Source organism: Streptomyces sp. NPDC091416, assembly GCF_044756845.1.
Classification (GTDB): domain Bacteria; phylum Actinomycetota; class Actinomycetes; order Streptomycetales; family Streptomycetaceae; genus Streptomyces.
In genome coordinates, this window is sequence record NZ_JBIVTU010000010.1 from 338,896 (window position 1) to 382,323 (window position 43,428).

Genomic DNA, 43,428 nt, shown 5'->3' on the forward strand with positions numbered 1-43,428 from the left:
CTGCCCGACCTGGACCTGATCCGAAGCGGGGCGATCGAGGCCGACCGGCTGCACCCCATGGTCGTCCGGGCACTGATTCCGGACCACATCCCCGTGGGTACGGCGCCGCACCCCGACGGGGCCGGACAGCCGCGCCTCGTGGAGTGCCGCGGAGCGCCGCACCGGATCGGTCTCGTCGACGGGGTGCTGGCTCCGCTCGACCACGACCCCGCCGAACTTCGCCGTGAGGAACTCCTGGCCGCCCTGACCGGGACGCCGATGCCCTGCCTCCAGGCCATCGACGAGGCCCATCGCCGCCCCGACTGCCTCACCGGCGTCCGGGAACGCCTGGACCACGGCGACATCGCAGGTGCCCTGGCCGTCGTCGAAGGACTGCTGGGTCCCGGCGCCGTTCTGCGCGGCGGGCCGCTGCGCGACGAGCTGGAGACCGCGGCCCGGCGGCGCATCGACTACGGACTGTTCCGGGCGGACCTCACCGGATCCGGTCCGCGCCACCCCCTCCCGGAGCACCGGCGCTCCCGGGGCCGTCACCCGTACCGGCGTCCGCGCGTCGCCACCGTCCGCTGACCCGGGGCCTTCGGCCCGCGCGCATCACCGTGTTCCCATCCGTACCGAGACCCCTCAGGTGATCACCCATGCCCACACGCACCCTGCCCACATCCACCCGCATGCCTCGCACCCCCGCTGCCGCGTCCCAGCTGGACGTCGCGGGCGAGTTGATGGCCCTGCTGCGCGACACCACCACCGAACCGCGCCCCGACGTCCAGCTGGAGGCCCTCACCCTGGCCGTCGCCGCCGACCTGCCCGTCCTCCTGTGGGGCGAGCCGGGGATCGGCAAGAGCGCCGCCCTCACCCAGCTCGCCGAGTCGCTGGATCTCCCGCTGACCACGGTGATCGCCAGCGTGCACGAGCCTTCCGACTTCTCGGGGCTGCCGATCGTCGGTGACGATCCCGCCGAGCAGGGCGTCCCGATGGCACCGCCGGAGTGGGCGGTGCGCCTGGTGCGGGCGGGCCGCGGGCTGCTGTTCCTCGACGAACTGTCCACCGCACCACCAGCCGTGCAGGCCGCCCTGCTCCGTCTCGTCCTGGAACGGCGCATCGGCACGCTCAGGCTGCCGCCCGGTGTACGGATCGTGGCCGCCGCCAACCCGCGCTCGTCGGCGGCCGACGGCTGGGAGCTCAGCCCGCCCCTCGCCAACCGGTTCGTACACCTCCAGTGGGTCCACGACCACGAGGTCGTGGTGCGCGGACTGGGCGGGACGTGGCCGCGCGCCACCCTGCCGCAGCTCGCTCCCGAACGATTCGCGCAGGCCGTGGACTTCGCCCGCCGTGCGGTGTGCGGACTGCTCTCCGCGCGGCCCGCGCTCGTGCACCGGCTGCCCAGCGGGGAGACACGCCGGGGCGGGGCCTGGCCCTCCCCGCGGAGCTGGGAGATGACGCTCCGTCTGATCGCGTTCGCTACGGCGGCCGACGCCTCGCGCGACGTGCTGTCACTGCTGGTCAGGGGTGCGGTGGGGGACGGGCCGGGGCTGGAGCTGCTGGCGAGCCTGGACCGGATGGACCTGCCGGACCCGGAGGACCTGCTCGCCGATCCGGCGGGCGCCGAGCTGCCCGAGCGCGGGGATCTGCGCCAGGCCGTGCTCGACGGCGTGGTGGCAGCGGTCCGCCGGACTCCGGAGAAGTCCCGCTGGGACGCTGCCTGGGCCCTGCTCGTCCGGGCGCTGGAGACAGGAGCCCCGGACCTGGTCGTGGTCCCCGCCACGACACTCGCCACCCTGCGGCAGCAGGACTGGGACGTGCCGGAGTCGATCGAGGCCCTCGCCGGAACCGTGTCGCTCTCCCGGCGCGCCGAGCAGGCAGCGGCCCGCGCGGCGGCCGCCACCAAGGCCCGCCGGTGACCCCGGGCGAACCGGGGGCCCTGGACCTCGACAAGCTCTACGCCGCCCGGTTGCAGGCGGCCCGGGCCCGCCCCTACCTGGCGACCGCGCTGTTCGCCCTGCACCTCGTGGAGTCGCGGCGGGTCCCGACCATGGCGGTCGACCGGCACTGGCGGTGCTACGCCTCACCCGGCTTCGTGGACCGGACACCGGTGGAGGAACTCGCCGGTGTGTGGGTCCACGAGGTGTCGCACCTGCTGCGCGACCACCACGGGCGCAGTGACCGGTTCGTACGGGAGCACGGTCCGGCCGGTCCGGCGGAGCGGCTGCGGATGAACATCGCCGCCGACTGCGAGATCAACGACGACGTGTTCGGCGACGGACTCGTGAGGCCCGCGGGGGCGGTGGAGCCGCGGCATCTGGAACTGGGCGAGGGGGAACTCATGGAGGACTACCTGCGTCAGTTCCGGCTCGGTCCGCGTACGCAGCACCTGGCCTGGCTGGACTGCGGCAGCGGCGCCGACGGGCTGGAACGGGAGTGGGACCTGGGGCCGGCCGGCGCCCACGGTCTCAGCGCCCAGGAGCGGGACGCGGTGCGCTTCCGGGTGGCCCGGGGCATCGTCGGACGGCCCGGGAACGTCTCGAAGGGGTGGCAGAGATGGGCCCGGGAAGCGTTCCACCCGCCGCAGCCGTGGCGGCAGTTGCTGGGGGCGGCGCTGCGGTCGGCGGTGTCGGGGGCGGGGGCCGGCGACGACTACACGTACGGCCGTCCGGCCCGGCGGTCCGCGGGCGTGCCCGGGGTCGTGCTGCCGAGCCTTCGGCGCAGGCCGCCGCGCGTCGCGGTGGTCATCGACACCTCGGGCTCGGTCAGCGACGCCGAACTGGGCAGCGCGCTGCTGGAGGTCGCCGCGATCTCCCGTGCCGTGGGCGGCCGGCGGGATCTGGTCACCGTCCTGGCGTGCGACGCGGCGACCCGGGTCGTCCACCCGCTGTGCCGCGCCGAGGGCATCGCGCTGGTCGGCGGTGGCGGCACGGACCTGCGCTCGGGGTTCGCCAGGGCGCTCCGGTCGCAGCCCCGGCCCGATGTCGTCGTGGCGCTCACCGACGGGCAGACGCCCTGGCCCGGTACGCCGCCGCCGTGCCGGACGGTGGTGGGTCTGTTCGACCGGCAGCACGCGCGGCGGTGGGACGAGGATTCCGAGTACGTTCCGGACGCACCGCCCGCGTGGGCGCGCACGGTGGTCATCGGGGCCGCCACTGGGTCGTGAACCGCAGGGAATCCGGGACCAGGGCCTTTCGTCCGGATCGGGCCGGATGGAGGGTCCGGGCCCCGCGTGGTCCGGACGAGAGGTCCTACGCCGGCGCCGCGCCCGCGCCGGGCGCCCCCGCCCGCAGCCCGTCCATCACCAGGTCGAACAGGCGGGCGGCCCTCGGCTGCCAGTCGCTCTGCGGGTCGAGCTGCCAGAGTCCGGCGATGGCGAGCTGGAAGTCGTCGGTGGTCACACCCGGGCGGATGGTGCCCGCCTCCTCGTTCGCGTGCAGCAGGAGCGTGACGCCGCGGGTCACCGGGCCGTGGCCGAGCTGGGCCAGACTGCCGTACCTGCTGGCGGTCGCGCGCAGGGCGACGGCCAGGCCGGCCTTGGCCATGGCGTACTGCGCCAGCCGGTCCATCCACTCCCGCAGCGCCCGGTCGGGGGCGCGGGTCGCGAGCAGCTGGGCCGCGCTGTCCGCGACCTGCTGCATCTCGTAGCGGTAGACCTCCAGGACGAGCGCCTCGCGGTTCGGGAAGTTGCGGTAGAACGTCCCCTGACCGACGCCGGCCTTCTTCGCGATCGAGCTCACCGGCGCGTCCGCCGACCGTGTCAGTTCCGCCAGGGCGACGGCCAGGATGCGTTCACGGTTCCGTTGCGCGTCCGGGCGCTGGGGCGTGCTCTTCTCCTCGTCCACGCCTCCTCCTTCCGGACACGCGGCCATGACGGCCTTGCTGAGCGGACAGCTGTCCGCTAGGTTCGACGGATAAGCGGACAGCTGTCCGCTTTCCTTCATCGTAGCGGTAGAACCGGCCCACGCGGCCGACCGGTACCCCGGTCGCCCGTCCCCCCACCCGAACCGCCCCCACCCTCCCGGAACGTTGCCGGGATCGTCTCGTTCGACGCGCATAAGCAATGCGAAAGAAGGCTGATCATGGCCCCATCGACGTCCAGTGCCATCACCCTGAACATCAATGGCGAAAAGTACACGCTGCCCGTCGACCACCGCACCACCCTCCTCGACGCCCTTCGTGAGCGTCTCGACCTGACCGGTACCAAGAAGGGCTGCGACCAAGGGCAGTGCGGTGCCTGCACGGTACTGCTCGACGGGCGGCGGACCGTCTCCTGTCTGCAGCTCGCGGTCGCCGCCGAGGGGCGCGCGATCACCACCATCGAAGGCGTCGCCGACGGCGACCGGCTGCATCCGGTGCAGCAGGCCTTCCTCGACCTCGACGGCTACCAGTGCGGCTACTGCACCCCGGGCCAGATCTGCTCGGCGCTGGCGGTGATCGAGGAACACGCCGCGGGCTGGCCGAGCGCCGTGACCGACGACGTCCGGCCGGAAGCGGGAGTTCCCGCTCTGACCGCGGAGGAGATCCGTGAGCGGATGAGCGGCAACCTCTGCCGCTGCGGCGCCTACATGTCCATCGTGCAGGCCGTGGCGCGCGCGGCGGACGTGTCCGCGCAGGACACCAAGGAGGCGGTGGCATGAGGGAGTTCGGATACGAACGCGCCCTCGACGTCTCCGGGGCCGTGGCCCTGCTCGCGGAGGATCCCGGCGCCCGCCTCCTCGGCGGCGGCACCAACCTCGTCGACCTGATGAAGTCCGGCGTGGAGCGGCCGACGCTTCTCGTCGACCTCCAGGAACTTCCGCTCGGCGACATCGGGTGCACACCCGACGGCGGCCTGCGCATCGGCGCGACCGTCACCAACAGTGACCTGGCCGCCCATGCCGAGGTCCGCCGGCGCTGTCCGGCCCTGGCACAGGCGGTTCTGGCCGGTGCCTCCGGACAACTGCGCAACATGGCCACCGTCGGTGGGAACCTGCTCCAGCGGACCCGCTGCGGCTACTTCGGCGACATCGCCAAGCCGTGCAACAAGCGGACCCCCGGCAGCGGTTGCCCCGCACGGGCGGGCGAGCACCACAACCACGCGATCCTCGGTGCCTCCGAGCACTGCGTGGCGACACATCCCTCGGACATGGCGGTGGCCCTGGCGGCCTTCGACGCGGTCGTCTCGTACGAAACGGCCGACGGCCCGGGCGAGTTGCCGGTTGCCGACTTCTATCTGCCGGTGGGGGAGACCCCGCACCTCGAAACGGCGCTGCCGCCCGGCGCGCTGATCACGGGTGTCACCGTGCCGCCGGCTGCCGTCGCCGCGCGCTCCCGCTACCGCAAGGTGCGCGAACGGGCCTCCTTCGCGTTCGCGATCGGCTCCGTCGCCGCGGCGCTCGACGTCCAGGACGGTGTCGTACGCGAAGCGCGCCTGGCCCTCGGCGCGGTGGCATCCCGCCCCTGGCGGGCCCGGGCGGCCGAGCGGGCCCTGAACGGCGGCCCCGCGGACGCGGAGGCGTTCGCCGCGGCGGCGGACGCCGAACTGGCGGCGGCCGAGCCCCTGGCGGACAACGGATACAAGGTGACCCTGATGCGCAACCTCGTCACGGCCGTACTCACCGAACTCGCCGAGGAGGCCGCCCGATGACCACCACGACCGAGAACACCACCGTCACGGGTGCGGTCGGCTCCGCCCGTACGCGTGTGGAGGGCAGGGACAAGGTCACCGGCGCGGCCCGCTACGCCGGAGAGATCCCCTTCGCCGAACTGGCTCACGGCTGGCTGGTGCTGTCCACCGTGGCCCGCGGCCGGATCCGGTCCGTCGAGGACGCTCCCGTCCGGGCCATGCCCGGCGTCCTGGCCGTGCTCCACCACGAGAACGCGCCGCGAGTCGACACCGCGTACATGGGCATGCTGGGACCGCCGAACCCGGTTGTCGGGATCTTCCAGCACGACCGGGTGCCGTTCATGGGCTGGCCCGTGGCACTGGTCGTCGCCGAGACGCCCGAGGAGGCCCGGGAAGCCGCCGAGGCGCTGGTGGTGCACTACGACGAGGAAACGCACGACGTCGGGTTCCGTGCCGGGCACTCCGGTGCCTACACCCCCGACGAGAACGTGATGGCGCAGGCCGACACGGAGAAGGGGGACCTGGCGGCCCGGCTCCGGGAGGCCGCCCACGTCGTGGACGAGGAGTACTCCACCCCGGAGGAACACCACAACTCCATGGAGCCGCACGCCGCGACGGCCCGGTGGGAGGGCGGCCGGCTGGATGTCCTCGACTCCAACCAGGGCACCTTCTGGGTGGCGAGCGAACTCGCCTCGCTCTTCTCCCTCGACCCGGCATCCGTCCGGGTGCGCTCCGAGCATGTCGGAGGCGGCTTCGGATCGAAGGGCCTGGCCCCCCACCAGGTGGCCGCCGTCATGGCCACGACCCTCCTGCACCGGCCTGTCCGGGTCGTGCTGACGCGCCGCCAGATGTTCTCGCTCGTCGGATTCCGCAGTCCCACCGTGCAGCGGGTCACGCTCGGAGCGGACGCCGACGGCCGCCTGCGGGCCTTCGACCACCAGTCGCTGAGCCTCACGTCGACCGTGCACGAGTTCGTCGAGTCGAGCGCCGGTGTGGGACGCACCATGTACGACGCCGACGCGCATCGCACCGGGCACCGGCTGGTGCGGCTCGACGTGCCGACCCCCACCTGGATGCGGGCGCCGGGTGAGACGCCCGGCTCCTTCGCCCTCGAATCGGCGGTGGACGAACTGGCCGAGAAGTGCGGCCTGGACCCGATCGAACTGCGCACGCGCAACCAGCCCGCGGCGGGCCCCGTGTCGGGGCTGCCGTTCAGCCGGCGCAACCAGCTCGCCTGCTTCGAGGAAGGCGCCCGCCGCTTCGGCTGGGCGGGCCGGGACCCCCGCCCCGGACTGCGCCGCGAGGGACGCTGGCTCCTGGGGACCGGTATGGCGGCGGCATCCTTCCCCGCGGGCGTGGGCGCGTCCACCGCGGCCGTGACCGCGCAGCCGGACGGCAGCTTCACCGTGGGGATCAACGCGGCCGACATCGGTACCGGGGCGAGGACCGCGATGCTCTCGGTCGCCGCCGACGCGCTCGGGGTGGCACCGGACCGCATCCGGGTGCGCCTCGGGGACAGCGACCTGGGCCCGGCGTGGATCGCCGGGGGCTCCATGGGCACCCGCTCGTGGGCCTGGGCGGTGCGGCTGGCGGCGGACGAAATGCGCGAACTCCTCGCCCTGGGCGGATCCGTTCCGCCGGAAGGCATCACCACCCGCTCGGACACCAGCGAGGCGATCGGCGCCCTCGCGCAGAAGGAGCGCCACTCCTACGGGGCACAGTTCGCCGAGGCCGCCGTGGACGTCACCACCGGCGAGGTCCGCGTACGGAGGCTGCTCGGCATCTTCGCCGCAGGGACCATCGTCAACCCGCTGACCGCCCGCAGCCAGCTCGTCGGCGGCATGACCTGGGGGCTCTCCATGGCCCTGCACGAGGAGGCCGTCCGCGACGCGGCGTCCGGCGGCTACGTCAACGCCGACCTGGCCGGCTACCACGTGGCCGCCCACGCCGACGTGCAGCACATCGAGGCGGACTGGGTGGACGACCACGATCCCGAGGACCCGGTCGGCATCAAGGGCATCGGGGAGATCGGCATCGTGGGAGTCGCCGCCGCCATCGCCAACGCGGTGTGGCATGCGACCGGGGTGCGCCACCGCCGGCTGCCGATCCGTCCCGACCGCGTTCTCGCGGCGGCGGAGGAACTCCGGGGTGCTTGACATCGCTCGTGCCCTCCACCTGTGGTCCGAGGAGGGCCGTGACTTCGCCGTCGCCACCGTCGTCGCGGTCGACGGGAGCGCGCCGCGGGCCCCGGGCGCGGCCCTGGCCGTCGACGGCGAGGGCACCGTCATCGGCTCGGTCTCCGGCGGCTGTGTGGAAGGCGCCGTGTACGAGCTGTGCGTCCAGGCGCTCCAGGACGGCCGGACCGTGCGGGAGCGGTTCGGGTACAGCGACGAGGACGCCTTCGCCGTGGGCCTCACCTGCGGCGGCGTCATCGACGTCCTCGTCGTGCCGGTGCGTTCCCAGGAGCCGGTGTTCCGGGCGGCGTTCACGGCGGCGGGCCGCGCCGAACCGGTGGCGCTGGCCCGGGTGGTCCGCGGACCGGACGCGCTGCTCGGCCGGGCCTTGCTGGTACGGGGCGACGGATCGTACGAGGGCAGCCTCGACGGACGTCCGGCCCTGGACCGCACGGCCGCGGCCGAGGCCGGGGCGCTCCTGGACGCCGGGCGCACCGGCACCGTGGAGGTCGCGGAGGACGGGACGAGCTGTCCGGGCGGCCTGACGCTGTTCGTGGAGTCGAGCGTGCCGCCGCCCCGCATGATCGTGTTCGGCGCCGTGGACTTCGCCACGGCGCTCGTGCGGGCCGGCAAGTTCCTCGGCCACCACGTGACGGTGTGCGACGCGCGTCCGGTCTTCGCCACCCGGGCCCGCTTCCCCGAGGCGGACGACGTGGTGGTCGACTGGCCGCACCGGTACCTCGAGCGCGCCGCCACCGACGAGCGCACCGTCCTGTGCGTGCTCACCCATGACGCCAGGTTCGACATTCCACTGCTGGAGACGGCCCTGCGCCTGCCCGTCGCGTACGTCGGTGCGATGGGCTCGCGCCGCACGCACGAGGACCGCAGCGGGCGGCTGCGCGAAGCCGGTGTGACCGAGGACGAGTTGGACCGCCTGCACTCCCCGATCGGCCTCGACCTCGGCGCCCGTACGCCGGAGGAGACCGCCCTGTCCATCGCGGCGGAGATCGTGGCGGAGCGCCGGGGAGGAACGGGCGCTCCGCTGACCGGTTCGCGGACGCCCATTCACCACGACGTCCTCACCGGCGGGGATCCGTAGGGCACGGCCGGCCGTCGAGCCGGGCCACGACCGGGCTGCGGCTCCTGGGCGCGCGGCACGGCGCCCGCACCGCTGCGCCGTGCCGGCGGGCCGGACCGGATGTCAGAGCTGTGCGGTTGACTGCGGGGTACGGGCGAACCCCGCATTCATCAGCACGCTCTGGCAGCAGCTCCGTCCTGTCCTGGGCCCGTTCCCCACCCCCGTCCGCCGGTCATCCCGGACGTGCCGGAGGAGACGGACTTCGACACCTGGGAGCGGTACGACTGCGGTAGGGGCGAGTTCCTCGTGCGCCTGCTTGCCGACGCGCGGCTCGGCTGCCCCACCAGCCGGATATCCGCCCACTGCTTCCCGGACTACGCGTGACGGATCACGCGAAGGCGATCACGGCCGGATGTCACGGGGTTCCACCGCCTTAGACATGGGCATGCCATGGCTTGGCCGAGTCCGGCAGGCGTGATCCAGGAGGAAACCGTGAAGAACCCAGGACGGCTCCGCAAGGCGTTACTCATCCTGTCCGCCGCCGCGACCCTGGTCGTCGCCTCTTCCGGCAGCGCCTTCGCGGCCGTGCCGGGTGCTCTGCCCGCGAACGCGGACGGGCTGGAGCAGACGTTCCAGCCCGCCTTCGACTACGACGGAGACGGCTGCTACCCGACACCCGCCATCGGTGCCGACGGGGCCGTGGCACCCGGACTCAAGACCACGGGCGCCGTCAACGGCAGCTGCCACGACTCCTGGGACCTGGACAACACGAACGGCTACGCACGTTCCCTGTGCAACAACGGCTGGTGCGCCATCATGTACGGCCTCTACTTCGAGAAGGACCAGGCCGTGGCCGGCAGCGGTCTCGGCGGCCACCGGCACGACTGGGAGCACGTCGTCGTGTGGGTGCAGGACAACGAGGCGAAGTACGTGTCCACCTCGGCCCACGGCGACTTCCTCGTGTACGGCCGTGACGGGATGCTGTGGGACGGGACGCACCCCAAGGTCGTCTACCACAAGGACGGCATCGGAACGCACTGCTTCCGCCGCGCGACCACTGGCGACGAGCCGCCGGAGAACCACTACCACCAGTGGCAGTTCCCCGATCTGGTCGGCTGGAACGGCTACCCCGCCGGGATCCGCGAGAAGCTGGTCCAAGCCGACTTCGGCAGCGCCGTGTTCGGCCTCAAGGACGGCAACTTCGCCGCCCACCTGGACAGGGCGAAGCCCGCCGGGATCTCCTTCGACCCCTACGCCTGACCGGCCACGAAGCAAGCGGGCCGCGCGACGCGTCGCGGCGCCCGCCCCGAGAGGACACGGCATGACCCGCAGCACCACCCGGATCGCCCACCTGCGCGCGGCCGGGGTGAGTTTCGTCGTCGAGCTCCGCACTCCGCTGCCCCGCGTCCTGCACTGGGGCCAGGACCTCGGGGAGCTGACCGCCGACGGCCTCGCGGCCCTGGCCCTGTCGGCGGACGCGGCCTCGCTCCACTGCGCGCTCGACGAGCCACGGCAGTTCACGGTCTGGCCCACCCAGGCCGACGGCTGGTCGGGAACCCCCGCCCAGGAAGGCCACCGGGCCGGGACGGCCACCGCACCCCGCGTCGTGATGACCGGCGCCGAGGAGAGCCGGGGCGCACTCGTCATCGCTCTGCGGGACACCGGTGCCGGGCTCGACCTCACCCTCACCTACCGCCTCGACCCGTCCGGAGTCCTGGCCGTCCGCACCGAAATCTCCTGCCCCGCCGGAGCCCCCGTCCCCGCCCCGTACGACCTCGCCTCCACCACCGTCCTGCTCCCGGTGCCGAACCGGGCCCAGGAGATCCTGGACTTCACCGGCAAGTGGTGCCGCGAGCGCTCCCCGCAACGAGGACGGCTCGCCTTCGCGGGCCACGTCCGTGAGGTCCGCCGGGGACGCCCCGGCCTGGACGCGCCCCATCTCCTGACGGTCGGCGTACCCGGATTCGGTTTCCGTACGGGCGAGGTCTGGGCCCTGCACGTCGGCTGGAGCGGCAACCAGCGCTGGCTGGCCGAACGGCTGCCGGAAGGCGCCGGCGTGCACGGCGGCGTCCTCGGCGGCGGCGAACTGCTCACGCCCGGCGAGATCCGGCTCGGGCCGGGTGACAGCTACACCTCGCCCGAGTGCTACTTCGCCTGGTCCGCCGAAGGCCTCGACGGGCTCGCCGGCCGCTTCCACACGATGCTCCGTTCCCGGCCCGGGCACCCGTCGTCGCCCCGTCCGCTGACCCTGAACACCTGGGAGGCCGTCTACTTCGACCACCGCCCGGAACGGCTCCTCGCGCTGGCCGACGACGCCGCCGCGGTCGGGGTGGAGCGCCTGGTGCTGGACGACGGCTGGTTCCTCGGCCGGCGCGACGACACCGCCGGGCTCGGCGACTGGACCGTAGACCCGCAGATGTGGCCGGACGGGCTGGCCCCGCTGGCGGACCGGGTACACGCCCACGGCATGCAGTTCGGACTGTGGGTGGAACCGGAGATGGTGAACCTCCCGTCCCGCCTCGCGCGCGAGCACCCCGACTGGATCCTCGGCCCGTCCGCCGGCCTCGGACCGAGCTCCCGCCACCAGTACGTGCTGAACGTGGCCCACGAGGAGGCGTTCGCCTATCTGCTGGAGTCGCTGGACGCGCTGGTCGCCGAGTACCGCATCGACTACCTGAAGTGGGACCACAACCGTGAACTGCACGAGGCGGTCCACCGTGACGCGGACGGCGGCGACCGGCCGGGGGTGCACGCCCAGACCCGGGCCCTGTACCGGCTGATGGACACGCTCCGCGCCCGTCGGCCCGGCCTGGAGATCGAATCCTGCTCCAGCGGCGGCGGACGTGTCGACCTCGGCGTCCTCGCCCGCACGGACCGGGTCTGGGCCTCGGACTGCAACGACCCGGTGGAACGCCAGGCCATCCAGCGCTGGACGGGTCAGCTGCTGCCGCCCGAACTGATCGGCGCCCATGTCGGGGGCCCGCGCAGCCACACGACGGGCCGGGCAGCCGACGACTCGTTCCGCCTGATCACAGCGCTGTTCGGGCACGCGGGGATCGAGGACGACCTGACGGCGCGCTCCGCGGCGGAGCGGGAGGCGCTGACCCGGTGGGCGGCGCTCTACAAGGAGGTACGGTCCCTGCTGCACGGCGGACGGGTCGTCAGGGCGGACCTCGCCGACGACGCGACGTACCTGCACGGTGTCGTCGCACCGGACGCCGGCAGCGCCCTGTACTGCTGGGCGCGGACGGAGACCTCCGTGCCGGCCCAGTCCGGCCGTGTGCCTCTTCCCGGGCTCGCCCCCGGGCGGTCCTACCGGGTCCGTATCCGTACGGAGGCCGGGCTGCCGTCCATGCACCAGGTCATCGCCCCCGCCTGGTACCGGGCCGCCGTGGAGGACTGGGTGCCGATGCCCGGTACGGTCCTGACCGGGGCGGGGCTTCCGATGCCGACGCTCAACCCGGGGCAGGCCCTGCTGATCGAGGCCGCAGCAACGGAACCGGCGCCCTGACACGATCCGGGCACGGTCCGCCCGGCACCATGGCGGGGCCGCGTCCGGCCGGGTGCGTGGGGCCCGGCGTCCGGTACGACAGGGGAGGGACAGCGTGGACGAGGCCGTGGTCACGGCGCTGATCGCTGCGGGGGCCGCGATCGGCGGCGGAGTGCTGACGGGGGTGCTCACGCTGGCCGCGGCCAAGCGCCAGGCCGCGGCCGCCTGGGCGGCGGGCGAGCGGCAGGCGGCTGCCGCATGGGAAGCCGGACGGCAACAGGCGGCTGCCGCCTGGGACGCCGGGCAGCTCCAGGCCGCGGCTCAGCTCGATGTCGCCCGCCGTACCCTCGCCGAGCAGACGCTCGCGGACCAGCGGGCGGTGCGCCGGGCGGCATACGTCACGTATCTGAGCCGCACCGACAGCGCCCAACAGGCGCGCGCCGCCTGGCAGGGCGCCATCGGCACCGCGGACGAGTCCTCGCGCCGGCGTGAGTACGACCTGGCCATGGGCGCGGTCGGGGAGGCGCTCAATGTCGTACGGCTGGAAGGGCCGGCCGCTGTGGCCACGGCGGGGGAGACCCTGCGGAACGCACTCGGGAGCGCAGCACCCGGAACCCAACACTCCGTATCGCAGACCGAGTTCCTGGACGCGGCCCGGTCCGCGCTCACCCCTGTGTAGGGCGTACCGGGCGGATATGATCCACAGTGCCCGGGATGATGGGGGGTCAGGTGCACCTGAAGGTGTCGTACGAGGACCAGCACGGCGGCATCACCGTCGTACGGGTGGAAAGCGCGAACCAGGGCGACCGGCTCGACAGCGCCTCCGCACCGGAACTGCGCGGGGTGCTCAGCCGGCTGGCGGACGAAGGGCGGCTGATTCTGGTTGTCGACCTGAGTGCGATCGATTCCGTCGACCGCTCGGGTTTCGCCATGCTGGGCGGGATCCTCAGGCGCGTGCACTTCGAAGGCGGGGCCCTCGTGCTGGTCGGCCCGGGCAAGCAGGAGCGTGGGATGCTGGCCAGGATGGGCCTGCGCAAGGTCCTCCTCGTCCACGACACCGTTCCGGGTGCGGTCGAGGAGCTCGCCGCCTCCTACGCGACGGCCGACGTCGAGGAGCGGGCCCGTCGGCGCCGTGCGACGGCGAATACCGTCCTCGCGTCCGGAGGCCATACGTACGAGCACCTCTCCGAGGACATCACGCTGGTGAAGGTCGCGGGCGGAGGGACGGGCGGATATCTGGACGGCTCCAACGTGGCACCCCTGCGCAAGCTGATGGCCGACCTGGTGACCCAGGGGAGGTGCTACTTGATCATGGACCTGACCGATATCGACTTCATCGACTCGACCGGGGTGGGTGTGTTCGTCGGCGGTCTGAAACGCGTCCGCGCCTTCGACGGTCTGGTGGTGCTGGTCGTCTCGTCCGAACCGATTCGCAAAGCGTTCCGGATCACCGGGCTGACCAAGGTGTTTCCCATGCTGGAGACGGTGGACCGCGCTGTCGAGACCATCGGCCGGGAGGCGTCGGGAGCGTATGTCCGACGATGACGCGCCTCGGCGCACCGTCACACGGTGGGATCCCGCACGTCTCGGAGTCCGCCTCGCCCCCGGCAAGGACGGAAGCGCCGACCTGCCGTTGACGGAGTACCTCCTTCGCCCGCACGACGAGACCCTGCGGCAGCGGCTGGCCCGCACCGCGGCCACGAACGACGCCGTGTTCGTCCTGCTGGTGGGCCGTTCCGCGAGCGGGAAGACCCGGGCCGCCTACGAGGCCGTGGCGGCCGTCCTGCCCGACTGGCCCGTGGTGCACCCCGCGGACACGGACGACCTGATCGCCGCGGACATCGGCCCACGGACCGTGCTGTGGCTCGACGAGACCCAGCGCTACCTGAACGGGGCTCCGGGCGAGCGGGCCGGCCGGGCCTTGAGACGGCTGCTCGACCGGGTGGCGCCGCTCGCGGTGGTCGGCACCATGTGGCCGGAGCATCTGCGCCGGCTGACCGAGAACCGCCGGGACGGTGAGGACGAAGCGCCTTTCGTCAGAGCTCTGCTGACCGGGCGGCACACGAGGATCACCGTGCCGGACACACTCTCCGCCGACACCCCGGCCGTGGCCGCCGCGGCAGCCCGCGACCCGCGCCTCGCCGCCGCCGTCCGGGCGGCAGGCCCCGGCCATCGCGTCCTGCAACACCTCACCGGGGGCCCGGAGCTGGTGCGCTGCTGGGAGATGGGACCCGACCAGTGGTTCACCGCTCCCGAACACGCCGTGCTGACGGCTGCCGTCGAGGCCCGCAGACTCGGACATGCCGGCGCCGTCCCCGCGGGGCTGCTGCGGGAGGCCGCGGCCGGGTTCATGGACGCCACCGCCCGGGCGACCGCGGGCAGGGAATGGTTCCCCGCGGCCATCGGCGCGCTGACGACGGCAGGACGCGGTCCGGTCCCGCTGATCGCCGAGCGGCACGAGCCCGGTGTCGGCGACCCCGACAGCTACCGCCCGGACGACTACCTCGAACAGCACATCCGCCGGGTCAGGGCACACCGTGCGCCACCGGCCGAACTCTGGTCCGGCGCCGTCTGGGCCAGGACCGCCGACGACCTCTACGCCTTCGCGCGGTCCGCCGAACAGCGCCGCCGCTACGGCTGCGCCGCCGTGCTGTACGAGAGCGCCGTCCACCGGGGCCACGGCCGGGCCCGAGCCGCCTGGGCGGTGCTGCGCGAGACCACCGACGGCCGGGCCGCCGCGGAGGAGACGGCCGCGACGGACCCCGTCGCCTGGGCGGCCCTGGCCGTGGCGAGGGAGGCCGTCGGCGACCGGCCCGCCGCCTACGACGCCTACCGGCACGCCGCCCGGGCCGGCGACGCGTGGGCCTGGCCGGCCATGGCCCGGATCCGCGAGGAGGAGGGGGATCCGGCCGCCGCGGACGCCGTCGCGGCGCTGGCGGCGGAGGCGGGGCAGCCGCTTGCCTGGCGGACGCTGGGCCGGATGCGCGCGGCGCACGACGGCCCGGCCGCGGCCAAGGCGTTCGCTCGGGCGACGGGCGTCGGTGACGGGTGGGGGCACATCGGGCTCGCACAGGTGGCCGAGCGCGCGGGTGAGCTCCGCGAGGCGGTGGAGCACGCCACGCGGGCGGCGGCCGCGGGCGTCACGGCCGCGTGGGCGCGACTGGTGCGGCTGCACTGGTCGCTCGGTGACGCCGCTTCTGCCGTGGCCGCCGCCACCGGGGGCGCGGACGGCCAGAACGCCGAAGGCTGGTCACTCCTCGCCCAACTGCGCCATGCGGACGGGGACGCGTCGGGGGCAGCCGCTGCCCATCGGGAGGCCGCGGCCCTCGGCGTCGGCGCGGCCTGGCGAGAACTGGCCCTGCTCGCGGAGTCGGACGGCAACGGCGTGGCCGCCGAGGAGGCAGCGGCCCAGGCGGTGCGCACCGGTGATCCGGAGGCCTGGACCGCCCTGGCCGAGGCTCGCGAGGAACGCGGCGACGACACGGGCGCGGCCCGGGCCGCCGCGGCGGCGGCCCGGGCCGGTGACGTGGAGGCGTGGATCACGCTGGCGCGCGGCCGGGAACGCACCGGCGACACGGAGGGCGCGGAGCGTGCCGCCGACCTCGCCGCGGACCGGGGGTCCCCCGCGGCGTGGGCCGCGCTGTCCCGGATGCGGGAGCGGGCCGGAGAGCGGGACGCGTCCAGGCAGGCGGTCCTTCGGGCCGCGGCCCTCGGCGCCTTTGACGCCTGGACCGCACTGGGCCGCACCCGGGAGGATCTCGGTGACACCGCCGCCGCCGAACGCGCCTACGTCCGTGGCTGCGAGGCCGGCGACACGGAGGCGTACGCGGCACTCGGCGCCCTGTACCTGGAACAGGCGCGCCCGGCCGAGGCATCCGCCGCCTACCGGTCGGCCGTGGACGCGGGCCTTCCCGACGCCTGGGCGGGGCTGCTGTCGGCGCTGGCGGTCCAGTCGCCCCGCGCGGTGTCGGCGCAGACCGTGGCGCGGCTGCGTTCGACGGGGCTGCCGGCTGTGTGAGACGCGCCGGTCCTGGGCGTGGTGGGAGCGGGTGCCGGCCGTGCCCGGTCCGGGCCCCGCGATGCCGAGTGCGGTGTCGCGGGGAGGGCCGCCCGCCCCTGGGAGGATGCGGGGCGGGCGGGATGGTCACTCCGTGCTGCGGTGATCCTCCGGGGCCGGGCTCAGCCGGAGTTCGCCACCCTGCCAGCGTCTGCGCAGCCAGCGGTCGTGGCTGGCCAGGACGACGGCCCCGGGGCCGGTCCCCAGGGCCTCCTCCAGTTCGTCGCACAGGCGCGGGGACAGGTGGTTCGTGGGCTCGTCGAGCAGCAGCAGCTGGGGTGGGTGTGCGGTCAGCACGGCCAGGGCCAGCCGGCGACGCTGGCCGGCCGACACCTGCCCCACCGGCTTGCCGAGGTCCGCCTCGTGCATCAGGCCGAGGGAGACCAGCGGCACCGCCTCGGCCCGTTCGAAGCCGAGCGCCTTCTCGTACGTCTCCCGGACGGTACGGTCCGGACGGGCGAACTCCGTGTCCTGGGTGAGCATCCCCACCGTGAGCCCCGGCCGCCGGCCGACCTCGCCCCGGGCGGCGACCGTGCCCGCGAGCACCGCGAGGAGCGTCGACTTTCCCGCACCGTTGCCGCCCGTGACCAGAAGGCGTTCGGTCGCCGAGACATCGAGGCGGTCCACGGACAGACGGCCCGGAACACGGACCCCGCGCAGCGACACGAGCGTGCCCTCCGCGGCCGGGCCGGCCGGCGGGGTGTACCGGAACCGCAGCGGCGGAGGCGGTGCGCCGATCCGGTTGCGCTCCAGCTCGTCCAGCCGGCGGGAGGCGTTGCGGACCCGGCGCGCGATCTGGCTCTGCACGCGGCCGGCCCGCAGGCCGTACCCCATCTTCTCGCTGTCGCGCGGACCGCGGTCGGGCGCGACCATGCGCGCCGTCACCTCCGCCGAGCGCCGCAGCGCCTCCAGCTCCAGCTGCTCCTCGGCGTGACGCCGCTCCCACCGGGCCCGTTCGGCACGCTTCTCGGTCAGATAGGTGCTGTAGTCGCCGCCGTACCGTACGGGACCGTCGACGGCCGGATCGAGGTCGATCAGGTCCGTGCAGACGGCGTCGAGGAAGGCCCGGTCGTGACTGGCGATCACCACCGGCCCCGGCATGCCGCGCAGTTGCGCCTCGACGAACGCGGCGGCCTCGTCGTCGAGGTGGTTGGTCGGCTCGTCCAGCAGCAGGGCGGAGGGCCGCCGCACCAGCAGCGCGGCGAGTGCCAGCCGGCCGCGCTGCCCGCCCGAGAGCGAGCCCAGCGTCCGCCCGTGCTCCAGCGCGCCGAGACCGAGCCCGGTGAGCAGGATCGCGGCGCGCCGGTCGGCGTCCCACGTCTCACGTTCCTCGGCCTGCTCCAAGCGTCCGCCGTACGCGGCGAGGAGCGCGGTGTGGTCCGCGGAACTCTGCGGGGTCCGGGCGAGCAGCGCGGAGAGCCGGTCGAGCTCCGCCAGGTCCGCCCGGGCTTCGCGCAGCGCGTCGTCCAGGACGTCGGCGATCGTCGAACCGGCGTCGAACGCCATCTCCTGGTGCAGGAAGCCCACATCGGCAGGCCGGGTGACACTGCCGGACTCGGGTGCGTCCGCCCCGGCGAGGAGCCGCAGCAGAGTCGACTTGCCGACCCCGTTCTCCCCGATCAGGCCGACGCGGTGGCCGGGCGACGCGGTGAGTGACACCCCGTCGAGTACGCGCCGCGCACCGAAGGTGCGGACGAGGTCGTGGGCGAGCAGGGCGGGCGTGGGCGTGGGGTTGCCCATCATTGCCTCCAACGTGATCGGTTCTCGGCCCGCCGGGCTCTCGGCCTCGGACGCGGGCCAGGGCGGCCGGTCAGAAGGTCACGTCTGCGGCGCTCCGGTCTCCACCAGCTCCCCGTCGGCCAGCCTCAGCCACCGGTCCACCCCGATCCGTTCGAGGAACCGCTCGTCGTGGCTGACGACGACGAACGCCCCCCGGTACGAGCCCAGGGCGCTCTCCAGCTGATCGGCACTGACCAGGTCGAGGTTGTTGGTCGGCTCGTCCAGCAGCAGCAGCTGCGGGGCCGGCTCCGCACACAGGACGCAGGCCAGGGTGGCCCGCAGCCGCTCGCCGCCGGACAGCACGCCGACCGGCAGATGGGCGCGGTCGCCGCGGAACAGGAAGCGCGCGAGCAGGTTCATCCGCTCCGCCTCCGCCCGGTGCGGGGCGAACGCGGCGAAGTTCTCCGCCACCGTGCGGTCGAGGTCGAGCAGGTCGAGGCGCTGCGAGAGATAGGCGATCCGTCCGTCGGCCCGCCTGATCTCGCCGCCGTCCAGCGGAAGATCCCCGTTGATCAGGCGCAACAGGGTGCTCTTGCCGGCTCCGTTGGGCCCGGTGAGCGCGATGCGTTCGGGACCCCGGATCGTCAGGTCGACGCCCTGGCCGGGGAACTGCTCCCGGTCCCCGTACCGGACCTGGAGCCGCTCACCGAGCAGAACCGTGCGCCCGGCCGGAACGTCGGTGTCCGGGAGGTCGAGCGTGATGCGCTGCTCGTCGCGCACCGCGCGGCCCGCCTCGTCCAGCCGCGCCTTGGCGTCGCCGACCCGGGCGGCGTGCGTCTGACCTGCCCGGCCCGCGGACTCCTGGGCGCCCCGCTTCATGTTTCCGGCGAAGATGCGCGGCAGACCGGCGCTCTTGAGGTTGCGGGCCGCGTTGCTCGCGCGGCGCTCGGCCCGCTCGCGGGCCTGCTGCAACTCCCGCTTCTCCCGCTTCAGTTCCTGCTCGGCGTTGCGGACGTTCTTCTCGGCCACTTCCTGCTCGGCCCGCACAGCCTCCTCGTAGGCCGTGAAGTTGCCTCCGTACAGGCGCAGTTCACCCGAGGCGAGTTCGGCGATGCGGTCCATGCGGTCGAGGAGCGCGCGGTCGTGGCTGACGAGGAGCAGGGTGCCGTTCCAGGCCTCCAGCGTCTCGTGGAGCCGGCGGCGTGCGTCGCTGTCCAGGTTGTTGGTCGGCTCGTCGAGCAGGAGCACGTCGGGCCCCTTCAGCAGCTGGGCGGCCAGTCCGAGCGAGACGACCTGACCGCCGCTGAGCGTGCCGATGCTGCGGTCGAGCGAGATGTCCTCCAGCCCGAGCCGGTCCAGCTGGGCACGGGTGCGCTCCTCGATGTCCCAGTCGTCGCCGATGACCGCGAAGTGCTCCTCGCCCACGTCGCCGGACTCGACGGCGTCCAGCGCGCGGATCACCGCGTCGACGCCCAGGACCTCGGCCACCGACAGGTCACCGGTCAGGGGCAGGCTCTGCGGGAGGTAGCCGAGCGTGCCGCCCACGGTCACGGATCCGGCGGTGGGGCGCAGCTGTCCGGCGATCAGTTTGAGCAGGGTGCTCTTGCCGGACCCGTTGGGCGCGACCAGGCCGGTGCGGCCGATGCCCACGGTGAAGGACAGGCCGTCGAAGACGGGGGTGTCGTCGGGCCAGGAGAAGGAGAGGTTCGAACAGATGATGGATGCGTCGGACATATCGGGAGACCTCGCGTGTGAATCCGGGGTCGGCACGGACTGCCGCCCCCGGAGGAATGGCCAGAAAAGGGAACAACGACATGACCACTGCGGTGGCGCCCCTGGGCGCCCGCGGTGGCCGATCGGCTCCGGGTATCACCCGGAGATGTCGTCGTCGCCTGCCATGTCTGGTCTCCTCGGTACACACTGAACGGCCTGACGATCTTAGCAAACGAGCCGCGGGGGCCGCGTACGTCACATCGCCGGCACCCGGACGTACCGCTCGGTGATGTGCAGGTCGGCCTCGATGCGCCCGGCAGTCGCACGCAGCCGGGGCAGTACGTCCGTGACGCATTCCTCCAGGGTGCGGCTGCTGCTGTGCATGGCCACGTTGACCGCTGCCACGACTGTGCCGCGGCGGTCGTGGACGGGTACGGCGACCGACCGCAGCCCCACTTCCAGCTCCTCGTCGACCAGCGCGTAGCCGTCCGCCAGGACGCCGTCGAGGACCGCCCTGAGATCGTCGGGCCGGGTGACGGTGTACGGGGTCAGGGCGTGCGGCGGCGTCCGGGCGAGGCGGCTCTCGCGCTCCGGCGCCGGCTGTGCGGCGAGCAGCACACGGCCCATCGACGTCGCGTGCGCGGGGAAGCGCGTGCCGACCGTGATGTTGACGTTCATGATGCGACGGGTCGCCACGCGCCCGGTGTACTGGATGTCGTCGCCGACGAGCACCGCGAGCGAGGCGGAGTCACGGACCTGCCCGGTCAGCGTGGTCAGGTGGGGCTGCGCGATCTGCGGCAGCGTCGCGACGGACAGCGGTGGGTATCCGAGGGCCAGCACGCGCGGGGTGAGGCGGTGCTCCCGGTCCCGCACGGTGACGTAACCGAGGTGCTCCAGGGTGATCAGCGCCCGTCGTGCGGTGGCCCTGGCCAGTCCCGTGGCCAGGGCGACCTCGGTCAGCGTCAGTGCCTCACGGCCCTCGCCGAAGGCGGCCAGCACGGTCAGGCCGCGTGCGAGCGACTCATTGAACTCGCGGCCCAGTTCCTGCTTCGAGGCGCCGGTCCAGGAGGCCAGTGCCGCAGGCGGGTCCGGGGCCGCGGCGGGCGGGGCCTGCCGGAGGTCCTGCTCCATGGCCGCCGCGGCCGTCAGCAGCCGGGGCAGCAGGGTGTCGCGCAGGGAGGCCGCGGTGTGCCGGCTGGTATGACTCACGACGCTGACGAGGCAGGCCACGTGGCCGCCGTGGGAGCGGACCGGCACGGCGAGGGCGACCAGGCCGGGCTCGATCAACTGGTCGTCGAGAGCCCAGCCGTCGCGGCGCGCCCGTTCCGCACGTACGGCGAACTCCTGCTCGTCCGGGGGCGAATGCGGAGGAACGGCGGCGAAGGCGAGGCCCTCCGGATCCGTGGCCCGCCGCTCCCGCCACCGCTGCCACGCCTCCGCGTCCCAGCCGGCCGCCAGCAGCGGCCCCGGGGCGGTGCGTTCGGCGGGCAGCAGGTCCCCGATCCGGAAGCTCAGCGACATCGCGCGACGCCGCGTGGCCTGATGGACGAAGCGGATGCCGTCGCCGTCGCCGACCGCGAGGGACACCGACTCGTCGAGTTCGTCGGCCAGTGCGTCGGCGCGCCCGCCGAGCAGCGACGGGATGCGGAGCGCGGAGAGATAGGCGTTGCCCAGTTCCATCAGGCGCGGGGCGAGCGTGACGTCGCGCCCGGCCGGTCGTACGTACTCCATGCGGGCCAGGGTCGCGGTGATCCGGTCGACGGTGGACCGGGCAAGCCCGGTGGATCGCTCGATGGCGCTGGGACTCATCGTCCCGCCCTCGTCGGTCAGCCGGCGCAGGACCGCGATGCCGCGCATGAGCGGGGCGACGGCTTCGGCCGGTGCAGGCATCTCGGTCTGCTGGGGCGTGTGGGTCGGTGGCATCGGCTCTCCGTCGGGCGTGGTGGGGACAGGGTAGTGAACACCGGCAGGCGGGATGCCGCCCGGCCGAGAGGGGGCACCGGCCGTTGACAGGTCACGGGGCGGGCGGCAGACTCCGTGGCCAAGAATAGTGAAAGAAACTTCACTATGCGAACACGCGCGATCAGGCGCGAACAAGTGAGGAACGGTCCCATGGACAAGGTGGTCGCCTCCGCCGCGCAAGCCGTGGCCGACGTGCCGGACGGCGCCTCGATCGCGGTCGGCGGCTTCGGGCTCAGCGGCGTCCCCGACGCGCTGATATCGGCCCTCCACGAGCGGGGCACCGGGGACCTGCGCGTCGTGTCCAACAACTGCGGCGCGCAGGGCTCCGGGCTCGCGGTCCTGCTGGCCGCCGGCCGGATCAGCCGGGTCACCGGCTCGTACATCGGCGGCAACAAGGAGTTCGGCCGCCAGTACCTCGCGGGCGAACTGGAACTCGAACTCATTCCGCAGGGCACCCTCGCCGAGCGTCTGCGCGCCGGCGGGGCGGGCATCCCCGCCTTCTACACCCCGGCCGGAGTCGGCACCCTTGTCGCCGACGGCGGCATGCCCTGGCGGTACGACGGGAACGGCGGCGTCTCGGTCACCTCCCCGCCCAAGGAAGTACGCGAATTCGACGGCACCCCGTACGTCCTGGAACGCGGCATCCGCACGGACTTCGCGCTCGTCAGGGCGGCCAGGGGGGACCGGCACGGGAACCTGGTCTTCAACAAGGCGTCCCGCAACTTCAACCCGCTCGCCGCCATGGCGGGCCGCATCACGATCGCCGAGGTCGAGGAACTGGTCGAGCCCGGCGAGATCGACCCCGACCACGTGCACCTGCCCGGCATCTTCGTCCGGCGCGTCGTCGCGCTGACCCCGGAACAGGCCGCCGACAAGAGGATCGAGCAGCGCACCGTGACACCGAGGACCCACCCGGACGAGGACGGCCACCGATGAGCTGGAACCGCCAGGAGATGGCCGCCCGCGCGGCCGCCGAGCTCCGCGACGGCGAGTACGTCAACCTGGGCATCGGCCTTCCGACGCTGATCCCCAACCACCTGCCCGCCGGCGTCCACGTCGTCCTCGAGTCCGAGAACGGCATTCTGGGCACCGGCCCCTTCCCGTACGACGAGGACGTCGATCCCGACCTGATCAACGCGGGCAAGGAAACGGTGACCGTCCTGCCCGGGGCCTCGTTCTTCGACTCGGCGCTCTCCTTCGGCATGATCCGCGGCGGACACATCGACACGGCCGTGCTCGGCGCCATGCAGGTGTCCGCCCGCGGCGACCTCGCCAACTGGGCCGTTCCCGGCAGGCTCGTGACCGGGATCGGCGGCGCCATGGACCTCGTGCACGGTGCCCGCCGCGTCATCGTGACGATGACCCACACCGCCAAGGACGGCAGCCCCAAGATCGTCGACGAATGCACCCTCCCGCTCACCGGCCGCGCCTGCGTCCACCGGATCATCACGGACCTCGCCGTGCTCGACGTGACCCCCGACGGGCTGGCCCTGGTGGAGACCGCCCCCGGCGTCAGCGTCGCCGAGGTGCTCGCCCGCACGGCAGCCCCGGTCCGCGTCGCCGAAGAGTCCACGCCGTGAGCGGGCAGCCGCCCCGTACCGGAAAGGAAGCACCTCCACCCATGAGCACCCCCACCGCCCCCGCCGGTCCCCGCGCCCTGACCCAGGCCGACATCAGTGCCGAGATCACCGCGGCACGCGCGGAGTACGCCGCATCGCTGACCGGCGGTGCACCGGTACGCCCGCACCCCGCCCGGGACTACGCCCCCTATCGCAGCAGCACCCTGCGTCACCCCAGGCGGTCGCTGATCCCGATCGGCGCCGACCCCGAGGCCGTCGAGCTGACCGGGCCCGTCTTCGGCGTCACCGACATCACCGAACTCGACCACGACCTGACGAGGCAGCACCACGGAGAACCGCTGGGGGAGCGGATCACGGTCACCGGACGGGTACTCGACCGGTCGGGCCGGCCCGTGCGCGGCCAGCTCGTCGAGATCTGGCAGGCCAACGCGTCGGGCCGGTACGCCCACCTGCGCGACCAGCACCCCGCCCCGCTCGACCCGAACTTCACCGGCGTGGGCCGCTGCCTGACCGACGACCGGGGCGGGTACTCCTTCGTCACCGTCAAGCCGGGCGCCTACCCCTGGCGCAACCACACCAACGCCTGGCGCCCCGCGCACATCCACTTCTCGCTGTTCGGGGCGGCGTTCACGCAGCGTCTGATCACCCAGATGTACTTTCCGGGCGACCCGCTCTTCGCCTACGACCCGATCCTCCAGTCGGTCACCGACGACGACGCCCGCGGCCGTCTCGTCGCGGCGTACGACCACGACCTGTCCACCCCGGAACGGTCGCTGGGCTATCGCTGGGACATCGTCCTCGACGGCCCGTCCGCCACCTGGGCCGAGGAGGGCCGCTGATGTCCGCCGCCATACCCGCCGCCGGTTCCGTAGCCGGTTCCGCAGCCGGGGAGCTTCTGCCGACCCCGTCCCAGACCGTCGGCCCCTTCTACGGGTACGCCCTGCCGTTCCCGGGCGGCGGCGACATCGCGCCGCCCGGCCGCCCCGGCACCGTGGTCCTGCACGGCCACGTGTTCGACGGAGCCGGTGAACCGGTGCCCGACGCCCTCATCGAGGTCTGGCAGCCCGCACCCGACGGCTCCCGGCACGGGGCGCCCGGCTCGCTGCGCCGTGACCCCGTCACCGGGGCGGTCATCGGCCGCCACGCAGTCGCGTTCACCGGCTTCGGCCGGGTGGCGACGGACGCCGACGGGCACTACACCATCACGACGATGCCGCCGGGCGGAGCCCCGTACCTCGCGGTCGTCGTCTTCGCCCGCGGCCTGACGCACCACCTGCACACCCGCGCCTATCTGCACGACGCCGCAGGCCTCGACCGGGACGGCTTGCTCGCGGACCTTCCCGAGGAGCGGCGGGCCACTCTCCTCACCACGCCGGAGGACACCGGCATCCACCGGTTCGACATCCGTCTGCAGTACGACGGCGTACATGAGGAGACGGTCTTCCTTGACTTCGGATGACGCGCCGGGTTCGGATGCCGCGCCGGGTTCGGGCGGCGCGGCGGCGCACTCCGGACCGGCGGGTCCGGGGGACACGGCGGCGGACGTCGGCCTGCTGGCGCCGGTCCGTGCCGGTACGGCGGTCGAGGACGCGACGGGCGACGCCGCTTACGTACGCGCCCTGCTCGCCGCCGAGACGGCGCTCGTCCGCGCCCAGGAATCACTCGGCCACGCCCCGGCCGGTACCGCGGACACCGTCGCGTCGGCCGCGGCCGACGCGACCCGGTTCGCCCCGCGCTCCCTGGCACTGCGGGCCCGTTCGGGTGGTAACCCGGTCATTCCACTGGCCGCGGACCTGACGGCGGCCGTCGCCGAACGGTGCGCGGAGGCCGCCACCCATGTCCACCGGGGCGCGACCAGCCAGGACATCCTCGACACCGCCGCGATGCTGGTGGCGTCCGGGGCCCTGCGGATGATCCTGGCAGGCCTGGACCGCGCCGCCGCCGCTCTCGCGGTCACCGCCGCCGAGCACCGGGACACGCCGATGGCGGGCCGCACCCTCACCCAGCACGCCGTGCCCACGACCTTCGGTCTGAAGGCGGCGGGCTGGCGCAGCCTGGTCCTCGATGCCCGCGACCGGATCGATGCGGTCCTGGACAGCCTTCCGGTGCAACTGGGCGGCGCGGCAGGGACGCTGGCCGCCTTCGCGGCCTACGCGGAACCCGGGAAGCCGGTCGCCGAGGGGCTCCGGGCGCCGGCCCGGGACAGCGCCATCGGGCTCGTCGCGGCCTACGCGCAAGCGACGGGGCTGGCCGTGCCCGCACTGCCCTGGCACACGCTGCGTACCCCCGTCGCCGACCTCGCCGGAGCGCTGGCCTTCACCGCCGGGGCGCTCGGGAAACTCGCCGCGGACGTCCTCGTCCTCTCCCGTACCGAGATCGGCGAGGTGTCCGAGAGCACGGGCGGCGGATCGTCGGCGATGCCGCACAAGGCCAACCCGGCCCGCGCCGTCCTCATCGCCTCGGCCGCCCGCCAGGTCCCCGCGCTCGCGGGGATCCTGTACGGGGCACTCGCCGCCGAGGACGAGCGCCCGCCCGGAGCGTGGCACGCCGAATGGCAGCCCCTGCGGGAGGCGCTGCGTACGGTCGGCGGAGCCGCCGACGCGGCGGCCGACCTGGCCGAAGGCCTGCGCGTCCACCCGGGGCGCATGCGGGTGAACCTGGGCGCCACCGGCGGCCTGGTCGTCAGCGAACGGCTCACCGCCGTCCTCTCGGCCAGGACGGGACGGGCCGCGGCCCGCACGGCGGTGACCGAGGGCGCCGCCCGCGCGGCCCGCGAGGGAATCCACCTCCACGAAGCCCTCGCCCGGGACCCCGCACTGGCGGGCGTCGTGGAGCCGGACGAGCTGAGGACCCTCGGCGACCCGGCCGCATACACGGGATCGGCCGGCCCGCTCGTCGACCGCGCGCTGCGCCGGCACCACGGCGGAAGGTCCGTTCCGGAATGACGCGCAGGCCCCGGCACCCACCGGCTGCCCGGCGACAGCACACCCGTACCGCGCACCCCCGGCGGCTGCCGCCGGGCACTCAACGCATCCGGCACCGGCCGGACCAGGAGCCCCATGACCAGCCGTGACACATCCGCGGCGCGCCTTCTCCACCACCAGGTGGACGGGCCGCCACCCGCACCACCCCTCCTCCTCGGACCGTCCCTCGGCACCGCGCTGTCCGTGTGGGACGCCCAGGCCGCAGCCCTGTCCCGCGAGCACCGCGTCGTCCGCTGGGACCTGCCCGGTCACGGCGGGACCCCCGCCGCCCTGTTCCCCGCGGAGGGCGGCGTCGCGGAGCTGGGCCGCCAGGTCCTTCGCCTGGCCGACGCCCTGGGCATCGAGCGGTTCGCGTACGGCGGTATATCCCTCGGCGGCGCGGTCGGAGCGTGGCTGGCCGTCCACCACCCCGACCGCGTCATCTCGCTCGCACTCGTCTGCTCCTCGGCGCGCTTCGGCGAACCGGAGGCCTGGCGCGAGCGCGCCGCCCTCGTACGGACCGAAGGCATCGGTCCGGTGGCCGACACCGCGGGCGGCCGCTGGTTCACCGCGGACTTCGCCGACACCCCCGCGGCCCGCGCCGTCCTGGCCGGTGCCCGTGACGTCGACCCCCACGCGTACGCCTCGCTGTGCGACGCGCTCGCCGCGTACGACCTGCGGGGTGATCTGGCACGCATCACCGCCCCCACGCTCGTCGTGGCGGGCCGCGACGACCCCGCGACCCCGGTGGCCCACGCCCGCGAACTGGCCGACACCATCCCCGGCTCGACGCTCGTCGAACTTCCGCGCGCCTCGCACCTGGCCAACGTCGAACGGCCCGCGCCCGTGACGGCGGCGCTGCGGGGCCACTTCGCGGCCGGGGCCAGGACGGCCACCGACGACGCCTCCCGCCACGGCGCCGGCCTCGCGGTACGCCGTACCGTCCTCGGCGACGCGCACGTAGACCGGGCCGTCGCCCGGACCACCCCGTTCACCGCCGTCTTCCAGGACTTCATCACCCGCTACGCCTGGGGAGAGGTGTGGACCCGGCCCGGTCTCGACCACCGCACCCGGCGCTGCCTCACCCTCACCGCCCTGGTGGCCCGTGGCCACCACGAGGAGCTGGCCATGCACCTGCGGGCCGCGCTCGTCAGCGGCGACCTCACACCCGAGGACGTCCAGGAGGTCCTGCTCCAGGCGGCCGTCTACTGCGGAGTCCCGGCGGCCAACGCCGCGTTCGCCGCGGCGGACCGGATCCTCACCGAGATCAGCCACAGCGCAGAGGAGAAGTAGACCGTGCACACGACCGTAGGGATCATCGGCGGCGGACCGGCGGGGCTTCTGCTCGCCCGGCTGCTGCACCGCGCGGGCGTCGACTGCGTCGTCCTGGAGAGCCGCGACCGCGCCTACGTCGAACAGCGTCAGCGCGCCGGCATTCTCGAACAGCCCACCGTCGACGCCCTCCGTGAGGCCGGTGCCGCCCGGCGTCTCGACGCCGAGGGCCTGGTGCACGACGGCATCGAGCTGCGGTGGGACGGCCGGTCCCACCGCGTCGACTTCCCCTCCCTCACCGACGGCCGACGGGTGTGGGTCTACGCGCAGACAGAGGTCGTCAAGGACCTGATAGCCCTGCAACTGACCGACGGCGCACCGCTGTTCTTCGGAGCCGAAGTCACGTCGGTCGAAGGAGCCGACACCGGCCGGCCGATCGTCCACTACACACACGACGGCCGCGACTCGATGCTGACCTGCGACTACGTGGTGGGTTGCGACGGATTCCATGGTGTCACCCGGGCCGCGATCCCCACCGGGGCGCAGCGGACGTACGACCGGGTGTACCCGTACTCGTGGCTGGGGATCCTGGCCGACGTACCGCCGTCCTGCGACGAACTGATCTACGCCCACTCGCCGCGTGGCTTCGCCCTGCACAGCATGCGGTCGCCCGAGGTCAGCCGGCTCTACCTCCAGGTGCCCAACGGCACCGATCCGGCCGACTGGTCCGACGAGCGGATCTGGGACGAACTCGACGCCCGCTTCGCCGTCGACGGTGACTGGCGCCTGCGACGTGGTCCCATCACCTCGAAGTCCGTTCTGCCGATGCGCAGTTCCGTCACCGAGCCGATGCGCTACGGCCGTGTCCTCCTCGCCGGGGACGCCGCCCACATCGTCCCGCCCACCGGCGCGAAGGGGCTCAACCTGGCGGCGGCCGACGTCGTCGTGCTGGCCCGGGCTCTCGTGCGCCGGCACACGACCGGATCGTCCGACCTGCTGGACGCCTACTCGGACACGTGCCTGCGCCGGGTGTGGCGGGCCGAGCACTTCTCGTACGCCATGACCACCATGCTCCACACCGACCCCGGGCAGAGCGGTTTCGACACCCGGCTGCAGATCTCGCAGCTGGACCGGATCGCGTCCTCGCCGCACGCCGCCGCCGAACTCGCCCAGAACTACGCCGGACTGCCCCTGCCGTAGGCGCTGTTCCGCAGACGGATCTCCGTGGATCCGGCGGTCCAGCAACTGAGCTGCTTCGTCGCCGTGGTAGACGAGTCGCACGTGGTCCGGGCCGCGCAGGGCTTGCGCATCTGCGGGCGTGCCGGCCTCGGGCCTTGGCGGGCGGTTCTTCGGCCGGCACGTGCGGCGGCACTTCGCCGGCTGAACGAGGACGGCCGAATGGCCCACCCACACCGTGCCGAAGTGCCCCACACGAGTGAGCCGCACCCTGCGTAACGTCAACCGCATGCCGAACCCACTGCCACCCGTCGGACCTCAACGCACACTGGTGCTTGCCCAGTTGAGCAACTCCGTCGGCGACGGCGCGTACTACGTCACCTCGGCCCTCTACTTCGCCCATGTGGTCGGCCTCGCCCCCGCCCGGGTGGGGCTCGGCCTCACCGTGGCCTGGGCGGTCGGCTCCCTCGTCGGGGTTCCCCTCGGCCGGATCGCCGACCGCCGGGGCCCGCGGGGAACGGCGGTCCTGCTCGCCCTCGCCACCGGCGTCGCGGTCGCGTCCTTCCTCGTCGTACGGGACTTCGCCCTGTTCCTCGCGGCCGCATGCCTCTACGCCACCGCGCAGTCGGGCCTCGCTGCCGCCCGTCAGGCGCTGCTCGCGGCCCTGGTCGCCAAGGAGGAGCGAACCGGTGCGCTCGCCCATCTGCAGTCGACGCTCAACGCGGGCCTCGCCGTGGGCGCCGCGCTCGGGGGCATCGCCCTGTCCGCCGGAACCACGGCCGCGTACCTCACCGTGTTCGCCGTCGATGCCGCGAGCTTCCTGCTCTGCGCATGCGTTCTGCTCCGACTGCCGGTCCTCGCAGCGGTGCCGGGGAACCACCGCACGAAGCTCATGGTGCTGCGCGACCGGCCGTACGCCGTCCTCACGCTCCTCAACACCGTGCTGCTCCTGCGCATGCCGCTGCTCAGCGTCGGGCTGCCGCTGTGGATCACCGAGCGCACCGCGGCCCCCGAGTGGCTCGTCTCCGCACTCTTCGTGCTCAACACCGCCGCGGTGACGGTCTTCCAGGTCCGCACCGCCCGCTCCGTGAACGGCATCCCCACGGCAGCCCGAGCCCTTCGCAGGTCCGGTGCGCTCATGGTCCTCACCTGCGCGGTCTTCGCGGTGTCGGCGGTGGACCTCCCGTGGGCCGCGGTGACCGCCCTGATCGGCGGCTCCGTGTTCCTGGTCGCGGCCGAGATGCTGCACTCGGCCGGTTCCTGGCACCTCTCCTTCGAACTGGCACCGGCAGGGCGCATCGGCGAGTACCAGGGCTTCTTCGGCACGGGCGTCACCGTCGCCCGCACGCTGGGGCCGTTCCTGCTCGCGGCCCTGCTGGTCGGGTGGGGAACAGCGGGCTGGCTGCTGCTCGGGGCAGTGGTCCTCGCCGCGTCGTACGCCCTGGGGCCGGCGGCCCGGTGGGCGGCGAGGACGCGTCCTGAGCCCGCTGCCGCTGGCGCTGGCGCCGGCGCGCCGGGCGTCTGAGCGGACAGCGGTGACGGACACGGTCAGGGGGCACCCCGGCGGGCGACGCCGGAGCGCCGCCCGCCGGGGCCGGTGACTCACTGTGCGGGGCGGGTGCGTTCACGCACCCGCGGTCTCGGCCGTCGAGGCGCCGGACGGGATGCCGAAGGAGGGAGCGGGCACCGCCTCGGGGCTGATGAGGGTGGAGGAGCGGCCGTCGGTGCCGACCGGGACGTCACCGTCGATGGTCACACGGCGCAGCTTGCGCTCGTGGGTGTCGGAGTCGTCGACACCGTAGTGCTGGGTGGCACGGTTGTCCCAGATGGCGACGTCGCCCACCTGCCAGTCCCAGCGCACGGTGTTCTCCGGGCGCTCGATGTGGGACTGGAACAGATCGACCAGAGCTCGGGAGTCGCGGCCGGTCAGCCCGCTGATCCGCTGGACGAAGTTACCGAGGAGCAGCACGCGTTCGCCGGTCTCGGGGTGGACCCGGACCACCGGGTGCTCGGTGAGGAACTTCGTCGAGGTGAAGACCTCCTGGTACTTGGCGAGTGCCTCCGGAAGGGCGTTCGGGCGCAGGGCGACGTAGTCGTAGTCGTTGGAGTGGACGGCCCGCAGGCTGTCCGCCAGGGTGCGCAGCTGCGCGGGCAGCTCGGCATAGGCGGCAGCGGTGTTGGACCACAGGGTGTTGCCGCCGTAGGGCGGGATGACCACGGCGCGCAGAATGGAGAAGGCCGGGTAGGCGGGGACGAACGTGACGTCGGTGTGCCACTGGTTGGCCCGGCCGCCGTGGTCGGAGTCGATGCCGAGCGAGTAGCGGCCGTCGGCGGACGGGACCGTCGGGTGGGCGACGGGGGTGCCGAGCAGTCGCCCGAACGCCTCGTGGCTGTCCTCGTCCAGATGGTCCTGGCCGCGGAAGAAGACGACCTTGTTGGCCAGCAGAGCGGCCCGGACGGACGCGACCGTCTCGGGGGCGAGATCTCCGCCGAGACGGACCCCGGAGATGACGGCGCCGATGCGTCCGCCGATCTTCCGGACGGTGACGGCGGGAGCGGGGGCGGTGGTCGTGGAGGTCATGGCAGATCCCTTTCGAAGGACACGCTGGTGCGTCGGCCGGCCGCGGAGCGCGGTCAACGGCGAGTTGATTAATTCGGGAGCGGAATCAATAGCGACGTGAGGCGTCCGCCGGCGGACGGGGTTCCGTCCGGGAGCGGGGTGCGGATGGAAAGTCGTCCGGCGTGCGGTGCGGGCAGCCTGGTCAGGCGGTGGTACAGCGGCCCGGACATGCGGGCGGCATTGCGGTGCGGCCGGCGCGGGCGGGCCGCGCATCGGTCCTGGCCGTCGCGAACATGTCCCGGAGACTCGCAGCGCCCCGAGGCGTACGTCAAGCGCCCGCCCCCGCCCCGCCGACAGCCCGGCAGTGGTTCAATCGGCCCTTGCGCGGGGCCCGCACCGACTCCGGAGAAGCCTGGCGAAACAGCATGTGACCTGGGTCTTCTCCGGTTGCTCTGTATCGGGTGAGCAGCCTGCCCCGGTACTGGGCGAGGACCCGGGGACGATTTCATGCCGCCGTAATGTTGCGACCCCCGTCCGGGCCGCAGGACCGAAGGAAGCTCCCATGACAGCTGCCCCCCACGTCTTCCGGGCGACCGGTGACGGCCGGCGCGCGACCAACGCGGCCGCGGTGCTGCGGACCGTCCTCGATCACGGCCCGGTCGCGCGCCGGACGATCGCGGATCTCTCCGGACTCAGCCCGGCCGCCGTGTCCCGACAGTGCACCGATCTCGTAGGGCTCGGCCTGGTACGGGAGTTGCCCGAGCTGATGGCGAGAAGCGGGGTCGGCAGGCCGCAGATCCCGGTCGACCTGCACACCGGGGAGAGCGGCGGGCCCGTCGTGGGCGGTGTCCACATCGGGGTACCCGCCTCGACCTTCGGCCTGCTGGATCTGCGCGGACGGCTGCTGGCCCGTCGCGCCCTCCCGCACGACGGCGCGGCGCCCGGGGAACTGCTGCCCCGGATCGTCCAGGGGCTGCGCGCGTTTCTCGGCGATGCCGGCCGCGGCCGGTCCCTGCTGGGTGTGGGCGCGGCTCTCGGGGGCTGGGTCGACCCGGCCACGGGGACGGCGGTGCGGCACGACGCACTCGGCTGGCACCACCGGCCCCTGGCCGCCGAACTCGCCCGCGGCCTGGGCGGAATCGAGGTGCGGATCGACAACCACGCCCGGGCCGTCGCCCAGTCGGAGATCCTCTTCGGCCGGCCCGCGGCACGCCGCAGCCTGGTCCACCTCTTCATCGGGAACGTGGTGGACGCCGCCCTCGGGATCGCCGGGGTGGTGCATCAGGGCCCGGGATCCGGAGCCGGTGACGTCGCGCATCTGCCCGTGCCGGACTCCACGGCCACCTGCCCCTGCGGGCGGTCCGGCTGCCTGGAGGCGACCGCCTCCAACACGGCCGTCGCGCAGACCGCCGTGCGGCGCGGGATCGTCCCCGAGCCCGACGCGTTCCTGGTGGTGGACGCCGCGGCGGCCGGTGACCGGCGCGCGGACCGGCTGCTGCGCGAGCGGGCCCGCGCGGTCGGCCGGGCGGCGGCCCTGCTCCTGGACGTCCTCAATCCCGACCTGGTCGTGGTCACCGAGCACTCCAGCCTGGTCAACCCCGAGTACCTGGAGGAGATCCGGGGCGCGGCGGTGGACCATTCCCACGTCTGCCGCGACCCCGAACGGATCGTCAGCCCGCATGCCGGGACAGCCGTCATCCCTGTGGCCGCAGGCACCATCCTGCTGAACCCGCTGTTCAGGAGCCCGCTGACAGCCGCACATCGCTAGTGCCATCCGGGTCATGCCGGGCTCGCCGGGTCCGAACGAATGACCCTGGCTGCTCGTACGCGCTACGAAGGGGCTCCGTTCCAGGATCCGGACAGACCGGGTTGACCGTCCGGCGAAGCCACTGTCATATTGCTCCCGTGAACCCGGACATGCGCCTCATCTCCCGCAGGCACGTCGACCTCTGTCGACAGGCCAGCGCGGTCTGTGCCGTCCACAACTGATCCGGAGCGCTTCTTCCGCAGGCCCGTCCGTGGTGTGCGCACCGTCGCGCTGACACCTCACCGGTGGAACGCCGCTCCCGGCCGGAGCCGATTCCCCGGGGCCCGGCACCGCGTCAGAACCTGAAGCGCCACGCCTTGTCACTCCCGGCTCCGATCAGCCTCGACCCGTACCACGGGCACTGATTCCGCACGGCCCGAAGCGCCCACGGACGCACCTCCTTCGCGTCCGGCCTCGGCCTTCTCTTTCTCCCGCAGAGGAACGAATGCGCCCCGGCGCCTCCGGCCGCTCCTCCCCACACCTTCCCTCACCGTCACAGGCAGGCCTCGATGACCGAGTTGTACCCCCTCACGTCTTCCGGACCCTCCCGGCGCTCCACCCTGCGCGCCGCAGGAGGCGGCACCCTGCTTCTCGGACTGGGCCTGGCGGGCTGCCGCTCGGCGGTGTCGGAAGCCTCGTCCGGGAAGCAGGGCTCGCGCGCCGCTCCCCGGCGCGGTGGCGTGCTCAACGTCGCCGTCAACAGCGACTTCACACCCGCCCTGCTCTTCTCCCAGAGCGGACAGTCCCTCCAGCACCGCCTCATCTACAACACCCTGACCCGCTACGACGACCGTCTCCGCCCGCAGCCGGAGCTGGCCCGCTCCTGGACGTACGCCGAGGACGGGCGCGGCATCACACTGAGGCTGCGCGACGACGTGACCTTCCACAGCGGCCGCAGGTTCACCGCGGACGATGTGATCTTCGCCGTGAAGAACCTTCAGAACCCTGTGCGAGCAGCGCAGTTGCGCGCCACGGCCGCCGCGGTGACCGGCTTCGAGAAGCGCGGCGACCACGAGCTGGTGCTCAAGCTGGCGCATCCGGTGAACAACCTCTTCGACCTGTTCGAGTTCATGATCATCGCTGACTCGGAGACGGTCGAGGACGCCGTCACCGGTCAGAAGCTCATCGGCACCGGCCCGTTCCGGCTGACGAAGTGGAGCCCCGGCTCCGGTCTGAGCCTCACCAGGAACGACGCGTACTGGCAGGCCGGCCGCCCCTACCTCGACGGCGTCGAACTACGCGTCATACCCCAGGCCGACGCGCTGATCTCCTCGCTGCGATCCGGCCAGTCCCAGCTCTCCTTCAACGTGCCCGGCAAGAGCCTCGGGGTGGTGAAGAGCGATCCGCGCCTCACCATCAGCGACTACGACACGGGCGGAGGCGCCGTCTACCTCGGGGTCAACACCACCGTCGCCCCGCTGGACGACCGGACCGTACGCCAGGCCCTCGCCTGGGCCGTGGACCGCGACCGGTTGCTCGCACAGACCCTCGGCGGCTACGGCCTCGCCTCCGCAGCGCCTTGGCCCAAGTCCTCGCCCGCCTTCTCCGAGGCACACCGCACCCACTACTCCCACGACCCCGCCAAGGCCCGCGAACTCCTCAGGTCCGCCGGACACACCAAGCTCGAACTCCCTCTGCTGCACATCGCGTTGCCCGGCGAGACCGCGATCGCCGAATCCCTCCAGTACGACCTGGAGCAGGTCGGCGTCCACGTCACGCTCCAGCCCACCGATCCCGCCACCGGACAGAAGAAGCTGATCTCCCAGGACATGCCGGCCCTGTGGACCATGGGGCACGGCTTCGCCCAGGTCCAGCCCTCCACCCTCGCTGTCAGCGCCTATCCGTTCAACGAGGCGAAGAACACCTCCAAGTACCGGTCCGCCGCGTACACGAAGGTGGTGCGAGAGGCCTGGACCAGGCCCGAGTCGGGCACGGCCGGGGCCAACGCCCAGCACGACAGGATCTCCTCCATCCTGCTCGACGAGGCGTTCCTCATCGACCTCGTCGTCCGCGGACAGGTCCAGGTCGCCGCCGACGGCCTGCACGGTGTCACGCTCAACAAGTTCTCGTATCTCAACCTCGACAACGCCTACCTGGTGTGACATGCGCAGTTATGTGATGCGCCGGCTGCCGTCGGCCCTCCTCGTCCTGCTCGCCGCCTCCTTCCTGATCTTCACCATCCTGCGCCTCGTCCCCGGCGACCCGGCCACCACCCTCGCGGGCCCCGACGCGGACGCGGCCACCGTCGCCGCGATCCGGGACCGGCTCGGCCTCGACCAGCCCCTGCTCTCCCAGTACGCCCACTGGATGGGGTCACTGCTGACGGGCGACCTCGGCCCCTCGTACGCGATCGGCGGGCAGACGGCCGACCTGATCCGGGACGGGTTCGGCGCCACCGCCGAACTCACTCTCGGCGCGCTCCTGTTCGTGGTGATTCTCGGTGCGGCCTTCGGTGTGCTCGGGGCCACGTCCCGCAGCCGCTGGATCCGAACCGCGGTCCGGGTGGCCACGACGGCCGCCCTCGCCGTCCCGCCCTTCGTCAGCGGCGTCCTGCTCGTGCTGCTGTTCGCCGTGATCCTCGGCGTGCTGCCCCCGGGCGGCCGGGTCGCGTTCCTGGCCGCGCCCGACCTCGCCGTGCAGTACCTGGTGCTGCCCGCACTCTGCCTGGCCCTGCCCAGCGCCGCCGTCCTCGGCCGCTACCTCAAGGACGGAATCGAACGCGGGCTCGCCGAGGACTACATCCGCACCGCGACCGCCGCCGGAGTCGCCCCGCGCCGGCTGCTGTGGCGCCACACCCTGCCGAACGCCCTCCCGCCCGCCGTCACCCTGCTCGGCATGCAAGTGGGGCACCTGCTCGGCGGAGCGGTACTCGTCGAGGCGATCTTCGCCTGGCCGGGCCTCGGACGGCTCGCCGAACAGGGCCTCCAGCGCCGCGACTACCCGGTCGTCCAGGACCTCCTGCTGCTCCTGGTCGCCGTCTTCGTCCTCGTCCAGCTGCTCACGGACCTCGTGTACGCCTGGCTCGACCCCCGGATCAGGTGGGAGTAACCCCATGACCTCGACGGCCGATCTCGTCACCGGCGATCCGACCCCCGCGGCCCCCGAGCCACGCCGCCGGACACGCAACCGCCACCGCTACCGCAGCGCACTGTCCACCGCACGCGCCCGTACCGGCCTCGTTCTCGTCGGAGCGGTGATCCTGGCCGGGCTGCTCGCACCGCTCCTCGCCGGACACGGACCCACCGAGCAGAGCGGCCAGAGCCTCGCCGGCCTCGGCACCCCGGGTCATCCGCTCGGCACGGACGACCTCGGCCGGGACCTGCTCAGCCGAATCCTCTACGGCATCCGTGCCGACCTCGGCATCATCGCGATCGCCGTTCCTCTGGGCGCCGTGCTGGGCTGCCTGCTGGCGCTCGCCGCCGCCACGCATCCGGTGGCCGACACCGTCGTGCAGCGGGTCTTCGACCTCATGCTCGCCTTCCCCGGCCTGATCCTGGCGCTCGCCGTCACCGCGATCCTCGGCCCCGGCCGCCTGCCCGTCGTCCTCGTCATCGCACTCGCGGAGATCCCGGCGTTCGGCCGGCTGCTGCGCGGCGGGATCCTCGTCCAGCGGGAACGGGAGTACGTCACCGCCGCACGGGTCGGCGGCAGTTCGGCGCGCCGGGTACTCGTCCGGCACATCCTGCCGAACGCCGCCGACCCGCTCATCGTCCAGATCGCCCTCTCCCTGACCGTGGCCGTGTTCATCGAGGGCGCGATGAGCTTCCTCGGCGTCGGCATACGGCCGCCGGAGCCGACCCTCGGAGCCGTACTCAGCCAGTCCATGCCCTATCTCGCCCAGACCCCGCACTTCGCGGCGGGCCCCCTGATCACCGTGACCGTGCTCGTCCTCGGACTCTCGCTCATCGCCGAGGCCCTCAACCGGGAGATACGCCGATGACCGCCCAGGAACTGCTACAGGTCCGCGACCTCGGCGTGGAGTTCACCGCCCCCGGCGGCACGCCACTGCGCGCCGTCCGCGGCGTCTCGTTCACCCTGAACCGGGGCGAGACACTCGCCGTCGTCGGCGAGTCGGGATCCGGCAAGTCCACCACCGCCCTCGCCCTGACCCGGATGCTGCCGGGATCCGGCCGCATCACCACCGGAACGGTCCGCCTGGACGGCCGGGACCTGGCCGCCGCCACCGAGCGGGAACTGCGCGCGGTGCGCGGCGCCCGCATCGGCATGATCTTCCAGGATCCGATGACGGCCCTGAACCCCGTCCTGACGGCCGGCCGGCACATCGAAGAGGTCCTCCGCGCGCACGGCAACCGCGACCGGGCGGCCCGCAGAGCCCGCGCCGTCGAGCTCCTGGACCGGGTCGGCATCCCCGAGCCGCACCGGCGCGCCGACGACCATCCGCACCAGTTCTCCGGCGGTCAGCGCCAGCGCATCCTCATCGCCATGGCCCTCGCCGGCGAACCCGACGTCCTGCTCGCCGACGAACCCACCACCGCGCTGGACGCCACGGTCCAGGACCAGATCCTCACCCTGCTCGCCGACCTCAACCGGGAGACCGGCACCGCACTCGTCCTCATCACGCACAACATGGGCGTCGTCGCCCGCGCCTGCGCACGCGTTCTCGTCATGTACGGCGGCACGGTCGTCGAGGACGGGCCCACCGCCGAGGTGCTCAGCCGTCCCCGCCACCCGTACACGGCAGGGCTCCTCGCCGCCGTACCCCGCCTCTCCACCCCGTCCGGCACCCGGCTCACCGGCATCCCCGGCAGCCCGCCCGACCTCACCCTGCTCGACGAGGGCTGCGCCTTCGCCGACCGCTGCGCGCTCGTCGAGGACCGCTGCCGTACCGCGACGCCCCCGCTCACCCGGGCGGCGGCCGGAGTGCACGTGGCCTGCCTGCCCGCCGCGGCCCGCACCGAGCCGCTGCCCGCACCCGCCCCGCCCACCCGCATCGACCGCCCCGCCCCCGGGGCCGTGATCCTGGAGGCCGAGGACCTGCGCAAGACGTACGGACGGCGCGGCGCCCGGCGGCACGCCGCCCCCGCGCTCGACGGCGTGTCGCTGACCCTGGCGGCGGGGGAGACCCTCGGCATCGTCGGTGAGTCGGGCTCCGGGAAGTCCACCCTGGCCCGGGTCCTGGCCCACGCCCACACCTCGGACAGCGGCATCATCCGGCTGCGCGGCGAGGACGTCACCCGGCCCTCCACGCGCGCCCTGCACGCCGTGCGCCGCCAGGTCCAGATGGTGTTCCAGGACCCGTACGCCTCGCTCAACCCGCGGATGACGGTCGGCGAGATCGTCGCCGAACCGCTGATCGCCTTCGGCCTGGGCGACCGGGAGGAACGGCAGGAACGGGTGGCGGAACTGCTGCGCAGGACCGGTCTGGACCCGGCGGCCGCCGACCGGTATCCGCGCGCCTTCTCCGGCGGCCAGCGCCAGCGCGTCGGCATCGCGCGGGCGCTCGCTCCCGACCCCTCCGTCCTCATCTGCGACGAACCCGTCTCCGCTCTCGACGTGTCCGTCCAGGCCCAGATCGTCGGCCTGCTCACCGACCTCCAGAGCGACCTCGGGCTCGCGCTGGTCTTCATCGCCCACGATCTGGCGGTCGTCCGGCAGGTCAGCCATCGCATCGCGGTCATGCACCGGGGCCGGATCGTGGAGACCGGCACCGCCGACGACGTCTGCGAGCACCCCCGCGACCCGTACACCCGCGCCCTGCTGGCGGCCGCGCCCGACCCCGTGCCCACGGCCGCGGCCGTGGCACCGGTCCCGAGGACGGGAGTACTCGCCTGAGCACCGGGCAACCGTCCGCGGCGTCAGCGGTGGCCGGGACGGGAGCCCCACCGGTGGCGGGACCGCGTCCCGGCGGCAGACAGGACAGAACCGGACGCGGGACAGGGCAGGGCGGACGGGGCAGGAGGGGGCGGGCAGGACAGGGCCTGCGGGGCAACCGGATCAGCGGGGCCTTGGCAGGCCGTCCGCGGTGAATTCCCGCACGGCTGGTCCGAATGGCGGCACCCGCCGCGCGGCGCTAACGTCGGGGGAGTGAACGACCACGTTCACCACTGGTCCGAGTGCACCGACGACTCGACCGACAAGCAATCCCATGACGGGCTCCCACGCGACACCCCGGACGACTGCCGAATCCCCGAAGACGGGACGAGGCAGCGGGATCGCCCTTCTCGTCATCTGCTCGTGCCAGCTGATGGTGGTGCTCGACATCACCATCGTCAACATCGCCCTCCCGCACATTCAGACCTCGCTGGGGTTCTCCACCGAGAACCTCTCCTGGGTCATCAACGCCTACACGCTCACCTTCGGCGGGCTGCTCCTGCTGGGCGGGCGCCTCGGAGACATTCTCGGGCGCCGCAGGGTGTTCATGTTCGGCGTCGCTCTCTTCGTCTTCGCCTCCCTGCTCGGCGGTCTCTCCCAGGAATCGTGGCAACTGCTCGCCGCGCGCTCCCTCCAGGGCGTCGGCGGCGCGATCGCCTCGCCGACCGCGTTGTCGCTCATCACCACGACCTTCCGCGAAGGCCCCGCCCGGAACAGGGCGTTCGGCGTGTTCGCGGCCGTCTCGGCGGGCGGCAGCGCCATCGGTCTGCTGGCGGGCGGGGTGCTCGTGGAATGGCTGGACTGGCGGTGGATCTTCTTCGTCAACATCCCCATCGGTCTGCTGATCGTGCTCGCCACGCCCCGCTACATCCGGGAGTCCGAACGCCATCCCGGGCACTTCGACGTGCTCGGCGCGCTCACGGCGACGCTGGGCATGGTGTGCCTGGTCTACGGCTTCATCCGGGCCTCCGAAGACGGCTGGAGCGACACCCTCACCCTGGTGGCGTTCGCGGCGGCGGTGGTGCTGCTCGCCCTGTTCATCGCGATCGAGAGCCGGTCCCGGCAGCCCATCACTCCACTGTGGATGTTCCGTGACCGCAACCGCGCCGGCACGTACGGAATGATGCTGAGCCTCGCCGCGGCGATGTTCGGCATGTTCTTCTTCCTGACCCTGTTCGTGCAGAACATCCTGGACTTCAGCCCTCTGAAGGCGGGTCTCGCCTTCCTGCCGGTCAGCGCCATCATCGCGGTCGGCGCGGGCATCGCCTCCCAGCTGCTGCCGAAGTGGGGGCCCAAACCCTTCATGGTGACCGGCGCGCTCCTGGCGGCAGCGGGCCTGGGCTGGCTGACACAGACGGATGTGGACAGCTCGTACCTGGGCAGCCTCCTGGGGCCGGTGCTGGTGTTCGGACTCGGTATGGGCCTGCAGTTCGTGTCGCTGACCCTGATGGCCGTTTCCGGGGTTCAGCCGAAGGAGGCCGGTGCGGCCTCCGGAATCCTCAACACCACGCAACAGGTGGGCGGATCGCTCGGCCTGTCCATCCTCGTCACGGTCTTCGGTACGGCCAGCCGCAACGAGGCCACCGACCAGGTACCGAAGTTCCTGGCGGAGGCGACACCGTCCCAGCTCGCGGAGTTCCGCAGGACCGGCGAGCTGCCGGGTCAGTGGGGCGACCAGGTCCTGGCGTCCGGCGTCTCCCAGGCGTTCGTCGCCGCCGCGGTCTTCGCGGTCGTCGCCGCCCTGATCGCCCTGATCGTCATCCAGGTGCGCCCCTCGGACCTGGAGCGCCTGCGCGGCGACGGCGCGACGCCGGCTGAGGGTCGGGCGGACGGCGGGCCGGTGGAGGAGACGGCCGCGGGTACGCCGGATCCTGCCGCGCGACCGCCGGACGGGGACGCCCGCGAAGGCCCCCGGCCGGACCGGTGATCCGGTTACGCCTTCGGCGTCGTCGTCCCGGCCTCCCTCGTCCCGGCACCCTCCTCGCGGGCCAGCCGGCCCGGCCACCACACCCGCGGCCCGATGTCGAGGAACAGCGAGGTCACCAGCACGGACCGTACGACGAACGTGTCCAGCAGCACGCCCAGGGCGACCGCGAATCCGATCTCCGCGAAGACCACGACCGGCAGGGTGCCGAGCGCCGCGAACGTGCCGGCGAGGACCAGGCCGGCCGACGTGATGACCGCTCCCGTGGCGGCGAGGCCCGCCACCACGCCTGCCCGGGTGCCCTGGAGCGCCGCTTCCTCGCGGATCCTCGTCGACAGGAAGATGTTGTAGTCGATGCCGAGGGCCACCAGGAACACGAAGACGAACAGCGGGAAGTCCGTCGACTCGCCCGCGTAGTCGAACACGTGACGGAAGGCCAGCGCGCTGATGCCGAGCGCGGCGGCGAAGGACAGCACCACCGTCGCGACCAGCACCAGAGGCGCCACCACCGCGCGCAGCAGCAGCCCCAGGATGACGAGCACCACCAGGAGTACCAGCGGAATGATCAGCAGGTTGTCGTGCCTCGTGGCGGCGTCCATGTCCAGGAGGGCCGCGGTGCTGCCGCCCACCTGGGCGTCGGCGCCCGGCACCGCGTGCACCGCGTCGCGGACCCGCTCCACCGTGTCCTTGGCCGCGTCGCTGTCCGCGGGGTCCGTCATCGTCGCCTCGAAGATGACCTGCCCGTCCACTTCCGGCCGGGCGCCGGGCGGCGTACCGACCGAGCCGGGCACGACGCCCGGGGTCGTCGCGACCGTGGCCCGCACCGCCGGACCGCGGTCGGCCGCGGCGACGATGACCAGGGGGTCGCCGCTGCCCCCGGGGAAGTAGCGGTCCTGGATCTCCTGGCCGGTGATCGAGTCGGGCTTTCCGGTGAACGAGTCGGCGTTGCTCAGGCCGGAGGCACGCAGCTGGGTCAGCCCCAGGGACAGGGCGGCCAGCACCAGCGCGGTGACGATCCAGATCGTGCGCGGGCGGCGCGCCTGCCGCTCGCCCATCCGCGCCCAGAATCCGCTCTCCGTCGGTTCGGCCGAGCCGAAATGCGGGATCACCGGCCAGAAGACCCACCGGCCGAAGATCACCAGCAGCGCCGGCAGAAGGGTGAGCATGGCGATCAGGGCGATCGCCACACCGATCGCCGCCACCGGTCCGAGTCCCCGGGTCGAGTTCATCTCCGCGACCAGCAGCACCAGCATGCCGAGCACCACGGTGCCGCTGCTCGCCAGCACGGCCGGCCCGGCCCGGTGCAGCGCCCGGGCCATCGCCTCGTGCCGGTCCTCGTGGCGGCGCAGCTCCTCCCGGTACCGGGCCACGAGGAGCAGGGCGTAGTCCGTGCCCGCGCCGAAGACCAGCACCGTGAGAATGCCCGCGCTCTGCCCGTTCACCGTCAGACCCGCGTGCGCCGCGAGCAGATAGATCACGGCCTGCGCGCTGAACAGCGCGGCCACGACCGCGATCACGGGCAGCAGAAGCAGGGTGGGGCTGCGGTAGGTGATCAGCAGCATCACGATCACCACTGCCAATGCGGCGAACAGCAGGGTGGAGTCGATGCCGGAGAAGGCCTCCGCGGAGTCGGCCGTGACCCCGCCCGGGCCGGTGACGTGCACCGAGAGACCGCCGCTGCTCGTGCCCACGATCGCCCGGACGGAGTCGACCGCGGGGCCGATCCGCTCCCAGCCCTCCTCGCCCATCGTGATCGGCACGAAGACCTGCGCGGCCGAGGGCGCTGGCCTCTTGTCGTAGACGGGCCCCCGGGTCTGCGGGCCCCGCACACCGTGCGCGTCCAGCGTGCGCAGCTGCCGTGTGTCCCCGATGATCCGTGCTCGGTCCGCGACGGTGAGCCCGTCCTCGCGCGCGTACACGACGATGGCAGTGATGACCTCGGGCCGGAACTGCTTGGAGCTCTCCAGGACCTGGGTGGACTCCGCGCTGCTCGGCAGCCAGGACGTGGCGTCGTTGTCCTGGGCGTCGGTGAGTTTCTGGGAGAGCGGCGCCGCGACGACGAAGACGATCAGCCACAGGGCCACGACCAGCCATTTGGTGCGCCGGCCGCAGATGAGGGCGGCCGGCCCCCAGGCTCGGCGCTGCTGTACGTCCGGCATGCCACTCCCCGTACTGCGTCAGGAGTGACGTCGTCATCGAGGGGAAGGGCGGCGCCGGAGCGGCCCGCACAGCGCCGATACCGCAACGTCACCCGCTCTCAGGTTCCGTGCCGGTGACAGTAGGCGGCATGCCGCGGGACGCCCCCGCGACATGCCGCCGGGCCGCTGCCGGACCCCGCTTGGGCTACCCGGGCTCGACCGGGACAGCCCCTCGGCCGTGTCCGCGAAGTCTCGTCCGGCACCCGACCGGCCGAGCCGACGACCCTGCGGGTCAGTACACCTAGTACTGCAACGGTCTTTGTTCTGATGTGTGGGCAGTTTCTGGTGGTGTGTGGCCGCGTCGTTTGTAGTGGCTGATCCGGGCTTGGAACTGTC

34 protein-coding genes and 1 pseudogene (1 of these 35 only partly in view) are annotated in these 43,428 nt (G+C 73.1%); 29 read left to right on the forward strand and 6 right to left on the reverse strand.

The annotated features are described in order from the left end of the window. From ACIQMX_RS28650 to ACIQMX_RS28660, 3 genes are all read left to right on the forward strand, one after another. Positions 1-567 carry the 3' portion of a hypothetical protein gene (locus ACIQMX_RS28650; protein WP_402482335.1) on the forward strand. The gene continues 846 nt to the left of window position 1, outside the view, so 567 of the gene's 1,413 nt are visible here — the last part of the coding sequence; its start codon lies beyond the left edge, outside the window; it ends in the stop codon at positions 565-567. 68 nt (positions 568-635) lie between these two features. Continuing rightward, positions 636-1,898, forward strand: a complete 1,263-nt coding sequence (locus ACIQMX_RS28655) for an AAA family ATPase (protein WP_402482337.1) — start codon at positions 636-638, stop codon at positions 1,896-1,898. Beyond that, positions 1,895-3,145, forward strand: coding sequence for a VWA-like domain-containing protein (locus ACIQMX_RS28660; RefSeq protein ID WP_402482339.1), 1,251 nt, complete (start codon positions 1,895-1,897; stop codon positions 3,143-3,145). Before ACIQMX_RS28655 ends, ACIQMX_RS28660 begins: the two co-directional genes overlap by 4 nt. An 85-nt stretch (positions 3,146-3,230) precedes the next feature. Here ACIQMX_RS28660 and ACIQMX_RS28665 read toward each other — a convergent pair whose 3' ends face one another. Continuing rightward, positions 3,231-3,851 (reverse strand): TetR/AcrR family transcriptional regulator, encoded by a 621-nt coding sequence (locus ACIQMX_RS28665; protein WP_402482342.1) that lies wholly within the window; start codon positions 3,849-3,851, stop codon positions 3,231-3,233. A 210-nt stretch (positions 3,852-4,061) separates the two neighbouring features. Here ACIQMX_RS28665 and ACIQMX_RS28670 point away from each other — a divergent pair, with 210 nt between their 5' ends. The 11 genes and pseudogenes from ACIQMX_RS28670 (at position 4,062) to ACIQMX_RS28720 (ending at position 16,347) form a co-directional block, all read left to right on the forward strand. Next, complete coding sequence (locus tag ACIQMX_RS28670; protein WP_402482345.1) at positions 4,062-4,619, forward strand: (2Fe-2S)-binding protein; 558 nt, start codon at positions 4,062-4,064, stop codon at positions 4,617-4,619. Continuing rightward, positions 4,616-5,608, forward strand: a complete 993-nt coding sequence (locus ACIQMX_RS28675) for an FAD binding domain-containing protein (protein WP_402482348.1) — start codon at positions 4,616-4,618, stop codon at positions 5,606-5,608. The genes ACIQMX_RS28670 and ACIQMX_RS28675 overlap by 4 nt, the downstream gene beginning before the upstream one ends. Next, entirely contained in the window at positions 5,605-7,743 is a 2,139-nt protein-coding gene (locus tag ACIQMX_RS28680; RefSeq protein WP_402482350.1) for a xanthine dehydrogenase family protein molybdopterin-binding subunit, read from the forward strand. Before ACIQMX_RS28675 ends, ACIQMX_RS28680 begins: the two co-directional genes overlap by 4 nt. Beyond that, positions 7,736-8,860 carry an XdhC/CoxI family protein gene (locus ACIQMX_RS28685; RefSeq protein ID WP_363076495.1) on the forward strand — a complete coding sequence of 375 codons (1,125 nt, stop codon included), beginning with the start codon at positions 7,736-7,738 and terminating at the stop codon, positions 8,858-8,860. The genes ACIQMX_RS28680 and ACIQMX_RS28685 overlap by 8 nt, the downstream gene beginning before the upstream one ends. Before the next feature lie 222 nt (positions 8,861-9,082). Then, the gene (locus tag ACIQMX_RS28690; protein WP_363076493.1) at positions 9,083-9,223 is read left to right on the forward strand and encodes a hypothetical protein; all 141 of its coding nucleotides are present in this window, start codon (positions 9,083-9,085) and stop codon (positions 9,221-9,223) included. A 108-nt stretch (positions 9,224-9,331) separates the two neighbouring features. Beyond that, positions 9,332-10,099, forward strand: a complete 768-nt coding sequence (locus ACIQMX_RS28695; protein WP_402482353.1) for an NPP1 family protein — start codon at positions 9,332-9,334, stop codon at positions 10,097-10,099. A 61-nt stretch (positions 10,100-10,160) separates the two neighbouring features. After that, entirely contained in the window at positions 10,161-12,350 is a 2,190-nt protein-coding gene (locus ACIQMX_RS28700; RefSeq protein WP_402482355.1) for an alpha-galactosidase, read from the forward strand. A gap of 94 nt (positions 12,351-12,444) precedes the next feature. After that, on the forward strand, positions 12,445-13,008 hold the full coding sequence (locus ACIQMX_RS28705) for a hypothetical protein (RefSeq protein WP_363076487.1): 564 nt from the start codon (positions 12,445-12,447) through the stop codon (positions 13,006-13,008). A gap of 38 nt (positions 13,009-13,046) precedes the next feature. Continuing rightward, a pseudogene (locus tag ACIQMX_RS28710) lies at positions 13,047-13,382 on the forward strand (STAS domain-containing protein); the annotation flags it as partial. 141 nt (positions 13,383-13,523) lie between these two features. Beyond that, positions 13,524-13,874 (forward strand): STAS domain-containing protein, encoded by a 351-nt coding sequence (locus ACIQMX_RS28715; RefSeq protein WP_402482411.1) that lies wholly within the window; start codon positions 13,524-13,526, stop codon positions 13,872-13,874. Beyond that, positions 13,861-16,347 carry a hypothetical protein gene (locus ACIQMX_RS28720; RefSeq protein ID WP_402482358.1) on the forward strand — a complete coding sequence of 829 codons (2,487 nt, stop codon included), beginning with the start codon at positions 13,861-13,863 and terminating at the stop codon, positions 16,345-16,347. The genes ACIQMX_RS28715 and ACIQMX_RS28720 overlap by 14 nt, the downstream gene beginning before the upstream one ends. A 126-nt stretch (positions 16,348-16,473) precedes the next feature. On the opposite strand, the gene ACIQMX_RS28725 is transcribed toward ACIQMX_RS28720, so the two are convergent. From ACIQMX_RS28725 to ACIQMX_RS28735, 3 genes are all read right to left on the reverse strand, one after another. Next, positions 16,474-18,129: an ABC-F family ATP-binding cassette domain-containing protein gene (locus tag ACIQMX_RS28725; protein WP_402482360.1), complete on the reverse strand. Its 1,656-nt coding sequence runs from the start codon at positions 18,127-18,129 to the stop codon at positions 16,474-16,476. Between the two features lie 75 nt (positions 18,130-18,204). Then, positions 18,205-19,839 carry a ribosomal protection-like ABC-F family protein gene (gene abc-f / locus ACIQMX_RS28730; RefSeq protein WP_363076479.1) on the reverse strand — a complete coding sequence of 545 codons (1,635 nt, stop codon included), beginning with the start codon at positions 19,837-19,839 and terminating at the stop codon, positions 18,205-18,207. Positions 19,840-20,073: 234 nt separating this feature from the next. After that, a complete protein-coding gene (locus ACIQMX_RS28735; protein ID WP_402482363.1) occupies positions 20,074-21,741 on the reverse strand; it encodes an IclR family transcriptional regulator C-terminal domain-containing protein in 1,668 nt (555 codons plus the stop codon). Between the two features lie 189 nt (positions 21,742-21,930). Here ACIQMX_RS28735 and ACIQMX_RS28740 point away from each other — a divergent pair, with 189 nt between their 5' ends. The 8 genes from ACIQMX_RS28740 to ACIQMX_RS28775 all read left to right on the forward strand — a co-directional run bounded on the left by ACIQMX_RS28740 (position 21,931) and on the right by ACIQMX_RS28775 (position 30,296). Further along, positions 21,931-22,716, forward strand: a complete 786-nt coding sequence (locus ACIQMX_RS28740) for a CoA transferase subunit A (protein WP_363076475.1) — start codon at positions 21,931-21,933, stop codon at positions 22,714-22,716. Further along, positions 22,713-23,360 (forward strand): CoA transferase subunit B, encoded by a 648-nt coding sequence (locus ACIQMX_RS28745; protein ID WP_363076473.1) that lies wholly within the window; start codon positions 22,713-22,715, stop codon positions 23,358-23,360. The genes ACIQMX_RS28740 and ACIQMX_RS28745 overlap by 4 nt, the downstream gene beginning before the upstream one ends. 41 nt (positions 23,361-23,401) lie before the next feature. Then, a complete protein-coding gene (gene pcaH / locus ACIQMX_RS28750) occupies positions 23,402-24,199 on the forward strand; it encodes a protocatechuate 3,4-dioxygenase subunit beta (protein ID WP_363076471.1) in 798 nt (265 codons plus the stop codon). Continuing rightward, positions 24,199-24,819 (forward strand): protocatechuate 3,4-dioxygenase subunit alpha, encoded by a 621-nt coding sequence (pcaG, locus tag ACIQMX_RS28755; RefSeq protein ID WP_363076469.1) that lies wholly within the window; start codon positions 24,199-24,201, stop codon positions 24,817-24,819. The genes pcaH and pcaG overlap by 1 nt, the downstream gene beginning before the upstream one ends. 91 nt (positions 24,820-24,910) lie before the next feature. After that, a complete protein-coding gene (gene pcaB / locus ACIQMX_RS28760; RefSeq protein ID WP_402482414.1) occupies positions 24,911-26,305 on the forward strand; it encodes a 3-carboxy-cis,cis-muconate cycloisomerase in 1,395 nt (464 codons plus the stop codon). 114 nt (positions 26,306-26,419) lie between these two features. Next, the gene (gene pcaC / locus ACIQMX_RS28765) at positions 26,420-27,616 is read left to right on the forward strand and encodes a 4-carboxymuconolactone decarboxylase (RefSeq protein ID WP_402482369.1); all 1,197 of its coding nucleotides are present in this window, start codon (positions 26,420-26,422) and stop codon (positions 27,614-27,616) included. Between the two features lie 3 nt (positions 27,617-27,619). Next, on the forward strand, positions 27,620-28,795 hold the full coding sequence (locus ACIQMX_RS28770) for a 4-hydroxybenzoate 3-monooxygenase (RefSeq protein ID WP_402482371.1): 1,176 nt from the start codon (positions 27,620-27,622) through the stop codon (positions 28,793-28,795). 265 nt (positions 28,796-29,060) lie between these two features. Then, entirely contained in the window at positions 29,061-30,296 is a 1,236-nt protein-coding gene (locus ACIQMX_RS28775) for an MFS transporter (protein WP_402482373.1), read from the forward strand. 99 nt (positions 30,297-30,395) lie between these two features. Here ACIQMX_RS28775 and ACIQMX_RS28780 read toward each other — a convergent pair whose 3' ends face one another. Then, a complete protein-coding gene (locus tag ACIQMX_RS28780; RefSeq protein WP_402482374.1) occupies positions 30,396-31,352 on the reverse strand; it encodes a TauD/TfdA dioxygenase family protein in 957 nt (318 codons plus the stop codon). A gap of 541 nt (positions 31,353-31,893) precedes the next feature. Here ACIQMX_RS28780 and ACIQMX_RS28785 point away from each other — a divergent pair. From ACIQMX_RS28785 to ACIQMX_RS28815, 7 genes are all read left to right on the forward strand, one after another. Next, on the forward strand, positions 31,894-33,099 hold the full coding sequence (locus ACIQMX_RS28785; protein ID WP_402482375.1) for an ROK family protein: 1,206 nt from the start codon (positions 31,894-31,896) through the stop codon (positions 33,097-33,099). 149 nt (positions 33,100-33,248) lie between these two features. Further along, a complete protein-coding gene (locus tag ACIQMX_RS28790; protein ID WP_359142836.1) occupies positions 33,249-33,320 on the forward strand; it encodes a putative leader peptide in 72 nt (23 codons plus the stop codon). 327 nt (positions 33,321-33,647) lie between these two features. Continuing rightward, the gene (locus tag ACIQMX_RS28795; RefSeq protein WP_402482378.1) at positions 33,648-35,240 is read left to right on the forward strand and encodes an ABC transporter substrate-binding protein; all 1,593 of its coding nucleotides are present in this window, start codon (positions 33,648-33,650) and stop codon (positions 35,238-35,240) included. 1 nt (position 35,241) lies between these two features. Then, entirely contained in the window at positions 35,242-36,186 is a 945-nt protein-coding gene (locus ACIQMX_RS28800) for an ABC transporter permease (protein ID WP_402482380.1), read from the forward strand. A 4-nt stretch (positions 36,187-36,190) separates the two neighbouring features. Beyond that, on the forward strand, positions 36,191-37,078 hold the full coding sequence (locus ACIQMX_RS28805) for an ABC transporter permease (protein WP_402482381.1): 888 nt from the start codon (positions 36,191-36,193) through the stop codon (positions 37,076-37,078). Beyond that, the gene (locus tag ACIQMX_RS28810) at positions 37,075-38,931 is read left to right on the forward strand and encodes an ABC transporter ATP-binding protein (protein WP_402482384.1); all 1,857 of its coding nucleotides are present in this window, start codon (positions 37,075-37,077) and stop codon (positions 38,929-38,931) included. Before ACIQMX_RS28805 ends, ACIQMX_RS28810 begins: the two co-directional genes overlap by 4 nt. A 313-nt stretch (positions 38,932-39,244) precedes the next feature. Then, positions 39,245-40,897, forward strand: coding sequence for an MFS transporter (locus ACIQMX_RS28815; protein ID WP_402482386.1), 1,653 nt, complete (start codon positions 39,245-39,247; stop codon positions 40,895-40,897). Between the two features lie 5 nt (positions 40,898-40,902). Here ACIQMX_RS28815 and ACIQMX_RS28820 read toward each other — a convergent pair whose 3' ends face one another. Beyond that, positions 40,903-43,053: an MMPL family transporter gene (locus tag ACIQMX_RS28820; RefSeq protein WP_402482388.1), complete on the reverse strand. Its 2,151-nt coding sequence runs from the start codon at positions 43,051-43,053 to the stop codon at positions 40,903-40,905. Positions 43,054-43,428 lie beyond the last annotated feature (375 nt).

What these genes read in the sequence shown, in the direction of transcription:
- ACIQMX_RS28720 (WP_402482358.1), top strand. Translation starts at nt 13,861, where the DNA reads ATGTCCGACGATGACGCGCCTCGGCGCACCGTCACACGGTGGGATCCC.
- ACIQMX_RS28780 (WP_402482374.1), bottom strand. Translation starts at nt 31,352, where the DNA reads ATGACCTCCACGACCACCGCCCCCGCTCCCGCCGTCACCGTCCGGAAG.
- pcaH (WP_363076471.1), top strand. Translation starts at nt 23,402, where the DNA reads ATGAGCACCCCCACCGCCCCCGCCGGTCCCCGCGCCCTGACCCAGGCC.
- ACIQMX_RS28810 (WP_402482384.1), top strand. Translation starts at nt 37,075, where the DNA reads ATGACCGCCCAGGAACTGCTACAGGTCCGCGACCTCGGCGTGGAGTTC.
- ACIQMX_RS28815 (WP_402482386.1), top strand. Translation starts at nt 39,245, where the DNA reads ATGACGGGCTCCCACGCGACACCCCGGACGACTGCCGAATCCCCGAAG.
- ACIQMX_RS28800 (WP_402482380.1), top strand. Translation starts at nt 35,242, where the DNA reads ATGCGCAGTTATGTGATGCGCCGGCTGCCGTCGGCCCTCCTCGTCCTG.
- ACIQMX_RS28665 (WP_402482342.1), bottom strand. Translation starts at nt 3,851, where the DNA reads ATGGCCGCGTGTCCGGAAGGAGGAGGCGTGGACGAGGAGAAGAGCACG.
- ACIQMX_RS28655 (WP_402482337.1), top strand. Translation starts at nt 636, where the DNA reads ATGCCCACACGCACCCTGCCCACATCCACCCGCATGCCTCGCACCCCC.
- ACIQMX_RS28735 (WP_402482363.1), bottom strand. Translation starts at nt 21,741, where the DNA reads ATGCCACCGACCCACACGCCCCAGCAGACCGAGATGCCTGCACCGGCC.
- ACIQMX_RS28820 (WP_402482388.1), bottom strand. Translation starts at nt 43,053, where the DNA reads ATGCCGGACGTACAGCAGCGCCGAGCCTGGGGGCCGGCCGCCCTCATC.
- ACIQMX_RS28700 (WP_402482355.1), top strand. Translation starts at nt 10,161, where the DNA reads ATGACCCGCAGCACCACCCGGATCGCCCACCTGCGCGCGGCCGGGGTG.
- ACIQMX_RS28725 (WP_402482360.1), bottom strand. Translation starts at nt 18,129, where the DNA reads ATGATGGGCAACCCCACGCCCACGCCCGCCCTGCTCGCCCACGACCTC.
- abc-f (WP_363076479.1), bottom strand. Translation starts at nt 19,839, where the DNA reads ATGTCCGACGCATCCATCATCTGTTCGAACCTCTCCTTCTCCTGGCCC.
- ACIQMX_RS28740 (WP_363076475.1), top strand. Translation starts at nt 21,931, where the DNA reads ATGGACAAGGTGGTCGCCTCCGCCGCGCAAGCCGTGGCCGACGTGCCG.
- ACIQMX_RS28795 (WP_402482378.1), top strand. Translation starts at nt 33,648, where the DNA reads ATGACCGAGTTGTACCCCCTCACGTCTTCCGGACCCTCCCGGCGCTCC.
- pcaG (WP_363076469.1), top strand. Translation starts at nt 24,199, where the DNA reads ATGTCCGCCGCCATACCCGCCGCCGGTTCCGTAGCCGGTTCCGCAGCC.
- ACIQMX_RS28675 (WP_402482348.1), top strand. Translation starts at nt 4,616, where the DNA reads ATGAGGGAGTTCGGATACGAACGCGCCCTCGACGTCTCCGGGGCCGTG.
- pcaC (WP_402482369.1), top strand. Translation starts at nt 26,420, where the DNA reads ATGACCAGCCGTGACACATCCGCGGCGCGCCTTCTCCACCACCAGGTG.
- ACIQMX_RS28670 (WP_402482345.1), top strand. Translation starts at nt 4,062, where the DNA reads ATGGCCCCATCGACGTCCAGTGCCATCACCCTGAACATCAATGGCGAA.
- ACIQMX_RS28745 (WP_363076473.1), top strand. Translation starts at nt 22,713, where the DNA reads ATGAGCTGGAACCGCCAGGAGATGGCCGCCCGCGCGGCCGCCGAGCTC.
- ACIQMX_RS28680 (WP_402482350.1), top strand. Translation starts at nt 5,605, where the DNA reads ATGACCACCACGACCGAGAACACCACCGTCACGGGTGCGGTCGGCTCC.
- ACIQMX_RS28785 (WP_402482375.1), top strand. Translation starts at nt 31,894, where the DNA reads ATGACAGCTGCCCCCCACGTCTTCCGGGCGACCGGTGACGGCCGGCGC.
- ACIQMX_RS28775 (WP_402482373.1), top strand. Translation starts at nt 29,061, where the DNA reads ATGCCGAACCCACTGCCACCCGTCGGACCTCAACGCACACTGGTGCTT.
- ACIQMX_RS28805 (WP_402482381.1), top strand. Translation starts at nt 36,191, where the DNA reads ATGACCTCGACGGCCGATCTCGTCACCGGCGATCCGACCCCCGCGGCC.